Origin of the sequence: Microbacterium sp. (assembly GCF_052099035.1) — a bacterium.
Taxonomy (GTDB): Bacteria; Actinomycetota; Actinomycetes; order Actinomycetales; family Microbacteriaceae; genus Microbacterium.
On the sequence record NZ_JBQDSX010000015.1, the window covers coordinates 4350 to 61774 of the forward strand.

Below are 57425 nucleotides of genomic sequence, written 5' to 3' on the forward strand. Positions count from 1 at the left end.
CCACCCGCAGGTGCTCAGCGACAGCCAGGACCTCGGCATCAAGCGGGGGAGCGACTCTTCGACAGGCTCAGGGATCGCAGAAGATCGGGATCAGGGGACCGTCGGTGGGTGCGATCAGGGGATCGCAGAAGACCGCGATCAGTAGGTCTGGTCGATGAGGTCCTCGGCGACTTCGGATGCCGCCGCCTCATCGATGAAGAAGATGGTGCGCTTGCGCCCCTTGGCACCCGCTGCCGGAACGTTCGTGTAGCTCGCACCCGCGAGAGCGAGTCCGAGAGCCGAAGCCTTGTCCGCTCCGGTGAGCACGAGCCAGACACGCTTGGAAGAGTTGATGACGGGGCGCGTGAGCGTGATCCGCTCCGCGGGCGGCTTCGGAGAATCACGTACCGCAAGCACCGCGGCATCCGTTTCGGTGACCTCGATACGGTCGGGAAACAGCGACGCGATGTGTCCGTCGGGGCCGACGCCGAGGAAGCACACCGCGAACGACGGCCAGGGCTCTTCCGCCGTACCGAATCTCGCGAGCTCCGCCGCATAGGCCGCGGCAGCCTCATCAAGTGTGAGACCGCTGTCCGAGGCTGCAGCCTCGTGCACATTCTCGGCGGGAACGGCGATATAGTCCAGCAGCGCACGGCGCGACTGCACAGCGTTGCGATCCGCATCAACGCGGGCGACGAACCGCTCGTCTCCCCACCAGAAGTGCACCAGGGTCCAGTCGATCTGGGCGACCTTCGGGTGAGCGGCGACAGCCTGCAGCACGGCACCACCCATCGATCCACCCGTGAGCGCGATATGTGCGATGCGCCCATTGCGGGTACGCGCCTTCACACGGGCGAGGAATCGGTCAGCAACCCGAGCGGCGAGGTCCACCGGGGTCGGCTCGATGACGACGAGCTTCTCGGCGGATGCTGCTTCCATGCGTTTCAGGCTACCTTCTCCGGCGGCCCCAGCTTCTTCCAACCTTCGGTGATCACTCGTCCGTAGAGCACATCGGGGTCAAGACGACGCAGCTCCTCGGCGAGGCACTCGCGGAGAGTGCGCCGTGGCAGCACGAGATCGTGGTCGGGCTGATCGGGCTGAGTGAGGAGCGCAATGGCCGGCTCTGGTCGCTCGAGCAGAATGTCGCCGCTGGCACGTGTGAGACGCACGGACTTGATGCCCTCCGACCATTGCGTCGGGTCCTCATAGGACCAGCGCACCGGCACATCGAGTGCGAGCTGCAGCCAGGCGGCCAGCAGTGCGGTCGAGGGGGAACCGGCAGCACCGCGCACGTCGACAGCTGTCACGGTCTCGAACGGCGGCTGGTCGAGCACGGCGGCCAGCTGTTCACGCCAGTGGGTCAGGCGGGTCCACGCCAGATCGGTGTCGCCGGGCGCGTGCGTCCGACCGCGCAATGACAGACGATCGCGGACGTCGGGTGTGGTCGCAGCGTCCGTGATGCGGCGCTGCGCGATGCGGCCGAGTGGTGAGGCAGCGGGATCCGCGGGAGCCTCGCCGGGCCACCACGCCACGACAGGGGCATCGGGGAGGAGCAGGCCGGTGATCAGGCTCTCTTCATTGCTCGCGGCGGCACCGTATGCCTGCAGGACGACGACTTCACTCGCCCCGGCATCCCCGCCGATTCGGATCTGCGCGTCCAGGCGCGCTTCGCCCTCACCGGTGGTGAGCACGATGACGCGCATCGGATGCTCGCGGGACGCATCATTCGCAGCATCGATCGCGGCCTCGGCAACGCCATTGCGAGCCGAGATGACGAGTGTGAGGACACGGCCGAGGGCGACAGCGCCACCCTCTTCGCGGACCTTGACGAGCTGCTTGGCGACCTGGCTGACTGTCGTATCGGGAAGGTCGATGATCACGGGCGTCTCCAGACTCGGCCGTCACGGGTGAGGAGCGCATCGGCGGATGCCGGGCCCCAAGAACCGGGTGCGTACTGCTCCAGCGGACCGCCTTCGGTCGCCCAGTATTTTTCGACGGGATCGAGGATCTTCCAGCTGAGCTCGACCTCCTCGTGACGGGGGAACAGTGGCGGGTCTCCCAGGAGCACATCCAGGATGAGTCGCTCGTAGGCTTCGGGGCTCGCCTCGGTAAAGGCGTGGCCGTAACCGAAGTCCATCGTCACGTCGCGCACATTGGTGCCGGGGCCGGGGACCTTCGAGCCGAAACGGATCGTGACGCCCTCATCGGGCTGCACGCGGATGACGAGGGCGTTCTGACCGAGCTCTGCGGCATTGCCGCGTCCGAACAGGTGCTCGGGAGCGCGGTCGAAGACCACGGCGATCTCTGTGACGCGTCGGCCGAGCCGCTTTCCGCTGCGCAGGTAGAACGGCACACCGGCCCAGCGGCGGTTGGCGATCTCGAGTTTGATCGCCGCGTAGGTCTCGGTGATCGACTCAGGGTTCATGCCGTCCTCTTCGAGGAAGCCGTCCACCTGCTGACCGCCCTGCCAGCCGCCGGCGTACTGCCCGCGGGCTGTGGCCAGAGAGAGATCCTCGGGCAGCGTTACCGCGGCGAGGACCTTCTCCTTCTCTGCACGCAGGTGCTCCGCAGACAGGCTGATCGGCTCCTCCATGGCAGTCAGAGCGAGCAGCTGCAGGAGGTGGTTCTGGATGACGTCGCGAGCAGCGCCGATGCCGTCGTAGTAGCCGGCACGTCCGCCGACGCCGATGTCTTCAGCCATCGTGATCTGCACGTGATCGACGAAGTTGCGGTTCCAGATCGGTTCGTACAGCGCGTTGGCGAAGCGCAGTGCGAGGATGTTCTGCACCGTCTCCTTGCCGAGGTAGTGGTCGATGCGGAAGATCGAGTCGGCGGGGAATGCCACCTCCAGAGCCTCGTTCAGCGCACGAGCTGACTCCAGGTCGTTGCCGAAGGGCTTCTCGATCACGACGCGACGCCACTGATCGTCACCGCGGTCCTCGCCGACCAGGCCGGACTCCTTGAGCTGCTTCGCGACCAACGGGAACGACTTCGGCGGGATCGACAGGTAGTAGGCGTGATTGCCCATCGTGCCGCGTTCGACGTCGAGCTTCTCGACGGTCTCGCGCAGCTTCGCGAACGACTCCGGGTTGTCGAACTCGCCCGAGACGAATCGGATGCCCTGCAGCAGCTGCTGCCAGGTCTCCTCACGGAACTCGGTGCGCGAGTGCTGCTTCACCGCGTCGTAGACGACCTTCGCGAAGTCCTGGTCCTCCCAGTCCCGTCGTGCAAAGCCGACGAGGGCGAAGCCGGGAGGCAGCAGCCCACGGTTGGCGAGGTCGTACACGGCTGGCATGAGCTTTTTGCGTGAGAGGTCACCGGTCACACCGAAGATCACCAGGGCACTAGGACCTGCGATGCGATTGAGGCGACGGTCATCGGGGTCGCGCAACGGGTTGTGGCCGCGTGTTACGGAAACGGTCATCGGCGGGGAAATCTCCTACTGACGGCGTGCGTCTGAGTGGGTTTCGGACTACTTCTGGGCTGCTTCGAACAGGGTGAGGACATCGGCCGAATCGTCCGTGATCGTCAGGGTCACGACGGGGCGTCCGTGTTCTGCGAGGACAGCGGCATCGCCGGCGGCCTGCGCCTGAATCAATTGGCCGAAGGTGAACGGGCGGTCGGGGATCTCGAGATCCACCTCCGTGCGCTCGAGGATCTGCAGGAACACTCCCTGCGCGGGGCCACCCTTGTGGTACTGCCCTGTCGAGTGCAGGAACCGCGGGCCCCAGCCGAACGTGGTCGGCCGACCGGAGTCGGCTGCCACGAGCTCACGGAGCCCCTGGAGCTGCGAGAGATCCAGACGGTTCACATATGCCTGGATCGACACATAACCGTCTTCGGGCAGCTGCGCCCACAGCGCATCCATCACCGCTTCGATGTTGCCGGACTCGGCGAGAGCGGCATCCGAGACGCGGACTTCAATGCCGTCCTGAACGAACGCGGGCGCGGTCGGTGCCGGTCGCGCATCGAGCAGGCCTCGGGTGGCTACCTTGGCCGACTCGACATCCGGCTGATCGAAAGGATTGATCTCGAGCAGGAGCCCCGCGATCGCGGTGGCGTACTCCCACACCACGAAGCTCGCACCCAGCGACCCGCTGATGAGGATTTCGCCCTGGTGATGCTCGCGCAGGTGGAACTCGTTCGCATCGTCGACCAGGCGCACGATCTGCAGATCGGCCGGCAGCGTGTCGAGCTCAGGCGAGACCGGCAGGAGGACGACGGGCAGGATGCCGGTGCCGTTCTTTCCCGTCGACTCGGCGACGAGCTGCTCGATCCAGTTCGGGAGACCGACCATGTGCGTGCCATCGGTGATCAGCCCGAGCTTGTCTCGTCGGGGGCTCGTGGCCGCGATCGCAGCCCCCAGACGCAGCGCGGGGTTATCGGCGCGATCGACGGCGACCTGGAGAATCGTCGCCTCGGCCTCGTCCAGAAGCTCCGAGATATCGACGCCGGCAAGACCAGAAGGCACCAGCCCGAAGGCGGTCAGCGCTGAATAGCGACCACCGACGTTCGGGTCGGCGTTGAAGACGCGGTAGCCCGCTTCGCGAGCAGACGAGTCCAGGGGAGAACCGGGATCGGTCACGACGACGATCCGTTCGGCAGGGTCGACTCCGATGTCCCGGAACGCCGCCTCGAACGTGCGGCGCTGCGAGTCGGTCTCCACGGTCGACCCCGACTTCGACGACACGACGAGCACGGTTGCCGCGAGATTGTCGTCCAGCGCAGCAAGCACCTGCCCGGGCGCCGTCGAATCCAGGATCGTCAGCGGGGCGCCCTCGGTCTGCGCGATGACTTCGGGGGCGAGGGAGGACCCGCCCATCCCGGCGAGCACGACGTGATGCACGCCCTTCGCGTGCAGTTCGTCGCGCAGAGCGATGATCTCTCCGACGAGCGGGCGGGAGACCGATACGGCCTCCACCCACCCCAGACGCTTGGCGGCTTCCTCTTCGGCAGCCGGGCCCCACAGCGCGGAGTCGAACGCGGTGATGCGCGAGGCGACGAGATCTCCGACCAGACGCGGGACGACTTCATCGATCGCAGCCTTCGCCGCGCCCGAGTCGTGGATCGAGAACGTCATCGCTGGGCCTTGAGTCCTTCGGCGACCTGGGTGAGCAGATCGTGCCAGGAGTCGATGAACTTCGTGACTCCCTCGTCCTCGAGCACCTGGGTGACATCGGCGAAGTCGATACCGACCTTCTCGAGTCCTGCGAAGACCGCACGGGCCTCTTCGTAGCCGCCCGTGATCGTGTCACCCGTGATGACACCGTGGTCGAATGTGGCCTCGAGCGTCTTCTCGGGCATCGTGTTCACGACTCCCTGAGCGACGAGTTCGGTCACGTACAGCGTGTCGGGGAGAGCCGGGTCCTTGACACCGGTCGATGCCCAGAGCGGACGCTGCAGGTGGGCACCGGCATCCAGAAGCGCCTTGGCGCGGTCGCCCGCGAAGGTCTTCTCGAACAGCTCATAGGCCAGACGCGCGTTGGCGAGGCCGGCCTTGCTCTTGAGCGCGAGTGCCTCGTTGCCGCCGATGGCTTCCAGACGCTTGTCGGTCTCCGTGTCAACGCGTGAGACGAAGAACGAAGCGACGGATTCGATCGTGGACAGGTCGATGCCCGCAGCCTTCGCGGTCTCGAGACCGGTCAAGTAGGCGTCGATGACCTCGGCGTAACGCTCCAGGCTGAAGATCAGCGTGACATTGACGCTGATGCCTGCGCCGATCGCTTCGGCGATGGCGGGAAGACCGGCCTTGGTGGCGGGGATCTTCACGAGCAGGTTCGGGCGGTCGATCTTCGCCCACAGCTGCTTCGCCTGCGCGACGGTTCCGGCGGTGTCGTGGGCGAGGTCGGGGGAGACCTCGATCGAGACGCGGCCGTCGACGTGGCCGGAGGCTTCCCAAACAGGGCGGAAGACATCGAGTGCTGCGCCGACGTCCTGCGTGGTGGCGGCGAACACCGCCTCCTCGGCGCTTGCGCCGGACGCTGCGAGCTCGGCGACCTGAGCGTCGTACGAGGTGTTGCTCTTGTCCGTGATCGCGTTCGCGAAGATCGTCGGGTTCGTCGTGACACCCGTGATGTTGCGGGACTGGATCAGCTCGGCGAGGTTGCCGGAGTCGATGCGCGTGCGGGACAGATCATCCAGCCAGATGCTGACGCCGGCGTCGTGAAGGTCGGAGGTGGGGGTGCTCATGCGTTCTCCTTGATGGTCTCGCGTGCCGCCTCAATGACGGCTTCGGTGGTGATACCGAACTTCTGGAACAGGGTCTTGTAGTCGGCGGAAGCGCCGAAGTGATCGATAGCGACCGAACGTCCCTTGTCGCCGACGATGCCGCGCCAGGTGAGTGCGGAACCCGCCTCGACCGAGACACGGGCGGTAACGGCCTTCGGCAGCACCGACTCGCGGTAGGCAGCATCCTGCTCGTCGAACCACTCCAAAGACGGAGCGGACACGACACGGGCGTTCACGCCTTCCTCGGCGAGTGCCGCGCGTGCATCGACGGCGAGCTGCACCTCGGATCCGGTGGCGATGAGGATGACGTCCGGCGTCCCGTTCGCGGGTTCAGCGAGTACGTACGCACCCTTGGTCGCGTTGTCTGCAGACGCGAAGTCGTTACCGGATGCTTCGCCTTCACCGCGTGCGAACACTGGGGTGTTCTGACGCGTCAGGGCGATGCCTGCGGGGCCAGCGTGGCGGCGGAGCATCTCGAGCCATACGACCGAGGTCTCGTTGGCGTCGGCCGGGCGCACCACCGTGAAGTTCGGGATCGCACGGAGTGCCGCGAGCTGCTCGATCGGCTGGTGGGTCGGGCCGTCTTCACCGAGCGCTACGGAGTCGTGAGTCCACACGTAGATGCTCGGGATGTTCATGAGAGCAGCCAGACGCACAGCGGGGCGCATGTAGTCGCTGAAGATGAGGAACGTACCGCCGAATGCGCGGGTGGGACCGTGCAGGACGATGCCGTTGACGATCGCGCCCATCGCGTGCTCACGGATGCCGAAGTGCAGCACCCGTCCGTACGGGTTGCCGGACCACTCGTGGGTCGACCACTCGGCCGGGATGAACGAAGGGGCGTTCTTGATCGTCGTGAGGTTCGACTCGGCGAGGTCAGCGGAGCCGCCCCACAGCTCGGGGAGCTCAGCGGCGAGGGCATTGATGACCTGGCCGGAGGCCGCGCGGGTCGAGACGTCCTTGCCCGCTTCGAACGCGGGAAGTGCGGAGGCGATGTCGGCAGGCAGCTCGTGTGCTTCGACACGGTCCAGCAGTGCCTTTCGCTCCGGGTTGGCCGCAGCCCACGCATCGAACGACTTCTGCCAGGCAGCGCGCTCCTCGGCCGCGCGGTCGGCGAGGGAACGGGTGCGGGCGAGGACGTCATCGGCGACGACGAAGCTCTGCTCCGGGTCGAAGTCGAGAACCTTCTTCGTCGCGGCGAGCTCGTCAGCACCCAGGGCTGAGCCGTGGATCTTGCCGGAGTTCTGCTTGCCGGGGGAGGGCCAGCCGATGATCGTCTTAAGGATGATGAGCGAGGGCTTGTCCGTCTCGCCCTTGGCGGCGTCGATCGCGGCGTTCAGCTCTGCAACGTCCTCGACGTACTGACCGGTCTTCTTCCAGTCGACGGTCTGGACGTGCCAGCCGTAAGCCTCGTAGCGCTTCGCGACGTCTTCGGTGAAAGCGACGTTCGTGTCGTCCTCGATCGAGATCTGGTTCGAGTCGTAGATCGCGATCAGGTTGCCGAGCTGCTGGTGGCCGGCGAGCGAGGATGCTTCGCTGGTCACGCCCTCCTGCAGGTCGCCGTCACCGGCGATGGTGTAAATGAAGTGATCGAACGGACTGGTGCCTGCGGCGGCATCCGGATCGAACAGGCCGCGCTCGTAGCGTGCGGCGTACGCGAAGCCCACAGCCGAGGAGAGACCCTGGCCGAGCGGACCGGTCGTGATCTCCACACCCTTGGTGTGGCCGTATTCGGGGTGACCCGGCGTCTTCGAACCCCACGTGCGCAGCGACTTCAGATCATCGAGTTCGAGTCCGAAACCACCCAGGTACAGCTGCACGTACTGCGTGAGCGACGAGTGGCCCACAGAGAGGATGAATCGGTCGCGGCCGAGCCAATCGGTGTCTGCCGGGTCGTGGCGCATCACGCGCTGATACAACAGGTACGCGGCGGGCGCGAGGCTCATCGCTGTTCCCGGGTGACCGTTACCGACCTTCTCGACGGCGTCCGCCGCCAGAATTCGTGCGGTATCCACCGCACGTCGATCGGTCTCATCCCACTGCAGTTCGGTCACGGTCATGCCCTTTCCAACAACTTACGAGGGCGCCCAATTCCATAGCGACTCCGCATCGTCACGGACAAGTGCACAGCGCCGGGCGCGCGAGTGAGTTTCAGCTTAGCGTCGTGTCGAGAACGCCGATACGACATTTCGTTGTTGGACGGCCGGGCATTCATATGCTCTGCACTAGACTGAAGAGGTTGTCGCAGTGCGCATGGAGGAGGCGATCGATATCTCGACCACGTCCGAGAAGACGGCGGTGAAACGGCCGATTGGCCGCACGATCAAGGCCTATGTCACGCTGACCAAACCGCGCGTGATGGAGCTCCTTCTCGTCTCCACCGTCCCCGTGATGTTCCTCGCACAGGGTGGCATGCCGAATCTCTGGCTGGTGCTCGCCACTGTGATCGGCGGAGCGATGAGTGCGGGATCCGCAGCATCGTTCAACATGTACATCGATCGCGACATGGATGCGCACATGCATCGCACCGAGAACCGTCCGCTCGTCACCGGTGAGATCTCGCCGCGCGCCGGGCTGATCTTCTCGTGGGTTCTCGCGGTGGCATCCACCGTCTGGCTGCTGGCAACCACGAACTGGCTGACCGCGACTCTTTCGGTCGCCGCCATTTTCTTCTACGTCGTGATCTACACGCTGATCCTCAAGCGTCGTACCGAGCAGAACATCATCTGGGGCGGTATCGCTGGCTGCTTCCCGGTGGTCATCGGCTGGTCCGCGGTCACGGGTGACGTGGCATGGCCGGCGATCGTTCTGTTCGTACTGATCTTCCTGTGGACGCCGGCGCACTACTGGCCGCTGTCGATGAAGTACCGCGACGACTACTCCGACGCTGACGTGCCGATGCTCGGCGTCACGCGCAACGCTTCGCAGGTCGGGCTCCAGGTGATCCTGTACGCGTGGGCGACGGTGGCGTGCTCGCTGCTTCTGATCCCGGTTGCGAACATGGGCCTGGTGTACACGGCATCCGCTCTGGTGCTGGGTGGCTGGTTCATCTACGAGTCGCACCGCCTGTACAACCAGGCGGTGCGAGGCTCGAATCCGCGTCCGATGCGTGTATTCCACGCATCGATCAGCTACTTGACGCTGATCTTCGTCGCGGTCGCGATCGATCCGCTGCTGCCGTTCTGATCCTCGAGTTCCGACCCTTCGACAGGCTCAGGGTCCGAATCGGCAGGCTCAGGGGCCGAGTCAGCACGCTCAGGGGCCGAATCGACTGACGATTCGTCCTCCGCGGTCCAGTCGATTTCCTCGACGACGACAGGGGTGCTCGATGGCACAAGAGTCTTCGCTGCAGCGATGCCGAGGGTGATCAGCACTCCGAGGATGCCCGCGGCGAGAACAGCCGCGCCTGCCGTGATCCACGCCTGGCCGACGTAGACCTCGATGTTGGTTGCCGTGCCATCGAGCAGGGTCGTCTGCATCGTGGCGGTGTTATCCACCACGAGCCAGCCGCCGACGGCGACAGCGACGAGGGATAGGACCAGGAGCAACCAGTACGGGATGCTGCGCATGAGTGACGTGTTCTTCATGCGTGCCAGCATCCACAACGTTCTGATGCGGGCGTGATGAGCGCGCTATGCGCGCGCTGAGTACGGGCTCTCTGTCGCTGGGGACAGGGTGTCAGCGACGGGCTTCTTCATCCTGAGCACCGCGACCGTGTATGCCGCAGCCGTCAGCGATGCCAGGACCATGTGGATGCCGACGAGGAGCTCCGGCAGGCCTTCTCGCGCCTGCCAGACGCCCACAGCGACCTGCGCTCCGACCGCAATGGTGAGAACGAGCAGCCAGTGCCGCGGCTCCAGACGGAGCACCCACGCCGAGATGAGAAGCGCCACCACCAGCGCCGCGAGGATGTATCCGGGCCAGGAGTGCACGTGCGCGAGCACTGTGGCATCGAATCCGTCGCGGATGACGTTGGCATCGCCTGAGTGCGGGCCGGAACCCGTCGTGAGAACGCCGAAGAAGATCGTCACGGCCAGTGCCAGGCCGGTCACGTGGGACAGAACAGCGAACCAGCGGGGGACGACGCGAACGCGGGCGCCAGCCGGCTCCTTCATCCGCACGAGGAACGCCGCGGTCACGCACACCAGGATCAACGATGACGCGTAGTGGAAGCCCACGATGAACGGGTTCAGGCCGGTCAGCACCGTGATGCCGCCGACGAAGGCTTGTGCCACGACCCCGATCAGCACGATCCAGGCGAGTGTGCTGAGATCACGGCGCTGCGGTGTGATGCGCAGCGAGTACACGCAGCCTGCGATGGTCACCAGGAGCAGACCCAGTGAGAAGAAGGGGAACGCGGGAATGCCGAACATCGACGCGACGGCGTAGCAGAGGACGCCGGCGCCGATACCGCCAAGGGCGAACCACAGCGCGGCCTTGAGTGAGCGCCGCCCGCCCAACACGTGCAGCGTGAGCAGAAGGACGGCGATGGCGAGCACGCCAACCAGGCCGGTCATCGTACGGTTGCCGAACTCGATGATCCCGTGGATGCCCTGTTCAGCGGTCGGCACGAGCGACTCGGGCGTGCACAGCGGCCATTCGGAGCAACCGAGACCCGATCCGGTTAGACGGACAGCCCCGCCGGTGCCGATGATGATTACTTCGGAGAGGAACGAGAGCCAGGCGAGTACGCGAATGGGCCGCCCGATGCTGGTGGGCCACCAGCTCCAGAACCCGGAGCGGGGAGTGGTCTGGGCGGGCGTGATCGTTTCAGGCATGCGGCCTCCGGTTCACGCTGGACACCGGACACGGCCCGGAAGTCAGGGTGAACCTGTAGAATCGGATTGTTGCGATGCATGCGCTCTGAGCGAGATGCATCACCAACAGTTTAGGCGCGATGGAATGCGTCTGTGATGAGGCCCACCAGCGGCACCCACCTCGACTACTCGACGGGGACACGGCGTGTCGGGGCGGCTGATACCGTTGCGGCCCAACTAGGAGAGTGTGATGTCGGAAGTGCTGATCGACCGCCCGGAACTCGACAGTCTGGGGGTGTACGAATTTGGCTGGCACGATGAAGACGCAGCAGGAGCCCTCGCGAAGCGAGGCCTCTCCGAGGACGTCGTCCGTGGCATCTCCGGCCTGAAGAACGAACCCGAATGGATGCTGAAGACCCGTCTGAAGGGGCTGCAGCTGTTCGGACGCAAGCCGATGCCGACCTGGGGTGCAGACCTCAGCGAGATCGACTTCGACAACATCAAATACTTCGTGCGATCCACCGAGAAGCAGGCGCAGTCCTGGGAAGATCTTCCGGCTGAGATCCGCGACACCTACGAGAAGCTCGGCATCCCCGAGGCTGAGCGCCAGCGCCTCGTCGCCGGCGTCGCCGCGCAGTACGAGTCCGAGGTCGTCTACCACCAGATCCGCGAGGACCTGGAGGAGCAGGGCGTCATCTTCATGGACACCGACACCGCGCTGCGCGAGCACCCGGAATTCTTCGAAGAGTACTTCGGCACGGTGATCCCGTCCGGAGACAACAAGTTCGCGGCGCTCAACACGGCTGTCTGGTCAGGTGGCTCCTTCGTCTACGTGCCCAAGGGCGTCCACGTCGAGATCCCGCTGCAGGCGTACTTCCGGATCAACACCGAGAACATGGGCCAGTTCGAGCGGACCCTGATCATCGCTGATGAAGACAGCTACGTCCACTACATCGAGGGCTGCACCGCCCCGATCTACAAGTCGGACTCGCTGCACTCGGCCGTCGTCGAGATCATCGTGAAGAAGAACGCACGCGTTCGGTACACGACGATCCAGAACTGGTCGAACAACGTCTACAACCTCGTCACCAAGCGCGCTGTCGCCCACGAGGGCGCGACGATGGAATGGGTCGATGGCAACATCGGCTCGAAGGTGACGATGAAGTACCCGTCGATCTACCTGATGGGCGAGCATGCCAAGGGCGAGACTCTCTCCGTCGCCTTCGCCGGTCCCGGTCAGCACCAGGACGCCGGCGCGAAGATGGTCCACATGGCGCCGTACACGCAGTCCTCGATCGTCTCGAAGTCGATTGCGCGCGGCGGCGGCCGTTCCGGTTACCGCGGCGAGGTCCGCGTCGATCCTGGCGCTCATCACTCCGCGAACTCCGTGGTCTGCGACGCACTCCTGGTCGATACGCACTCGCGCTCCGACACCTATCCCTCGATCGACATCCGCGTCGACGATGTGCAGCTCGGACACGAGGCGACGGTCTCCAAGGTCAGCGCAGAGCAGCTGTTCTATCTGCAGTCGCGCGGAATGGAAGAGACCGAGGCGATGGCGATGATCGTACGCGGGTTCATCGAACCGATCGCGCGCGAGCTGCCGATGGAATACGCCATGGAATTGAACAAGCTCATCGAGATGGGCATGGAAGGATCGGTCGGCTAAATGGCGGCCCAGGTTACCGCGCCCGCAGAGGCGCAGGATACGAACGCGCACATCGACCCAGCCGCTCAGGTGGCAGACGCGGGATTCGTCCCCGTGCAGACTCGTTCCGAGCGCCCGCGCTCGTTCGATCCGGAGGACTTCGGCGTACCCACCGGTCGTGAAGTCAACTGGAAGCACACTCCTGTTGCACAGCTCACCGGGATGTTCACGACGGCGACCGAGAACGACGGCGTCACCTACGAGATCTCCAGCGGCGCGCAGTTCGCCACCGGCACGCTCGCGGCCGGCGACACGCCACGGGGCGAATTCTTCGTTCCGGAGGACATCATCTCGGCCGTCGCGTGGCAGGGAACGGATGCCGGCATGCACGTGCGCATCCCCCGGGATGAAGAAGTGGCAGAGCCGGTCTTCATCACGATCACCGGTCAGGGCGCCGAGAAGCGTGCCGACGCGCACATCGTCATCGAGGCGCTGGAGAACAGCTCGGCGACTGTCGTGCTGCGCCACCGCGGTTCGGCGCAGTACGCCCAGAACGTCGAAATCCTGGCCCGCCCCGGCTCGCGTCTCACGGTGATCTCCGTGCAGCGCTGGGACGACGACGCCGTCCATGCGGCATCGCACCAGGCGCGCGTCGACAAGGATGCTCTGCTCAAGCACTTCGTGATCAGCTTCGGCGGGGGCATCGTTCGGGTGAACCCGAACCTCGAGCTCTCCGGCACAGGGTCCGAGGGCCGCATGTACGGGCTGTCCTACGCCGATGCCGGTCAGCATCTCGAGAGCCAGGTATACCTGCACCACAAGGGTGCTCACACGATCGGCGATGTCCTCTACAAGGGCGCGCTGCAGGGTGAGAAGGCGCACAGCGTCTGGATCGGCGACGTCCTCATCGGAGCCGACGCCACGGGCACCGACTCGTACGAGGCGAACCGCAACCTGGTACTCACCGAGGGCGCACGCGCCGACTCGATCCCGAACCTCGAGATCAAGACCGGTGACATCCTCGGTGCAGGTCACGCCAGCGCGACCGGTCGCTTCGATGACGAGCAGCTGTTCTACCTGCAGGCTCGCGGTATCGATGAAGAAGAGGCCCGGCGCCTGGTTGTGCTCGGCTTCCTCAGCGATGTCGTGCAGCGCCTCGGCATCCCCGCTCTGGAAGAAGAGCTGCTCGCAGCCATCGACACCGAGCTGACGGCGGTGACCGCATGACCGCACAGCGAGCCTGCAGCGCCAGCGAGCTCGAGCAGGACGCTCCGCTGCGCGTTGAACTCGACGGTGTGCCGATGGCGATCGTGCGCGATTCGAATGACGAGATCCATGCGATCGGCGACGTGTGCACGCACGGCGAGATCTCGCTCTCCGAGGGATTCGTCGAAGGCGAAACGCTCGAATGCTGGGCCCATGGATCGCGGTTCTCGCTGCGCACCGGTGTGCCCCAGAATCTCCCCGCTTATGAGCCCGTCCCGGTCTATGTCGTCACGATCGACGGCGACGACGTGCTCATTGATCCGACTGTGACGAAGGAAGTCTGAAATGTCTGTTCTTGAAATCCGTGACCTGCATGTCTCGGTTGAGACCGATGCAGGTGCCAGCCCGATCCTCAACGGGATCACCCTCACCATGAAGACCGGTGAGACTCACGCCATCATGGGGCCCAACGGCTCCGGCAAGTCCACCCTTGCGTACACGATCGCCGGGCACCCGAAGTACACCGTCACCGGTGGCACGATCACCTTCGATGGTGAAGATGTCCTGGCGATGACCGTCGACGAGCGTGCCCGCGCGGGGCTGTTCCTCGCGATGCAGTACCCGGTGGAGATCCCCGGTGTGACCGTCACGAACTTCCTGCGCACGGCCAAGACCGCGCTCGACGGTGAAGCACCCTCGATCCGCTCCTGGACGAAGGACGTCAAGTCCGCCATGACGAACCTGCGCATGGACCCCAAGTTCGCGCAGCGCAACGTCAACGAGGGCTTCTCGGGCGGCGAGAAGAAGCGCCACGAGATTCTCCAGCTCGAGGTCCTCAAGCCGAAGTTCGCGATCCTCGACGAGACCGACTCCGGTCTTGACGTCGATGCACTGAAGATCGTCTCCGAGGGCGTCAACCGCGCCAAGGAATCGACCGGCCTCGGCGTGCTGCTGATCACGCACTACACGCGCATCCTCCGCTACATCCGTCCCGACTACGTGCACGTCATCGTCGCGGGAAAGATCGTCGAAGAGGGCGGCCCCGAGCTCGCCGACCGCCTCGAGGAAGAGGGCTACGACCGCTTCCTCGACCCCGCCGCTCCGATCGAAGCGTAGGCTGGGACCATGAGCGCGACGCTTGCCCCCGAGAAGTTCGAAGAGGTCACCGAGGCCCTCAAGGACGTGATGGATCCCGAGCTCGGGATCAACGTCGTTGACCTCGGTCTCATCTACGATCTCGCCTGGGACGATGAGAACGATGCTCTCGTGATCCACATGACGCTGACCAGCGCCGGCTGCCCGCTGACCGATGTGCTCGAAGAGCAGACGGCCGAGGCGCTGGACACGGTCGTCGATCGGTTCCGCATCAACTGGGTGTGGATGCCGCCGTGGGGGCCCGAGAAGATCACCGATGACGGGCGCGACATGATGCGCGCGCTCGGTTTCGCCATCTGAGATGACACCGGTTCGCGCGCTTCCGCTGGAGCAGCTGCGTCAGCGCACCAGCGAGAAGTGGCGCGAATACCCGGCAGATGTGCTGCCGTTGTTCGTCGCGGAGACCGATTTTCCGCTGGCTCCTGCGATCACGACTGCCCTCGAGCGGGCGGTGCGCGACGGCGATACCGGATATGTCGCCTCGAAGACTCCGCTGGCCGACGCCTTCGCCGGGTTCGCCTCGCGCCGGTACGGCTGGGAGCCCGATCCGGGACGGATGCGCTCGACCGCGGACGTCAGCATGGGCATCGTCGAAGAAGCGGGTGCCGTCGTCGAGCGCGTACCGCTGCGCGACACCGACTCCGGGTGGGAACTCGACATTGACGGCATCCGCGTTGCGCTGGAGCATGGCGCGCGCGCAGTGCTCCTGTGCAATCCGCACAATCCGACCGGAACCGTGCACTCTGCGCGATCACTCGCTGCCCTCGCGGATCTCGCGGCGGACCACGGCGCTGCGGTGATCTCCGACGAAATTCACGCCCCACTCGCGCAGCCGGATGCCGGGTTCACCCCGTTCCTCACGGTGTCGGATGTTGCGCGCGCGGTCGGCTATGCCGTCGTCAGCGCGAGCAAGGCATTCAACCTCGCCGGGCTCAAGTGCGCGCTCATGGTCACCGCGGCGGACGAGACCACGCGCCTCGTGCGAGGCCTGCCCGTCGAGGTGGAGTGGCGCACCGGCCAGTTCGGCCTGCTCGCGGCTGTCGCCGCATTCTCCGAGGAGAGCGATTCCTGGCTCGACGGACTCCTCGTCACGCTGGACGAGAACCGCCGCCTGATCACCGAACTTCTCGCCACGCACCTCCCCGAAGCGCGCTATCGAGAGCCGGATGCCGGATACCTCGCCTGGATCGACCTCACAGGTCTCGGCTGGGGCGAGAACCCATCCAAGCGCATTCTCCGCGAAGCGAAGGTCGCACTGCATTTCGGTCCGGCGTTCGGTGCGGAAGGGGCCGGACACGTCCGCCTGAACTTCGGGACGAGCCCCGAGATCATCACGGAGGCCATCACCCGTATCGCAGCCCTCGACGCGCCTCGCGCATGAGCGGCTCACCCGCCGCATCGATCTGGGACCGAGAGCGGATCGGGGTCACGGTCGGGGCCATTGCGCTGATCTTCCTCGGCGCGATCGAAGCCTTGGCTGTCACCACAGTGATGCCCGTGGTGAGTGCGGCGCTAGACGGAGAATCGCTCTACGCGGTCGCGTTCGCGGGAACCCTCGCGACCAGCGTCATCGGCATGGTCGCCTGCGGCGCGTGGTCGGATGCCCGCGGACCGCGTGGACCGCTCTACGCGGCGGTGTCGTTGTTCATCCTCGGGCTCCTCATCTCGGGCTTCGCGTTCACGATGGAGCAGTTCGTCATCGGCCGGCTCGTGCAGGGGCTGGGCGCAGGAGGTGAGACTGTCGCGCTGTATGTGGTCGTCTCGCGGCTGTACCCGCCACATCTGCACGGCCGGATTTTCGCAGCCTTCGCCGCGGCCTGGGTTATCCCGGCGATGATCGGCCCGTTCCTCGCCGGTGCGATCGCGGAGTTCTTCGACTGGCGATGGGCCTTCCTCGGAGTTGCCGCTCTCACGGTGATCGCGTTCACCCTGATCGCCGTTCGGCTGCGTGCGCTCGATCTCGGCGGGGGCGACCCGAGTAGCGTGGCGGGACTCACTCGGCGGCTGCTGCTCGCCATCGTGGTCGCCGTCGGCGCCGTGGCGGTGGGCTTGTCCGCCGATGTGCCATCGGCGTGGGGCTGGCCGCTCGCGCTCGTCGCTCTGATCGTCATCGGCTTCGCCGTCGTGCCCCTGCTGCCGAAGGGCACGTTGCGGTCGGTACCAGGGCTCCCGAGCGTCATCCTCGTCCGAGGACTGGTCGCCGGTGGCTTCTTCGCCGCTGAGGCATACATCCCGTATCTGCTCATGGCGGAGTTCGGCTTCACGCCGACCTGGGCGGGGATCGCCTTGATGCTCTCGGCGTTCGCCTGGGCCGGCGGTTCTGCTGTCCAAGGACGGTACGGCGAAGTGCTCGGCAACAGGCGCATCGCGCTGATCAGCATCCTGCTTCTTCTGATCGCCTTCGTCGGCGTTATCCTCACGGCGCTCACGGGCGCGAGTCCGTTGGTCATCATCCTCGGTTGGGCCTTCGCCGGCGCCGGGATGGGGCTGCTGTATCCGCGGCTCACCGTACTCACTCTGGCGTACTCCGCACCGGGAAACGCCGGGTTCAACTCATCGGCACTGTCGATCTCGGATGCGACGGGCTCCGCAGTCGCGGTGGCCATCGCCGGGCTCGGCGTCGCGACGCTCGGGGGCGGTGCTGACGCGTTCCCGCTGGTGTTCGCATTCGCCATCGTCGTCGTGCTGCTGGCCATGATCCCCGCGCTGCGACTCGGCCACGGTGCGGAGCCCGGCTGAACAGAGTCGGATCCGCGCCCCTCGATCGTCCGCACACGCGCGAGCCGCAGGGCTGACAGCATCAGCACGACAGCGAGCGCTGTCGTGAGCGGTGTGGCACCCAGAACGAGCAGACCGACGACGGCGGACACTCCGATTGCGGTTGCCGCGACGAGCCGTGCGCTCGAGTCCGTCGGAATCGGGGCCGGACGGGCTTCGATGCTCGCGAGCACTGTGGCGACCGCAGCGGTCAGGACGAACACGACAGCGAGCCACAGCGGCCGAGTGATCCACCAGGCGAAGCTGCTCGGTTCAGGCAGTGCGATGCCGGTCGTGATGCTGAGCATGGCACTGATGCCTGCCATCGCCAGGAGAATCGGCATGTGCCAGAGGTAGATGGTCATGGCACGCGGCGTCACGAAACCGCGCAACCGGGAACCGAAGGGGCTGTTGCTCCACGTGTTTAGGCGCTCACGCAGGAGCGACATCAGCATCGTGTGCGCGACACCGACGAAGAGGAGTGCCGTGGTCGGCGGGTTGATGTTGGCAATGAGGTCAGGGGAGTAGACACCGGTTATGCAGGCGAGCACGAGACCTGTGACGGCTGTGCCCGCGATGATCGCGCGGGTGCGGCGTGCCAGTGCGCTGATGCGCCCGTCGGCGAGGAAGAAGCCGAGCTGCTGCAGCGCTAGCCACACGAACGCGAGGTTCAGGATGCCGAAGGCATCCGCTCCCGTCGTGATGCGGAGTGCGTCGATGACGATGGCGGCCGCGACGAGCAGCGCGATCGTGCGCCAGGGGGCGCGCTCATGAGCCACGGCGAGCGCAGGCAGCAGCGTCTGGCACAGCAGGAAGACTCCGAGGAACCACAGCGGCTGCCCGAACCGGTAGCCAGCGATCACGACGAGCTCCCCGGGTACTCCCGAGAGCAGCAGGGCTGTCAGTGACACGCCGACGACGGCGACCGTGCACACGGCTGGCAGGAGCAGCCGGTGGATGCGTGCGGCGACGAATGCGTTGGCGGTGCCGCCGCGCTGGCGTGACCGGATGAACGAGGTGTAGCCGGCGAACCCGCCGATCACGAAGAACAGCGGCATGATCTGCAGCACCCAGCTGAGCGGAGTGATCCATGCGGAGCCGTCGCTCGCATTGGCGAAGACCGGGTTGCCTCCGACGACGGTTACACCGACCATCAGGGAGTGCAGCACGACGACCCCCAGCACGCAGAATGCACGGACCAGATCGATGCCGGTGTCGCGCCCTGCCTGCGGGCGGCTCGGTTTCGGAGCGGCGATGTGTCGCAGTTCTGCGATGGCCATGGGGTTCCTCCTCGGTAGCTGTTCGAGGAGGTTATGAGCGGGGTGGGCGTGAGGGCATCAACCGGTGGGGTCGATCTGCCCCATACCGTCGTAGGGGAGGGTCAGGCCGGCTCCGCCAGTCCGGTGTCGTACGCGAAGATCACGGCGTGGACGCGGTCCCGCACACCGATCTTCGACAGCACTTTTCCCACGTGCGTCTTGACCGTCTGCTCGGCGATGAACAGCGTGCCGGCGATCTCACTGTTCGAGCGTCCCTGCCCGATGAGGGTGAGCACTTCGCGTTCGCGGTCGGTGAGATCGGCGAGAAGATTGGCGGATGCCGTGGCGCGAGGCTTCTGCGCGGCGAACTGTGCGATCATCCGACGAGTGACGCTGGGGGAGAGCAGCGCATCGCCGGCGGCGATGACGCGCACGGCGTGCACCAGCTCTTCCGGAAGGGCATCCTTCAGCAGAAAGCCACTCGCTCCGGCCTGAAGCGCGTCGTAGACGTAGTCGTCGATATCGAAGGTCGTCAGCATGAGGATCCGCGGAACTTTCGCTGCCGGATACGAAGGCCCGAGGATGCGGCGGGTCGCCTCGATGCCGTCCAGTTGCGGCATCCGTACATCCATCAGGATCACGTCGGGGTCCAGGCGACTGGCGAGTGCGACGGCCTCGAGACCGTCCGAGGCCTGGCCAGTGACGGTGATTCCTTCATGTGCGTCGAGGAGCGCGGCGAAGCCGGCTCGCACCATCGCCTGATCATCGGCGATGAGGACTTCGATCGTCACTGGGGGCCTTCCATAGGGGGTGTTAGCGGATTCCGAGGCAGTAGAGCCCTCACCGTCCAGATGCCATCAGCATCCGGTCCGGCGTTCACGCTGCCACCGAGCAGTGATGCACGCTCGCTCATGCCGCGCAGGCCATGACCACCGGGTGCGTCGACCGCCTCGCCACTGTACGCGTTGCGGACGACGACGGTGATGTCGGTGTCATCCGCCGTCAACGATACCGAGATCGGTACGCCGGGGGCGTGGCGGACGGCGTTGCTCAGCGCCTCCTGGGTGATCCGGTAGACGGCGAGCTGCGTTGCCATCGACACGCCGTCGCCGACCGCCTGGGTCAGCGACACATCGGCACCGGCGCGACGCGTGGTCTCCACAAGGGCGAGGATATCGTCGATCCCCTGCTGCGGGGCCAGCTCGGCTGTCTGATCCTCGGTGCGGAGGACGCCAAGGATCCGGCGCATCTCGGTGAGGGCGCCTCGAGCGGATGCGGCGATGTCATCGAACTCGGCGGCCGCTTCCGGAGCGAGATCCGGCACGCGGTAGCGCGCAGTGGATGCTTGGACCTGGATGAGCGACATGCTGTGCGCGACGACATCATGGAGCTCGCGCGCGATGCGCGTGCGCTCTTCCACGAGCTCGCGCTTGGCCTGCTCGTCGGCGGTGTTCGCGCGTTCCCTGGTGAGTTCGTCGCCGACGCGCAATCGCCCGGCGAACAGCACGGCCAGCAGGTAGACGCCGCTGACGATCGAGGTCGTGACGATGAGGGAGTCGCCGCTGGGGATCGAGACCAGCATGACTGCCGCACCGAGCCCTGCGGCAGTGCCCAGCGCGAGCTGGATGAGGCCGCGGCGCCAACCGTGCCCGATGGTGACCGAGGCCACCATGACGGCGAAGGCGATGAGCATTGGCACCGACCACGGCCACGGCGCGCTCACGGGGGCGTCGCGCGTGATCATCAGCGGGATGAGCAGCGCGGATGCCGTGAACAGAGCGATTGCGATACTCGGATAGCGGATCGAGACCAGGGGAGCACCGACAGCGACGAGTCCGAGCCCCATCGTCACAGCCACGGGGGAGCCGTATATGGCAGCGTGCACGGGCACGAGTACGGCGTAGAGGACGACGGCGATCGCCGCGAGAACCACAACGAGCGCGGTGGTGCGGTCGCGCGGCCAGATCCTGCGACGTCGGGAAGGCTTCTTCGGTCGATCCTTCTTCGCCGTCTTCACCCTCATGGGAGTCATCTTGCCACCTCGATCGCCACGGCCTCGCGGACTTCGGTGATGCTCTCCGGGGCGGCATCCGTCTCGGCGCCCCGGCGATGGCGACGGCGCAGTGCCGCCACACGGTCGATGACGACCCCGATGATGACCGCGAAGACGATTCCGAAGACTGCGCTGAGCAGTGGCTGGTCGGTGAGCCAGTGCCCGGCGACGAGGCCGATGAGAGCGCTGTAGATCGCCCAGCTGATGCCGGCGACAGCGCTCAAGGGCAGAAAGCGCCGCCAGGAGTAGCCCAGTGCCCCCGCAGACATGTTCACCACGACGCGGCCGACCGGAACGTAGCGGGCACCGAGAATCAGCGGCGCGCCGTTGCGCGCCAGTCTCTGCTGCGCGCGGGCGAAGGCAGCAGCGATACGCGGACGCCTCATCCACGCGAAGCGGGTCGTGCCGACCGCGCGACCGATGGCATAGGCGATGTTGTCCCCGATCATCGCGCCGATGGCTGCGACCGCGCACAGCAGCACGAGGTTGGTTCCGCCGGTGGATGCCGCGACCGCTGCGGCCGCGACCAGCACAGTCTCGCTCGGAATGGGTGGGAAGAACCCGTCGATCACCGCCGTCGCGAACATGACGAGGTACAGCCAGGGGGAGGAGGCAGCCTGCAGGATGAGGTCGTTGATGATGTCCACGGGGAGAATCTACGAACGAGGCGGGTGCGCACACATCACCCTGGGGTATCGACGGCGTCATACTCCAGAGGGGTCTTTGCCATCGGGCGTTTACACGGGCACCGCGATCTATACTGGGAGGCTGGCTCGGTGCGTTCTGCACCCGCTGGCCGAAAACCCCTCTGACGAAACGGACTACTGCTGTGCTTGCCGTGCACGACCTCGAGATTCGCGTTGGCGCCCGCCTCCTTATGGATGGCGTGTCGTTCCGCGTCTCCGACGGCGACAAGATCGGACTGGTCGGCCGCAACGGGGCCGGCAAGACGACCTTGACGAAGGTGCTCGCCGGGGACCTGATGCCCTCCGATGGCAAGGTGACGAAGTCCGGTGAGCTGGGCTACCTCCCGCAGGATCCTCGTTCCGGCGATCCGGAGATGCTCGCGCGTACGCGCATCCTCGACGCTCGTGGTCTCGGTACGATCCAGCTGGGACTGGCCAAGGCCGCTGAGGACATGGCTTCCACCGACCAGGCAGTCGCAGACAAGGCAATGCGTCGCTTCGGCAATCTCACCGAGAAGTTCGAAGGACTCGGCGGCTATGCGGCCGAAGCAGAAGCGGCATCCATCGCCAATAACCTCTCTCTGCCGGATCGGATTCTCGATCAGCCGCTGAAGTCGCTCTCCGGTGGTCAGCGCCGACGCATCGAGCTCGCGCGCATCCTCTTCTCGGATGCCGAGACGATGATCCTCGACGAGCCGACGAACCACCTCGACGCCGACAGTGTCGTGTGGCTGCGTGAATTCCTGAAGAACTACAAGGGCGGGCTGATCGTGATCAGCCACGACATCGAGATCGTCGGTGAGACGGTGAACCGCGTGTTCTACCTGGACGCGAACCGTCAGAGCATCGACATCTACAACATGAACTGGAAGAACTATCTGCGTCAGCGGGTGGCTGATGAGGAGCGCCGCAAGAAGGAGCGTGCGAACGCCGAGAAGAAGGCGACCTCGCTGCAGCAGCAGGCTGCCCGTTTCGGTGCGAAGGCCTCCAAGGCCGCGGCCGCGCACCAGATGGTCGCCCGCGCCGAGAAGCTCCTCGCCGGACTCGACGACGTGCGCGAGGCCGATCGCGTGGCGAAGCTGCGCTTCCCGAAGCCTGCACCGTGCGGAAAGACGCCGATGATGGCATCCGGCCTCTCGAAGTCCTACGGTTCACTGGAGATCTTCACCGACGTCGACCTCGCGATCGACCGCGGGTCGAAGGTCGTCGTGCTCGGCCTCAACGGTGCCGGCAAGACGACCCTGCTGCGGATGCTCGCGGGCGTCGACGAGCCCGACACCGGGCAGCTCGAACCGGGATTCGGCGTGAAGATCGGCTACTACGCCCAGGAGCACGAGAACCTCGACGTCGAGCGGTCGGTGCTGCAGAACATGGTGTCGGCTGCCCCGCACATCACCGAAATGGAAGCACGGCGCGTGCTCGGCTCGTTCCTGTTCACGGGCGATGACGTGCTCAAGCCCGCTGGGGTCCTCTCCGGTGGGGAGAAGACCCGTCTGTCGCTGGCGACCCTGGTGGTGTCATCGGCGAACCTGCTGCTGCTCGATGAGCCGACGAACAACCTCGACCCCGCGTCCCGCGAGGAGATCCTCGACGCGCTCGCACACTATGAGGGCGCCGTGGTGCTCGTCTCCCACGACCCGGGGGCAGTGCAGTCGCTGAACCCCGAGCGGGTGCTCATTCTGCCGGACGGCGTCGAGGACATCTGGAACCAGGAGTACCAGGACCTCATCGAGCTCGCGTAGCGCTGAGACACCACTTTCAGCGTGAGACCTCGCTTTCAGCGTGAGACATCACGGCAGGTGTGGTGTCTCGTGCGGCAGATGGTTTCTCGCAGACGGTAGCGTCGAAGCATGGCGGATCAGCAGCTGGCGAAGTCGTTCGAGGGCATCGGCGAGGAGTACGACCGGTATCGGCCGGGATTTCCGGATGCTGCAGCCCAGGCAATCCTGCCGGAGCGCGTGGATGCCGTGCTGGACCTCGGCGCTGGCACGGGGAAGTTCACCGCGCTGCTGATCTCGCGCGCGGCCCGTGTGGTCGCCGTCGAACCGTCGGCTGCGATGCTCGACGTGCTGCGGGCGAAGCTGCCAGCCGTAGAAGCATTGGTCGGTGGCGCCGAGAGCATCCCGCTGCCGGACGGGTCGATGGATGCCGTCACGGTCGCGCAGGCGTTCCACTGGTTCGATCGGGATGCCGCGTGTGCTGAGATTCGGCGGGTACTCGTGCCGGGCGGCACGCTGGCGCTGCTGTGGAACCACTCCGATCCGGACTGCGCGTGGGATCGGGCATGCCACCGTGTCGCGCATCCTGCCGTGAGCGCGGAGACCGACTCGACGACGGCATCCGCTGCCGACGAATTGCCGGGGTTCATCTTCGACCGCCGCAGTGAGATCGCCTGGTCCGAACAGATCACGCGAGAGGACTACATCGGCCGCTGGCTCACTGTCAGCAGTTTCCTCGCTGCCGACGAGGACACTCGCGCAGCCATGGTCGCTCAGCTCAACAGCATCCTCGACCGGGATCCGGCCACAGCAGATCGCACGACGTTCACGCTGCCCATGGTGACCGAGGTCTTCACCTACCGCGCGGTCTAACGGACCAGTTACTTGACGCCGAGGAAGCTGCGGTCCGTCAGGATGATCGGGCCGTCTGCGGTGATCGCGACGGTGTGCTCGGAGTGGGCGCCCCGCGATCCGTCAGCGCTGCGGAGTGTCCAGCCGTCGGCATCCGTTCGCAGCTCGTCGGTCGTCTGCAGGAACCACGGCTCGAGCGCGAGCACGAGTCCATCCCGCAGGGGGAAGCCGCGCCCGGCGCGACCATCGTTCGCAACGTGCGGGTCGCCATGCATCGTGCGACCGACGCCGTGGCCACCGAAGTCGGTGTTGATCGAGTAGCCCTCGCCGTGGGCGATCGCGGCGACGGCAGCAGAGATGTCTCCGATGCGGTTGCCGACCGTCGCTGCAGCGATGGCGGCATCCAACGCGCGCTCGGTCGTGTCGATCAGCCGCAGATCCTCATCGCGAGGCGTTCCGACGACGAACGACACGGCGGAGTCGGCGACCCAGCCGTCGACGGCGACAGCGAAGTCCAAGGAGACGAGATCGCCATCACGCAGCGTGTAGTCGTGGGGGAGCCCATGCAGCACCGCGTCATTGATCGAGGTGCAGATGACCTTGCCGAACGGTCCGTTGCCGAAGGAGGGCGCGTAGTCGATGTAGCAGGACTCCGCTCCGGCCTTGCGGATCAGGTCGTGGGCCTTGCGGTCGATCGACAGCAGATTCGTGCCGATCTTCGTCTCGTCGCGCAGCGTCGCCAGGGTTTCGGCGACGAAACGTCCCGCAGCCTTCATCTCTTCGATCTCGGCCGGGGTGCGCAGTTCGATCATGGGTGTTCCTCTCGTCCCCTCCATTCTCCCTGATCCGGGCATGCACCCGCTCACAGCGAACACGCGACTGCACATGCGCACGCCGACGTACCATCGGAGCATGTGGTTGCGACGAGCCTTCTATCGCTGGATGTTCCCGGCGGCGGTCGTGCTGCCGCTGTGGCTGCTGGTCGGCTGGGGCATCTTCAACGCCGGTGGATGGGCGTTCCTGTGGGTGCTGTTCATCGCGATTCCCTCCGTGCTCATCGGGCAGATCGTGCTGACCCTCCTCCAACGCGCCCGGCCGTCTGCGCGTGAGACGCGGATGGCGTCGTGGTGGGACGTGGCAGGAGTCGGCGTCTGGCATGCGCTCACGATCGCGGTCGGATGCTACCTGCAGGCGTGGTTCCCGTTGCTGCTGACCGCTGCGATCGCCGTCGCCATCGTGCTGTTCTGGCTGATGCTGCGACAGCTGTGGGCCGAGGCGCGCACGGCGGGGCCCGGCATCCGCATCATGACGACGTCGTCGGTGGATGCTGAGGCAGCATCTGCACCGCGCGTACCGCGCGACAGCGACAGCGAAGTCTTCGTCATCCGGGAGAAGCCGGCCTCCGAGCACTGACGTGGTTTTGTGGGACGTCTGATCCATGGCAGAATGAATGTTTGTGCCGTGACCGACTCTGCCTCAGGGGAGTCCGCGTGCGCTACATGCGCCGTTCAGCACACACTTCACGTATTCCTTCCATATTCATGCATCCGACCTGTGGCGAGTGCAGAGAGAGACGATCATGCAGATCCTGGACGCCGTCGACGCGGCATCGCTCCGTTCCGACATTCCCGAGTTCCGTCCCGGCGACACCGTCAAGGTGCACGTCAACATCGTTGAGGGCTCCCGCTCCCGTGTCCAGGTCTTCCAGGGCGTCGTCCTCGGTCGTCAGGGCGATGGCGTGCGCGAGACCTTCACGGTTCGCAAGATCAGCTTCCAGGTGGGCGTCGAGCGCACCTTCCCCGTGCACTCCCCGACGATCGACCACATCGAGATCGTCACCCGCGGTGATGTGCGTCGCGCGAAGCTCTACTACCTCCGCAACCTTCGCGGCAAGAAGGCCAAGATCAAGGAGAAGCGCGACAACTGAGCGCAGCTTTTCTTCACAGCACCCCGGGACACAGTGTCCCGGGGTGCTGCGTTCTCTCCGGAGTATGCGAACCTTGAACGTACCGCCGCTCGCGGTGCGAAGAACCCCCTGCGAAGGAATGCGATGACATCGGAAGCCGCTTCGGACGTCCCACAGAAGCGGCGTCGCGGATTCTGGATGTTCCTCCGCGATGTCCTCGTGATCATCGTGATCGCGGCTCTGGTCTCATTCCTGGTGAAGAGCTTCGTCGTACGGTCTTTCTACATCCCGTCGGCCTCGATGGAGAAGACTCTGATGGTCAATGACCGCATCCTCGTCGACGAGCTCACCCCACGATGGACCGGCTACGAGCGAGGCGACGTCGTCGTGTTCACAGACCCGGGCGGATGGCTTCCGGTCACGCCCAAGCCGGAGCGGGGACCGGTGGTATTCGAATGGGTCGACGGCTTGCTGACGCTGATCGGACTGACCTCATCGGACAGCGAGGATCATCTCGTCAAGCGCCTCATCGGGTTACCTGGAGATCACGTCGTGTGCTGCAACGCGCTGGGGCAGATCACGATCAACGATGCCCCGATCGATGAACTCTCGTATCTGGATCTCCCGGAGGGGGACACCGCGGCATCCAACGAGCCATTCGATGTCACTGTTCCCGAGGGATCGATCTGGGTGCTGGGGGACAACCGCGACCGATCGCAGGATGCGCGCGCGCATCAGGATCTGCCCAGCGGCGGATTCGTACCGTTGGACAGCGTCGTCGGCAAAGCCTTCCTGACCACGTGGCCGCTCTCGCGCATCGGCACGATCGATGGGCACCACGACATCTTCAACGGCGTGCCGGACCCGGAAGAATGACCGTCACCGCGCCACGACTCACGCTCGAGAGGAAGATTCTGACCGAGTACGGTCTGGTCATCTCGCTCGACGAGGTCGGACGTGGGGCACTCGCCGGCCCCGTCGTGGTCGGGGCCGCCGTGATGGATGCCGCCGGTGCCCGCCGCCGTGTCCCGGAAGGACTGCGCGACTCGAAGCTCGTCACAGAGAAGCGGCGCCCTGACGTCGCCGCACGCGCGGCCGCGTGGGTGCAGGCATCCGGGACAGGCTGGGCGAGCGCTGCCGAGGTCGACGACGTCGGGATCATGCACGCGCTGGGACTCGCGGCATCCCGCGCGATCGATGCGGTCGTTGCTGCGGGCGCAGTGCTCGATGATGCTCTGGTCATCCTCGACGGGAACCACGACTATGTCTCGCGCGTGCACGCGGCTCCGCTGCAGGTGCGATCGGTCATCAAAGGTGACCGCGACTGCGCGTCGGTCTCAGCCGCGTCGGTCATCGCGAAGGTCGCGCGCGACACGCACATGGCCGAGCGCCACCTCGAGCACCCGGTCTATCAGTGGGACCGCAACAAGGGCTATGCGAGCGCGGAGCATCGTGCGGCGATCCGCGAGTCGGGACTTTCGCCGCTGCACCGCGCATCATGGGCGATCTCCGATGCGCCCACACTGTTTTGAACTCATAGGATGGACTCATCATGGATGAAGAGGCATTCGACGACTACGACCGCGAACTCGAGCTCGCGCTGTTCCGCGAGTATCGAGATGTCGTAGGGCAGTTCCAGTACGTCGTCGAGACCGAGCGTCGGTTCTATCTCGCCAACGAGGTGAACGTCGTCCGTCGGGACACCGAGCACGATTTCTACTTCGAGATCTCGATGGTCGACGTGTGGGTGTGGGACATCTATCGCGCGGACCGCTTCGTGAAGGCCGTGCGCGTCCTCACGTTCAAGGACGTCAACGTCGAAGAGCTGCAGCGCCGCGAGTTCGAACTTCCCGAGGATCTGTCACTCGACGGCAAGTGACACGGTTATCCACAATCCGACTCTGCTGAGGTCGGATGCACCGATCGTGGGTTTACGGTGAACGCGTGCGCGGTGCGCGACGCAAGCTGTCTGCATGGCAGCGAAAGACGACTTCGGACGTGCGGGTGAAGAGCGCGCCGCGCACTATCTGAGAACCCACGGATATCAGGTGCTGGACCGCAACTGGCGGTGCAGTCAAGGCGAGATCGACATTCTCGCGGAGACCTGCGGGACGATCTGCATCGTCGAGGTGAAGACCAGGCGCAGCGTGGCGTTCGGGCATCCGTTCGACGCCGTGGACGATCGCAAGCGCGACCGCCTGTGGCGACTCGCCTACGCGTGGTGCAGAGATCACCCCGACCAGTCGGCGAACCGTGCGCTGCGGCTCGACGTGATCGGCGTCATCGGCGCCGACCCGATGACGGCCACCCTTGAGCACCTCGTGGATCTGCGATGAGAACGGCGCGCACATGGGCGGTTGCACTGACCGGTGTCGACGGCCACCTCGTGGAGATCGAGGCGGACGTGTCGAATCAGACACCCGGGTTCAAGATCGTGGGCCTGCCGGACAAAGCACTCGGCGAGGCCGCGCAGCGCGTGCACAATGCCGTGACGAACGCCGATCTGAAGCTCACGCGACTGCGTCTCACCGTCAACCTCTCGCCCGCCAGCCTCCCCAAGCACGGCAGCGGATTCGACCTCGGCATCGCGATCTCGGCAGTGGCCACCGGGGGAGTGCTGGATGCCGCGTCCCTCGCTCGCACCGTGCACATCGGCGAGCTCGGGCTGGACGGGCGCGTGCGGCCGGTTCCCGGGGTGCTCCCAGCCGTCTTCGCGGCATCTCGGGCCGGATTCGATCGCGTCATCGTGCCGCACGCGAACGCGGCCGAGGCGCGATTGGTGCCGGGCATGCAGGTGCGCGCGGCGACGACCCTTGCCGAGGTCGCGATGTGGCACGGTGCAGACGTCTCGGTCGCCGATGTCGAGCCCGTTGCCGCGGATGCCCGCGCTGCCGAGCCTCTGGAGAGGTTGGACCTGGCAGATGTCGTCGGCCAGGACGAGGCCGTCGAAGCGCTGATCGTCGCCGCGGCAGGTGGCCACCACATGCTGATGAGTGGTCCTCCCGGTGCGGGCAAGACAATGCTCGCACGGCGATTGCCGGGGATTCTTCCACCTCTGGCCGAGGATCACGCACTCGAAGTCGCTGCCGTCCGATCCCTTTCGGGCGCGGCTGTCAACGCACTCGACGACCTGCCGCCCCTGGAGGCTCCGCATCACAGTGCCTCGGTCGCCGCTCTGGTCGGAGGCGGCTCGCGTGTGGTGCGACCGGGCGCGATCGTTCGCGCGCACCGAGGTGTGCTCTTTCTCGACGAAGCAGCAGAATTTTCTCGAGTGGCGCTGGATGCGCTGCGCCAGCCGCTGGAGGCCGGATCCATCGAGATCGATCGAGCCGGATTCCGCGCTCACTTCCCGGCCAAGTTTCAGCTGGTACTGGCGACGAATCCATGCCCGTGCGGCAACTATGGCGTGCGTGGCGCGGAGTGCATCTGCCCGCCGATCGCCATCCGCAGATACTCGGCGAGGCTCTCCGGGCCACTCCGCGACCGCATCGACATCGATCTGCAGGTCGCCCGGGTTGCAGCGTCTCGAGCGACCTCGACCGAGCGCTCCGCGATGACCAGCGCAGAAGCGTCGAGCATGGTGGTGGCGGCCCGTGCACGCGCGTCTGAGCGCCTGGCTCAGACGCCGTGGTCACTCAACGCCGATGTTGCCGGAGCGTGGTTGCGCGCGGGCGAGCGGCGGCTGCCCCGCGAGGTGCGAGCACCACTGGACCGCGCTCTCGAGCGGGGACAGCTGACGCTGCGCGGCTACGACCGCGTGCTGCGATTGGCCTGGACGATGGCTGATCTGGCGGGTGCTGAGGCCCCGGGGAGCGAAGAGCTGGGACGAGCACTGTTTCTGAAGAGAGGACTCATCGCATGATCGACGAATTGCTCGGTGACACTGAGATACGCAGAGCGGCGGTTGCCGCCAGACCCGACATCGATCCCGCGATCACGATCGCACGAGTGAGTTGGGGTGTGGTGACAGAGCCCGGCGACGGGGTTGCCGGTGCGCTGATCGCTCAGCTCGGCGAATCCGAGGCGCTGCGCTTCGGATTGGGCCCGCAGAATTTTGGGTTGTCCGAGAAAGCGATCGAAGAAGGACGAAAGCGATGGATGCCGCGGGCGCAGCCGCGAGCGATCCGTGATGCGCTCCGAGATGCTGCCGAGGTCGGTGCCAGGTTGCTGCTGCCAGGGGATGCGGCGTGGCCGAGTGCGCTTGACGATCTCGGCGACCATGCGCCGGTTCTGCTGTGGGTACGGGGTGATCAGGACCAGCTGTCCTCGGCGGGCAGCGTTTCGATCGTCGGTGCTCGCGCCGCCACTGCCTATGGTGACGCTATCGCCAGCGAGCTGGCCGGTGACCTGGCGACGACCGGAACCCTTGTGGTCTCGGGCGGCGCATACGGGATTGACGGTGCTGCGCACCGGGCCGCGCTCGGGGTGGGAGGGAGCACCGTCGCATTCCTCGCCGGGGGAGTGGACCGTGCATATCCGGCCGGACATCAGCAGCTGTTCGAGCGCATCCGAGAATCGGGCGCGGTCGTCAGCGAACTTCCCTGCGGTGCTGCGCCGACGAAGTGGCGATTTCTGTCGAGAAATCGACTCATAGCAGCGCTCGGTGACGCTACCGTGGTCGTCGAGGCCGGATGGCGCAGTGGGTCTCTGAACACCGCGGGTCACGCGTCTGCGCTGGGGCGGCCCCTGGGTGCAGTGCCTGGACCTGTCACCAGCGCGGCATCCGCCGGCTGTCACCGGCTGCTGAGGGAGTATGACGCGCTGTGCGTAACGAATGCCGCGGAGGTGCGTGAGTTGACGGGAATGTCGCCGACGGGGACGCGCGGGGAGTCAAGGCCGGAGCCGGAGCAGGTGCAGCTGCTCGACGCGATGAGCACTCGTACGCCCCGAAGCCCAGCCGACCTCGCGCGCACCGCCGGGCTGTCGTCAGAGCGCGTCAAGGGTCTTCTCGGGACGCTGGCTCTGGAAGGCCGCGTCAGCCGTGAGGAGTTCGGATGGCTCCGCGTGACCGCATAGCGATCCCACCGGCGCGAAACTCATCGGGCCGTCACGTTCAGGCCCCTGGGTTTCAGGAGAGGATGGTCGCATGGTCTCAAAACGTCTCACGGCGATGCTTACCCTGTCAGCCGCAATCGTGCTTACCGGCTGTGCTGCCTCTGCCGCCGTCCCCGTCCGCACAGAGCTAGGCCCGAGTCTTAACGAGGTGAGGGACGATTCCGACGCGACGGTCGAGGAGATCATGGCCGAGTTCCCGGACGCGGAGCTCGTTACAGACATCCCGCAGGCGTTGAATGTCTACGGCTGCGTCGGAGAGGACGTCGGCATCGGGCATTGGATGAACGCGTTTTACTTCAGCACGACCGACATCGCGGTCGGGATCGACTCCGTGAGAGAGTCGCTCGCCAGCATTGAGACTTCGTACGGCACATCTGCACAGGAGATCGAATACGCGGACGGTTCGACGTGGCCCGTGCCCTCGCATCACCTGCTGCTGGAGGACGCGACCGGCTCCTACCTCCTCACCTTCGACGGGAGCGGTGGCTCTGGAACGGTGATGGCGCGTGTCATCACCGCCTGCGGGGACCTCCGCTGAGAGTGCACTCGCTCCCGACGAGGCCGGAGACAGCCGTGTCGAATCGGCGGGGCATCCACCCGTCTTGCGTGCACAGCGGCAAGCTGAACCGTATGGAGTTCACCGCCGCCGCGGACGCTTTCACCGCGTACCTGGACCAGGTACGACGGCTCTCTCCAGCGACCGTGCGGGCATACCGCTCCGATCTGCGCGACCTCGCGGACTCCATCGATGACGCAGCGCTCGGGGACGTCGACCTGGAGATGCTCCGGGCCTGGCTGTGGCGAGCCACGCAGCGCGGCGACGCCAGATCCACTCTCGCCCGGCGGGCTGCGGCGGCGCGATCTTTCTTCTCGTGGGCCAAGGAGGAAGAACACATCAGTATCGACCCCAGCCTGCGACTGATCGCACCCAAGCGGGGGCGGACCCTTCCCGCGGTCGCCTCGCAGGAAGGCATGCGCGAACTACTCGATGCGCGTGCCCTCGCGGCAGCAGATGGTGATCCGGAGGCTCTGCGCGATCACGCCATCCTCGAGCTGCTGTACGGATCGGGCATGCGCGTCTCCGAACTCTGCGGTCTCGACGTCGACGACATCGACCTGGAGCGCTCCACCGCGCGCGTGCTCGGCAAGGGATCCAAAGAGCGCGTCGTCCCGTTCGGGCGGCCCGCGCGCGATGCCATCTCTGCTTTTCTCATTCGTGGACGCCCAGCTCTTCTCGCGCGCGCAACGAATACGACTCCGGCGGTGTTCCTCGGCGCTCGGGGCGGGAGAATGGGGCCGCGCGCCGTGTACACACTCGTCGCTCGTGCTCTCGGACCGATCATCGGGGCGGATGCCGTCGGCCCACACGCCCTGCGTCATTCCGCAGCCACGCACCTGCTCGACGGCGGGGCCGATCTCCGTGCGGTGCAGGAGATTCTCGGGCATGCGAGCCTCGGCACGACGCAGATCTACACGCACGTCTCCACGGAGCGACTCACAGCGACCTACCGGCTCGCGCACCCGCGCGCGTGATCGCGTCGCAGCACGGCAGCAGGATCGCCCGCGGCACATCCCCGAACATCAGCATCGGATTCGTATAGACGCCATCGACTCGCACGCCCAGATGCATCGTGCCCGTTGCCGCGTGACCACCGCTGGCGACCGTGCCGATCGCGTCTCCGGCGCGTACGGCGGTTCCCGGCACCAGTTCGGAGGCGAGGGGCTCGAATGTGGATATCACCCCATCACCGTGGTCGATCGTCAGCAGCGCCCGATCGACCACGACACCACGGAAGGCCACGACGCCGTCGGCCGGTGCCCGCACGACGGTCCCCGTTGCTGTCGCGATATCGACACCGCGATGGCCGGGGCCGTAGTCGTGCGCAGGCGCGCGGAACGGTTCTGCGACAGTGCGCGCCCCATCGACGGGCCAGACCCAGCTGCCGGCGTCATCGGGCATTGCCGCCGCAGCAGGAAGCAGCATCAGCAGCGCGAGAATCGTCAGGAGGCGCGCCGGCGCGAAGGAACGAGCGCGGAGGCGGTGTTGCACACGCTTCTGTTTCGGCATCCGTCCATCGTCGTCCGCTCGCGCCCCGTCCATCCGGGCCAACCCCGCGAACGGGGGAGAACTCGCAGAATTCTCCGCCGGTGGACACGCAGTGCGGCGCCGCGGATCCTGTACACTTGAGGTCGCACCTCGATTTTCGGGGTGACTACGCGTGCCCAAAGCGATCGAAGTCCGCACGGACCGACCTCGCGGCATCCACTCCCACAGGTCCTGCTCTCACGAGCGGGTGGGCGTGTGCCGGGCACTAGGAATACCGATCACCTGATCGGTGACATAACCTCAACGGCGCGAGAGCGCCAGAAACAGGAGACGACCATGGCTGTGGTCACCATCCGCCAGCTGCTCGACAGCGGCGTGCACTTCGGACACCAGACTCGCCGGTGGAACCCGAAGGTGAAGCGCTTCATCCTCACCGAGCGCAGCGGCATCCACATCATCGACCTTCAGCAGTCGCTGGGCTACATCGACTCGGCCTACGACTTCGTCAAGGAGACGGTTGCCCGCGGCGGCACCATCCTCTTCGTCGGAACGAAGAAGCAGGCGCAGGAGATCCTCGCCGAGCAGGCGACCCGCGTGGGCCAGCCCTTCGTGAACCAGCGCTGGCTCGGTGGACTCCTCACCAACTTCCAGACGATCTCCAAGCGTCTCGCACGCATGAAGGAGCTCGAGGAGCTCGACTACGAGGTCCCGGCGAACAGCGGCTTCACCAAGAAAGAGCTCCTGCTCAAGAAGCGCGAGCTCGACAAGCTGCACAAGTCGCTCGGCGGCATCCGCAACCTCACCAAGACGCCTTCGGCTCTGTGGGTCGTCGACGCCAAGCGCGAGCACCTCGCTATCGACGAGGCCAAGAAGCTCGGCATCCCGGTGATCGGCATCCTCGACACCAACGCCGACCCGGACGACTTCCAGTACCCGATCCCCGGCAACGACGACGCGATCCGTTCGGTCTCGCTGCTGACGCGCATCATCGCTGACGCCGCGGCCGAGGGCCTGCAGCAGAAGCACAACCCCGAGTCGGGCGACGCTGAGCCGCTGGCCGAGTGGGAGGCCGAACTTCTTCAGGCACCCGCCGACGACGCTGAGAAGGCCGACGACGCTGAGAAGGCCGCCGACGCTGAGCCGACGAACGTGGAAGAGTCCTCCGAGGCGCCGGCTGATGCCGCCGCTGACAAGGCCGACGCCGCTGAGGCCGCTGCTGAGCAGGAGCTCGTCATCGACGAGTCCGCTGCGGATGCTTCCGGCGCTGCTGCTGCAGCAGACGCCAAGTAATTTCGCCTACACACACCTAACGAAGCAAGGAGCCACGACACATGGCCAACTTCACCATCGCTGACATCAAGGCGCTGCGTGAGCAGCTCGGCACCGGAATGGTCGACACCAAGAAGGCGCTCGAAGAGGCTGAGGGAGACCGCCAGAAGGCGGTCGAGATCCTTCGCCTCAAGGGTGCCAAGGGCAACGCCAAGCGTGCTGATCGCTCCACCAGTGAGGGACTCGTCGTCTCGCGTGAGCTTGACGGCGCCGTGACGCTCGTCGAGCTCGCCTGCGAGACCGACTTCGTCGCGAAGAACGAGCGCTTCATCGCACTGGCGGACAAGGTCGTGGATGCCACGGCTGCCGCCAAGGCGAACACAGTCGAAGAGGGGCTCGCCGCTGCCGCTGGAAGCCAGACGGTCGCTGAGCTGATCTCCGACGAGGCAGCCATCATCGGCGAGAAGGTCGAACTGCGTCAGGTCCGCACCGTCACCGGCGACGCGGTCCAGGTGTACATGCACCGCACGAGCAAGGACCTTCCCCCGCAGATCGGTGTCGTCGTCGCCTACACGGGTGATGACGCCGAAACTGCTCGCAGCATCGCGCAGCACATCTCGTTCGCCAACCCGTCGTACCTCAGCCGCGAAGATGTTCCGGTTGATGCCGTCGAGAAGGAGCGCGAGATCGTCACCGAGATCTCTCGCAACGAGGGCAAGCCCGAGGCTGCTCTTCCGAAGATCGTCGAAGGCCGCGTCTCTGCATTCATCAAGCAGGTCGCACTGCTCGAGCAGGACTACGCCAAGGACAACAAGCTCTCTGTCGCCCAGGTCGCGAAGGACGCCGGTATCACCGTGACGGACTTCGCGCGCTTCAAGGTCGGCGCGTAGCAAGGTCGAAGGGGTTCGGATCAACACGATCCGAACCCCTTCTTCATGCCCAAAAGGCACTATCTTGAATCGGGACGAGAGGATTACCTACACATGACTGAACGCACCGGACGCCGTCGCGTCCTTCTCAAACTCTCCGGGGAAGCTTTCGGTGGAGGTCAGCTCGGGGTCAATCCCGATGTCGTCAGCCAGATCGCGCGTGATATTGCCGCCGCCGTCTCCGAAGTCGAGATCGCGATCGTCGTCGGTGGAGGCAATTTCTTCCGCGGCGCAGAGCTCAGCCAGCGCGGCATGGATCGCGGACGAGCGGACTACATGGGCATGCTCGGGACAGTGATGAACGCCCTCGCGCTGCAGGACTTCCTCGAACAGGCCGGTGCACCGACCCGCGTGCAGTCCGCCATTTCGATGACACAGGTCGCGGAGCCGTACATTCCCCTTCGTGCGGAGCGGCACATGGAGAAGGGGAGAGTCGTCGTCTTCGGCGCGGGCGCCGGACTCCCGTACTTCTCCACCGATACCGTCGCGGCCCAGCGTGCCCTCGAGATCGGCGCGCAGGAAGTGCTGGTCGCGAAGAACGGCGTCGATGGGATCTACACCGCTGATCCGCACAAGGACCCCTCGGCGACCCGCATCGAGAAGGTGACCTACATCGACGCGCTCCAGCGCGGTCTCAAGGTCGTCGATTCGACGGCTTTCAGCCTCTGCATGGACAACAAGATGGACATGCGCGTGTTCGGCATGGAGCCTGCGGGCAACGTCACGCGTGCTCTCCTCGGTGAGCGGATCGGTACGCTCGTCACTGCGTGACCGCCGTTACCAGGGTGCAGTCGTGTACCCGGATAGAATCGTAAGAACCCCCTGATGATAGGAGCCACCGTGATCGCGGACGTCCTCGCCGAAACCGCCTCTCGCATGACACGAGCCTTCGAGTCCGCGAAGGAGGACTTCGCCACCGTGCGCACAGGGCGTGCGAACCCGCAGATGTTCCAGAAAGTGCTGGTCGACTACTACGGTTCGCCCACGCCGCTCGCGCAGCTCGCGTCGCTTGCGAACCCTGAGGCGCGCTCGCTCATCATCACGCCCTACGACAAGTCGGCGCTGAAAGCTATCGAGCAGGCGATCCGCGACATGCCGAACCTCGGGGCCAACCCCACGAACGACGGAAACATCGTGCGTGTCACGATGCCGGAGCTGACCCAGGAGCGTCGCAAAGAGTATGTGAAGCTCGTGCGCAGCAAGGGCGAGGACGCGAAGGTCCATGTTCGCGGCATCCGTCGTAAGTCCAAGGACGAGCTTGACGCTCTCAAGAGCGAGGTCGGCGAAGACGAGATTGCTCGTGGCGAGAAGGAGCTGGATGCGATCACCCGACAGCACGTGGATCTCATCGACGACGCGCTCAAGCGCAAAGAGACCGAGCTGCTCGAGGTCTGATCAAGTATGAATGATCCGATCGGAGACGCCGACGAGGGGCAGCCGCTGACACGGCGCGAGGCCCGTGGTGCGGCGAGCCCGAACGGAACCGCGCCCGTCCAGCCGATCCCTGCGGCTGACGAGACCGCCGTTCCTCCCCGGCCGCCGCTGCCGCAGTCGGCTGATCCGGCGGCGATGATGCGCGAGCAGCTCAAACAGGCTCGTGGTGATTTTGAGACGCACGTCAGCCAGGCCCGTGAGCACCTCGATCAGGCCAATGAGCGCATCAAGGCTCGCACCGGACGCGACCTGATCCTCGCGACTCTCGTCGGGCTCGCATTCGGAGCGGTCCTACTGGGGTCGCTGGTGTTCATCAAGGAGCTGTTCATCCCGATCGCCTTGGCGATCGCTGTGCTGGGCATCTTCGAATTTTCCCGAGCGCTGCGCACGGCGGGACGCCGGATCGACATCGTTCCGCAGCTGATCGCCGGAGTCGCGCTCGTGCTCGCCGGCTACTTCGCGCCTCCGTGGCTCACCTGGGTCGCCCTGCTTTTCGCGGTGGCGTTCGTGATCGTCTGGCGCCTCCTGGCTCAGATGATCGTCAAGGATGGCCGCACCTACGGTGATGTGCTGACGGATGCCGTCGTCGGTGGGTTCGTTCAGATCTACGTGCCCTTCCTCGCCGGGCTCGCCCTCATGCTGACGCAGCAGGAAGGCGGCCAGTGGTGGGTGATCGCCTTCGTCGGAATCGCCGTTGCCGCCGATACCGGCGCGTACGCCGCCGGCGTCGCGATCGGCAAGCACCCGATGGCGCCACGCATCAGCCCGAAGAAGACCTGGGAAGGTTTCGGCGGTGCTGTGATCGCTGCGATCGTCGCTGGTGTGCTCTTTTCCATCCTGCTCCTGGACATGTCCTGGTGGGCCGGTGTCATCTTCGGCATCGTGATCCTGCTGTCGGCCACGCTGGGAGACCTCAGCGAGTCGATGATCAAGCGTGATATCGGAATCAAAGACATGAGCTCCTGGTTGCCCGGGCACGGCGGGATGCTCGATCGTGTCGACAGCATCCTGCCCTCGACGGTGCCTGCGCTCATCCTCTACTTCCTGCTATCTCCCTGGGCGGTACTCGCATGACTTCCGAAACAGCGAACGATGCGACGCAGGAGCGTGCTTCGGGCTCGTTCCGCGTGGTGAGCGGTTCCGGCCGTGGGTACCACCCGGCAGCTGTCGACAAATTCCTGGCTGCCGCACGCGAGAGCTTCGAGGTTGGTGGGGATCTCACGGCCGCCGACGTGCGGGAAGCATCATTCCCCCTGGTCAAGGGCGGATACGTGATCGCCGACGTCGACGCAGCCCTGGGCCGCATCGAAGATGCTTTCGCCGCCCGCCAGCGCGATCAGATCGTGCGCGACGGCGGTACGGAGGAGTGGGTGACCCAGGCGCGCGAACAGGCGCAGGTGATCCTGGATCACCTCGCGCGCAGTCGGCGCAGCAAGTTCGCCCGCACAGGTTTTCTCACCTTCGGCTATCGCGTCGACGAGGTCGATCACGTGGCAGGGCGGATCGTGCGCTACCTGCGCGATGGTGACGAGCTCAGTGTCGAGCAGCTGCGATCTGCTGCATTCCGGATGCAGCGCCATGGGTACCGCGAGGAGCAGGTGGATGCGCTGCTGGATGCCACGATCGATGTCATGCTCGCGGTCCGCTGAGGCTCTCATGGTGAATTCAGGTGGTGCTGGCTAGTATGGGGTCTATTGTGACTTCCGGTACTGAGATCGATCCCGCACGCGGTTCAGCCGCTCCGGTCGCATCCGCAGCCCCGAACGCGACCGTCTCTGCGAAGCGAACGCCTGCGAAGCGATATTGGACCCGCAGACGCAGCGTTGCTGGTTGCCTGGCGGCCTTCGGCGTCGTCGCGCTTGCGGCCGCTGTCGTCGCCCCCACAGGCATGGCGCTGGCTGAGCAGCCGGCCGCCGACACCACGACTGCGTTCTCTCTCGCGGTACAGGACACGCAGGACCTCACCGTCACCGTCGCGGGCGCTACGATCGAGCCGGTCACCCGCGGCAACTTCGAGGTGTACGTCACGCCAACTCCCACACCGACACCCGAACCTGAGGTGGCATCGGTCGACGAGGCCGCTGAGTCTTCGGAATCTTCGGACTCCTCCGGCGGCGGACCGTTGTTCTACAGCGGGGGCGGCGCCCCTGCAGAGTGGATGGCCGCAGCGGGGATCGCAGCGAGCGACTGGGGCTATGTCGATTACGTCGTCTCCAAGGAGAGCGGCTGGAACCCGAACGCTACGAACAGTTCGTCCGGTGCATGCGGCCTCGTTCAGGCATTGCCCTGCAGCAAGGTGCCCGGCAACGGTTACGACCCGGTTGACAACCTCCGTTGGGCTAACGGCTACGCCACCGGTCGCTACGGCAGTTGGGCCGGAGCGTATGAGTTCTGGATCAACAACAACTGGTGGTAACGAGCAGACATGCCGCGTTCGAACCGCAGGCGCCAGGAGGACCCGGGCGCTGATGACTCTTTCCAGCGCCTGCTCTCGGGCTGGAAGCGCGGTGAGGTCCGTCAGGGGCGGGAATGGACCGTGCAACCGGTCTCGGCGCAGAAGTCGCTCAAGGAGTACACCTGCCCCGGCTGCAGAGGTGTGATCGCTTCTGGCACGGCGCATTTGGTCGTCTGGCGAGCGGATGGCGTCCTGGGAGACGCCGCTGACCTCGCCGCCCGCAGGCACTGGCACACCCACTGCTGGAAGGTGGCGTGAGCCGGGCGCACCGCGTCAAGTCCGCTGCGCGGCCATGACCCGGCGAATTGAGGTTTCGACTCGCTTCGCTCGCTCAACCTTGACCCGCGCCGCGTCAAGTCCGCTGCGCGGCCATGACCCGGCGCGCGTCAACGCTCGTTCATACGAGGGATGAGCACCTGCCGGTAGATGATCAGGATGCTGGCGGCCACCGGGATCGCGATCAGCGCACCGAGCAACCCGAGGAGGGAGCCGCCCGCGAGCGCCGCAACCACGACGACTGCGCCGGGAACGGCTACCGCGCGGCTCATGATGCGCGGTGAGATCACATACGCCTCGATCTGCATGTAGATCAGGTAGTAGATCGCCGCTGCCAGCGCGGTCCCCGGAGAACCGAGACCGGGGATCAGGCAGACGAGGACGATGATGGTCGAACCGGTGAGCGTGCCGACGAGCGGAATTAGCGAGAAGAAGAACGCGATCACGGCGAGGACCGCAGCGAACGGTGCGCCGATGATATTCAGATAGATCGCGCTGAGCACACCGTTGATCACGCCCATGGTGACCTGTCCCATGACGTAGTAGCCCACCGAATCCGTGATCTGCTCAGCAAGGTCGATGAACCGCGGCCGCTTGGATGCCGGCACCAGCTGATAGACGGCCCGCTTGAGCGATGGCGTCGACGCGGTGAGATAGATCGTGAGGATCAGCACGATGAACGCCCCGAAGAGCCCCGTCACGACGGCGACACTGGCGTTGATCACGCCACCGGTGATGTCGCCGAGGTTTGCGATGAGCCAGTCCTGGGCTTCGGTGAGCACGCGCTCGACATCGAGGTTCGGGAAGATTCCGGTGATCCATACTTCGACGTCGGAGGCGAACGTCGGCTTCGTCACCAATTGCAGGACCTGCTCGATCAGCTGCGTGACCTGAGCGACGATGACCGGCAGCACGATCAGCACGATCCCTGCGAACACTCCGAGCACCAAAATCAGCGTGATGACCACGGCGAGCCAGCGCGGAAGCCTACGACGCTCGAGGAAAGAGATCCCCGGCTCGAGACCGAGACTGATGAACAGTGCGGTGCCGACGTACAGCAGAACAGTCGAAAGCGATTCGATGCTGCCGATCAGCAGAATGCCCAGGCCGACGCCGAGTGTCGCGACCAGCGCAGTGCGGAACGGGTTGTGGAGTTTCATCTGCTCTCTTCCAGAAGACTGCTCTCAGGGTAGTCGGCCGTTGGCTCCGGAGCCCGCGACGTGCCGAGTTCTCGTACCCCCTCGTAGTCAACACTCAGCCAGTTTCGCTAGTCTGAAACGTCGAGCGGAGATCCGAACGAGGCGTTTGGATCACGTAAGGAGACTTTTCGTGCGTTTCGTGTGGGCCGTCGTGGCCTTTGTCCTGGCCACGCTTCTCATCGGAGCGGGCATTGCTCAACGAACCATCTTCATGGGGCCGACGGCTCAGCAGGTGGAACTCAGCGTCGAAGAGCCGACACCGTATGTTCTCGTCGATGGTACAGTGCTGCGCGAGAACCCGGGACAGCAGACGCTGCTTGTCCGTGGCGATGGCGACCTCTTCGCAGCGTACGGGCGCACCGCGGATCTCGAAGCCTGGCTCTCTGACACCACGTACTCGTCGATCGTCCTCGACGACAAGGGGACACCACACGCCTCGGTCGTCGAACCGAAGACCGATGAGAGCGATACTGCGAGCGAGCCCGACGCGACAGCCACGCCCGATCCGACAGAGTCACCCGAGGCGGATGACGCGGCAGGGGCAGAAGCCGGGCGTAACCCGGTCGGGTCCGACCTCTGGCTCGACTCCTTCAGCGAGCAAGATCAGCTCATCACCGACATGCAGCTGCCGGAGGGCATGAGCGTGCTCATCGCCAAAGACGGCACGGAAGATGCTCCGAGCGACATCGTCGTCTCCTGGCCGTTGAACACCACGACTCCCTGGGTCGGCCCGCTCATCGCGGCCGGGGGAGCGGTGCTGCTGTTCGGCCTCGTCATGTATGTGCTCGCTATCCGGCATCAGCGGCGGGGCCGCGGGCCGCGTCGAAAGGGACCGGGGCCGCTTCCGGCCACAGAACCCATCGGTCTCGCGCCGGCACCGGTTCGGGAACAGATCGAACCAGGCCCGAGCGATGCCGACCCGGAGTCTTCCGAGAGCAAGCCGGAGAAGAGCGAACGCCGCGCGTCGCAGCACGGCAGGCGACTACTCGTGCTGCCCGCGCTGGGTCTGACGGCGTTGATGTTCGCCGGCTGCTCGAGCGATTCTTGGCCGCAGATCGGCGAGGCGACACCGTCGCCGTCACCGAGCGAGACAGTGATCACGCCGGAGAATCAGAAGCCACCAGCAGTCACCGAAGCACAGGCATCCCGCATCCTCCAGTCGATCTCCGCGACGCTCGAAGAAGCCGACGCGGCGGGGGACATCGACCTGGCGGGCACGCGCCTGGAAGGCACCGCGCTTAGTGCGCGTGCGACCGACTACACGCTGCGCGCTGCGCTTCCCGACCGTCCGCTGCCAGCGACGATCCCGACCGAGGCCATCGAGGTGCTGCTGCCGCAGGCCACAGACGCTTGGCCGCGTACGGTGCTCGTGCTCAGCAAGAGCAAGAGCGATGACACCGTCCCCCCGGTGATCCTGACGATGACGCAGGCGGACCCCTGGGCGGACTACAAGGTCTCCAACATCGCCGAGATGCAGGCATCCACCGAAGTTCCGCAACTCGCCCCTGCGTGGCTCGGGACCAGCCTGATCACCGAGAATGCCGCGGCATTCCTCACCCTGGCACCCGATGAGCTTGCCGGAGCGTTCGCCGACCTCGTCGACAACGGCGACGCGAGCGAGTATCGCGCCGACTTCGATCCGGCGACGATCGCGTTGGCGGAGTCGATCACGACCAGCCGTGACGCCGTCACGCAGGCCCTCGTGGACAACGGCGCGGCGGAGACATCGACAGCTGCCTTCGATATCGAGCCGAGCACCGATCCGCCTGTCGCGATGGCGACGCTCGACAGCGGCGCGATCGTAGCGGTGTCACTCGTGGACAGCGAGACGATCACTCCGACTTCGACCGACGCCGTCATCAGATTCGGAGACAACGCCGAGGCGAAGACCCTCACCGGAGCGGAAGAGGCTTCGAAGGGCGTCGTGACGACCTACGGTCTCCAACTGTTCTTCTCTGTGCCCAGCCAGGGCTCGACGCAGCAGATCCGACTGCTCGCCGTGCACCAGGACATTCTCAACGTGGAAGTGATCAAGTGAGCGATATCTCAGCTGCTGCCCTGCGTGGCGCCGTGGACCTCTCGACCCTGCGCAACCGTCCGACCGCACCGACGAACCCCGCCCAGGCGGCGGCCGATGGCGCAGACGCGGCGCCGGGCGGTTTCATCGTCGACGTCACCGACGCGACGTTCGGGCAGATCCTCGAACTCTCCCGCACCGTACCGGTCGTCGTCGATCTCTGGGCGGAGTGGTGCGGTCCGTGCAAACAGCTGAGCCCGATTCTCGAGAAGGTTGTCACCGAACTCGGCGGCCGTGTCGTGCTGGCCAAGGTCGATGTCGACGCCAACCCGCAGCTCAAGCAGAGCTTCCGCGCGCAGTCGATCCCGATGGTCGTGGCATTGATCGGCGGGCAGCCCGTGCCGATGTTCACCGGCGCCGTCCCCGAAGAGCAGGTTCGCCAGGTCTTCGACCAGCTCCTGCAGGTCGCCGCGCAGAACGGTGTCACCGGCAGCGTCGGCGGCGAGCAGCAGCCGGAGACCTCCGCAGAGGATGCCGAGGAGCCTCAGGAAGCGCCGCTTCCCCCATTGCATGCCGAGGCGTTCGCAGCCATCGAGAACGGCGATTACGCGACGGCGATCGCAGCCTACGAGAAGGCTCTCGCCGAGAACCCTCGCGATGAAGACGCGCGCGCGGGACTCGGTCAGGTGCGGTTGCTGAATCGAGTATCGGGACTGGACCTGCAGGAGGCACGCGCTGCTGCGGCAGCCGCGCCGGGCGATGTGCAGGCGCAGTTCGCCGTTGCCGACCTGGACATCTCCGGCGGTCACGTCGAGGATGCATTCGGTCGTCTGCTCGATCTGTTCGCGGTGCTGCCTTCGGATGAGCGCGCACCCGTGCGCGAGCGGCTGGTCGAGCTGTTCGGACTCATCGGTGCGGGCGACCCCCGCGTTGGAGCCGCCCGCAACAGGCTGTCCTCGCTGCTGTTCTAAGCGGCGAGGAGACATCGGCGGCGCTCCGCCGGGGCGCGATCAGCGCGTGGGCCGGTACCGCAGCCACAGCGTGGACAGCGGTGGCAGCGTGACCTTCGTGGTCGGAGTGCCGTGGTCCTCTGACGTGTGAGCCGCGACGCGCCCGAAGTTGCCGATGCCCGCTCCACCGTATTCGAGCGCATCCGTGTTGAGGATCTCTTCCCAGACCCCGGCGACGGGCACGTCGAGTGCGAGGTTGGCGTGCTCGACGCCCGCGAAGTTGCTGATCACGATGACCCGACCACCGTGCAGATCGCGCCGCTCGAATGCGATCACGTTCGGATCCCAGATGGGGGCGCCCAGCCGCCGGAACCGCGTGCTGTCGCCGTCCCGCTCCCACAGCGGTGCTGTGGCGCGATAGACGTCGTTCATCGCGCCGACGAACCGCTGAAGCTGTGCATGTGCGGGCTGGTCGAGCAGCCACCAGTCCAATGGTCTGCTCTCGGACCACTCGGCGATCTGGCCGAATTCCTGCCCCATGAAGAGAAGATTCTTGCCCGGGTGCCCCCACATGTAGGCGAGGTATGCCCGGACATTCGCGAGCTTGTGCGCGTGATCGCCGGGCATCTTCGAGATGAGGGAGCCCTTGCCGTGGACGACCTCGTCGTGGCTGATGGGGAGCAGATAGTTCTCACCGAATGCGTAGACGAAGGAGAACGTCATCTCGCCCTCATGATGGGCGCGGTGCAGCGGATCGCGGGCGATGTACTGCAATGAGTCGTTCATCCACCCCATGTTCCATTTGAATCCGAAGCCGAGCCCTGCCTGATCGGTGCGTGCCGTGACCCCCGGAAAACTGGTGGATTCCTCCGCGATCATGACGATGCCCGGGTGGGTGCGGTAGGCCGCCGCGTTGACTTCCTGCAGGAATCGGAGCGCCTCGAGATTCTCCCGACCTCCGTGAATGTTCGGTTCCCACTCGCCTTCGCGTCGGGAGTAGTCGAGGTAGAGCATCGAGGCGACGGCATCCACGCGGAGCCCGTCGATGTGGAACTCCTCGAACCAGTACAGAGCGTTGGCGACGAGGAACCCCCGTACTTCGTTGCGCCCGTAGTCGAAGATGAGCGTGCCCCAGTCCTGGTGCTCGCCGCGCCGTGGATCCGGATGCTCGTACACCGGTCGACCGTCGAAACGGGCCAGTGCGAACTCGTCCTTCGGGAAATGCCCCGGCACCCAGTCCAGGATCACCCCGATGCCGGCCTGGTGCAGCCGGTCGATGAGATAGCGCAGATCATCGGGCGATCCGAAGCGCGCGGTCGGGGCGTAGTAGCCGCTGACCTGATAGCCCCAGGAACCGCCGAAGGGGTGCTCGGCCAGCGGCATGAACTCCACGTGGGTGAAGCCGGTCTCGGTGATGTGCGCGATGAGCGGGTCGGCGATCTCGCGATAGCCCAGACCGCCTCGCCAGGAGCCGAGGTGAACTTCGTAGATGCTCATGGGGCCCGCGACGGCGTGGGTGGCAGCGCGCCGGGTCATCCACGCGCCGTCCTTCCAGCTGTATGCCGAGAACCCGACGATCGATGCGGTCTCCGGCGGCACCTGCGTTCGCTGCGCCATCGGATCGGCCTTGAGGGTCCACGTGCCGTCGGGAGTGAGGATCTGATACTTGTAGACGGTTCCCGGCGATACCCCCGGAATGAACAGCTCCCAGACGCCGCTGGAGCCCATCGACCGCATGGCATGGCCTTCGCCGCTCCAGTCGTTGAAGTCTCCGACGACGCGGACAGCCTGCGCGTTCGGCGCCCAGACCGCGAACGAGATTCCGATCTCTCCCTCGATGAGATGGGCATTCGCGCCCAGGATCTCCCAGAGTCGCTCATGCCGTCCTTCGGCGATGAGATGAAGATCGAGCTCGCCGACCGTGGGAAGGTGCCGATAGGGATCACCCGAGACGTGTTCTACGTCGCCGTCGTACACAGCGCTGAGGCGATACGACGAGGGGGAGCCGGGGTGGGTCCCCTCCCATATGCCGGAAGCGACATGTTCGAGTGGCACCTGGGTGCCGTCGCTGAGGATCGCGACCACGCTCTCGGCGAGCGGCCTGCGCGCCCTGATCGTGGTCTGGGCGTCGCCGTCGTCGCCAGTCGCCTCGTGAGCGCCGAGCAGATCATGCGGGGCATGATGGGCGCCAGCGGCGACGGCTTCCCATACGGCGGATGCTGGGGTGCTCGCGACCTCGCTCATGCTCGACTCCTCACGTGGAGGATGTGCACCGGTTCGGTGAAGGCATCCAGGCGAACGTAGTTGTGGTCGGACCAGTTCCAGACCGCGCCGGTGATGAGATCTTCGACCTCGAACGAGCTTCCCGGCTCGGCGCCCCAGATCGTCGTGTCCAGGTGCACGGTGCTCTCGCGCACCGAGTGCGGGTCGACGTTCGCGACGACGATGATCGTGTCGGGTGCTCCATCGGGAGTGAACGCGCCATCCAAGTGCTTCGAGTAGGCCAGGATGCTGTCGTCGTCGCTCCAGTGCACGGTGAAGTTGCGCAGCTGGCGCAGTGCGGGGTGCGCACGGCGGATCTCATTGAGCCGTCGAAGGTAGGGGGCGAGCGAGTCGCCCGCAGCCTCCGCTCCGACGAAGTCTCGAAACTTGTATTCGTACTTCTCGTTGTCGATGTTCTCTTCCGACCCGGGACGCGCGACATTCTCGAACAGCTCGAAGCCGGCGTACACCCCGTATGCGGGCGCTGCGGTGGCGGCGATCGCCGCACGTACCTTGTAGGCGGCGCGCCCGCCGTACTGCAGATACTCGGTGAGGATGTCCGGGGTGTTCACGAACAGATTCGGGCGCAGGTAGTCGGCGGTCTCGGTGGCCAGGCCGGTGAGGAACTCTTCCAGCTCGGGTTTCGTGTTGCGCCAGGTGAAGTAGGTGTAGCTCTGCTGGAAGCCCGCGGCGGCAAGCCCCCGCAAGGGAGCCGGGCGCGTGAAGGCCTCGGCGAGGAAGACGACGTCGGGGTCCTCGGCGGTGACCTGTGCGATCAGCCACTCCCAGAACTGCAGGGGTTTGGTGTGCGGGTTGTCGACGCGGAAGATCCGCACGCCCTGGGCGATCCAATGCCGCACGATGCGCAGCACCTCGACGCGGATGCCATCCGGATCCCCATCGAAATTCACCGGGTAGATGTCCTGATACTTCTTCGGCGGGTTCTCGGCATACGCGATCGTGCCGTCCGGCAGGGTCGTGAACCATTCCGGATGCTGGGCGACCCACGGGTGATCGGGCGATGCCTGCAGCGCCAGGTCCAGCGCTACTTCAATTCCGGCCTTGCGTGCCTCTCTGACGAAGAATCGGAAGTCGGCGAGCGTGCCGAGATCAGGGTGCACCGCGTCGTGTCCGCCGGCGGCTGAGCCGATGGCCCACGGCGACCCGGGATCGGCGGGTCCGGCATCGAGTGTGTTGTTCGGACCTTTGCGGTGGGTGCGCCCGATCGGATGCACCGGGGGCAGATACAGCACATCGAAGCCCATCTCGGCGACCCGACCCAGATGTTTGACAGCGGAACGGAACGTGCCGCTGCGGATCGTGCCGTCCTTTGCGCGCTTGGCGCCTTCGGAGCGCGGAAAGAACTCGTACCAGGCGCCGACGGCGGCAGCGGTCCGCTCAACCGTGATCGTCTGTTCAGCGGTGGCCGACGCGAGCGCGAACAGCGGCCGGTCGGCGAAGACGGCGGCGAGGCCCGGATCGGTGGCCACGGCCAGTGCGGTGGCAGCATCCGCTTCGATGAGCGTGGCAGCTCGTGCTTTCAGCATCGCGCGCTGTTTTGCGGGCCGGTGGGGGTCGGCTGCGGCGCGCGCGAGAAGGTCCCGGCCGAGTGCGGCCATCACCGCGACATCGACATCGGCCGCGATCTTGATCGACGCCGCGTGCGCCCACGTCGCGAACTCGTCGGCGAACGCCTCGAACTCGAATCGCCACTGACCCTGTGCTTCCAGAGCGACCTCGACCTGCCAGCGGTCTGTGCCGTCGGCGAGAGGGCTCAGTCGGTGCAGTGACGTGGTGCCCTCCGGGCTGGTGAGACGCAGGTGCACGCCGATTCGATCATGGCCCTCGCGGAAGGACACGACCCGGAACGGCACCACTTCGCCCGTGAATGCCTTCGGGGCGTACCCTCCAGGTGCTGTCGGCGCGGGCTCCAGCACCGGGATTCTGCCGGTGCGGAGGCCGGTGTGCGTGTCCGCAGCGCGCGGCCGCAGAGGAATTTCAGCGGGGCTTCGAAACACCGCGGGACGATTGCCAGAACGTGCTGCCACACCCCGAATGTACCGCGCTCGGCATCTGCGGAGAACCCGTCGGCGCGTCGCGCGATCGGGCTACTCCACGCGGAACAGGCGCATCGATGTACCCGGGGTGGCCACGACGTCCCCTGGAGCGAAATCCTCAGCCTCCGATGACGGCTGCTCATCCGCACTGGACCAGAGCGAGACGAATCGTGTCGCTCCTTCGAGAGAGGTGGGAAGGGTCACATCGACCGGGGATTCGGTGCCGTGCACGATGAGCAGAATACGGTTGATCGGCTCATCGATCGGTGTGGATTCGGCGACGTACTGCAGCGTGCGACTGTGCGGGTCGGTCCACTGCGCCTCCTCCATCGTCTCGCCGTCCTGGTTGTACCAGTCCATCAGCGAGGCATTGGGGGTGTGCACATCTCGACGCGCGTAACGGCTGGGACGCAGCGCCGCGTTCTCACGCCGGAAGCGTGTGAGGGCGACGACGTGCGCACGAAGATCCAGCTGCCACGGCTCGTGCTCCCAGCTGAGCCAGGTCAGGGCGGAATCCTGCGCATAGGCGTTGTTGTTCCCGCGCTGCGTGCGACCGGTCTCATCGCCTGCGGTGAGCATCGGTATGCCTGCGGAAAGCAGCAGAGTGCCGAGCAGATTGCGCATCGCCTTGCGGCGTGCCGCATTGATGGTGGCATCGGTGGTGGGGCCCTCGACGCCGTGATTGAACGCACGATTCATATCGGCGCCGTCACGATTGTCCTCGCCGTTGGCCTCATTGTGCTTGACGTCGTACGTCACCAGGTCGTGCAGGGTGAATCCGTCGTGCGCAGTGATGAAGTTGACTCCGGCCAGTGGGCCGCGCTCCTTGCTGAAGGTGTTCGAGGAGCCGGCCAGGCGCGTCGCGAAGCCGCCGATGCCGACCGGGGCCGAGGCCCGACGGGCGTAGTCGATGTCGCTGAGCCAGAAATTGCGTACGCGGTCGCGGTAGCGGTCGTTCCACTCGTGCCAGCCGTCGGCGAAATTTCCGGTCTGCCACCCGCCCATCCCGACATCCCAGGGTTCGGCGATGATCTTCGTCCCCGCCAGCGCCGGATCGTCGCGGATCGCCAGCAGCAGCGGATGCTCTCGTGAGTACTCGTGCGCGGCATCGCGGCCGAGGGCCGCAGCCAAGTCGAACCGGAAGCCGTCGATCTGCATCTCCTGCGCCCAGTAGCGCAGTGAATCCAGGACCAGCCGGGCACCAGCATCCATTGCGGTGTTCAGCGTGTTCCCGCATCCGGTCGTATCGATGTAGGCGCCGTCGGGCTGCTGGCGGTAGTAGTTGGCGTTGTCGAGGCCGCGCAGGCTCGTGCGCGGGCCGCCGAGTCCTTCTTCGGAGGTGTGGTTGTAGACGACATCGAGGATGACCTCGAGGCCTGCTTCGTGCAGCAGCCTGACCATGCCCTTGAACTCGGCGAGCACGGCTTCTGGACCCTGCTTGCGCGCCTCATCGGTTGCGTACGCGGTGTGCGGGGTGAAGAAGTTCAGGGTGTTGTAGCCCCAGTAGTTCGTCAGGCCGCGGTCCAGCAGGCGAGGTTCGGAGGCGAACGCCTGCACGGGCAGGAGTTCGATCGCGGTGACGCCGAGCGCATGGAAATACTCGATCATCGCGGGGTGCGCGAGCCCGGCATATGTGCCGTGCAGGGCCGGAGGCACATCGGGATGCCGCTTACTGACTCCCTTCAGATGGGCCTCGTAGATGACGGTGCGGTCCATCGGAACACGCGGCTTCTCGACGCCGCCCCAGTCGAAGCCGTCCTCGATGACGACCGAGCGCCAGTCGTCATACCCATCGCCCTGAGCGAGACCTCGCGCGTACGGGTCGAGCAGCAGCGTCTCGGGGTTGAAGGTGTTGCCGGGGCCGTGCGGTCCGCTCACGCGCAGCGCGTAGCGGGTACCGGGCTGGAGCAGCGGCGTCGTCACTTCCCACACGCCGTCGCTTCGAGGCTGCAGCGCGGCTTCATCGGTGACCCAGTCGAGATCGGTCTCATCGAACACCACGAGTGTCATCGACGAGGCGTTCTGCGACCAGACGCGCAGCGTCGCACCGTCGTCGTGCCGCCGCACGCCGAGGCCGTCGAGGGCGTTGCCACCGGGGGGTGTGAAGTCGGACATGAGTAAAGAGTAGGCGGGATGTGTTCGGTATGCCGACCGCCCGAAAATGGGGGAGAGTTAAGGGATGCGATTCTACCTCGATCATGCGGCGACGACTCCGTTGCGCCCGGAGGCGCGGGAGGCGTGGCTGGCCGCGTCCGACATCGTCGGCAATGCATCCTCGACGCACGGCGCCGGTCAGGACGCGCGGCGGCTGCTCGAGGACGCCAGGGAGAGCATCGCCGCGGTGCTCGACAGCGACCGGATCGAAGTCGTGTTGACGTCTGGGGGAACCGAGTCGATCAATACTGCGCTGCACGGGCTGTGGGAATCACGCGGGACGGATGCCGGAGCTGTTGTCCTTCCGGATGGGGAGCACCACGCGAGCATGGACACCGTCGCCGCGCTCGTGGCCTCCGGCGCCGCTGTACTTACAGTGCCGCTCTCCGCGAACGGTCGGATCGATCTCGATGCATTCACCGCAGCGCTGCCGGAGGCGGCATTGGCGACGGCACTCGTCGCGAACAACGAGGTCGGCACCGTCAACGACGCCGCCGCGCTGTCGCGTGCTGCTGCCGGCGCTGCCGTGCCGCTGCACTTGGATGCCGTGGCGGCGCTCGGACATCTCCCGCTGTCTTTCCGTCACCTGCGGGCGGATGCCGCGGCCGGGGTGGGCCTTGTCGCGATGAGTGTCGCCGGTCACAAGATCGGCGCCCCCGTCGGAGTCGGTGCTTTGGTCGTCTCTCGCACGGCGAAGATGGCGCCGTTGCTGCACGGCGGAGCCCAGCAACGCGGCCTGAGAGCCGGTACGCAGGATGTTCCGGGGGCGGCTGCTTTCGCTGCGGCGCTCGTGGCGGCTGAGGCAGAACGCGAATCGGAGAGCGCTCGGCTCGCAGCCCTGCGCGATCACCTCGTCGACGGCATCCGCTCGGCCGTGCCCTCAGCACGGCTGCTGGGCGACCCGATCGACCGGCTTCCGGGCAACGCGCACTTCCTCTTTCCCGGTGCGGTGGGGGAGAGCCTGCTGTTCCTGCTGGATGTTGCGGGAGTCGCAGCATCCACCGGTTCTGCCTGCCAGGCCGGCGTCGCGGAGCCATCGCATGTTGTGAAGGCGATGGGCGGCAGCGAGCAGGACGCACGCAGCGTCCTGCGGTTCACGCTCGGACGCACGTCCGCTCAGGCGGATGTGGATGCCGTGCTCGCCGTGATCGCCGATTCGTACGCCCGCGCATCCGGGAATCGCGACGCTCGCTGACCCCTTCCGCCGACTCAGGGACCGTCCTGCTGAAGGATCGTAGAATAGACGAATGCGTATTCTTGCGGCGATGAGTGGCGGTGTCGATTCGGCTGTTGCGACCGCGCGTGCTGTGGAGGCCGGACACGACGTCACCGGCGTGCACCTCGCGCTCTCTCGGGCGGGCGGAACGCTGCGCACCGGCAGTCGCGGCTGCTGCACGATCGAAGACGCCATGGACGCACGGCGTGCCGCGGATATGCTCGGCATCCCGTTCTACGTCTGGGACTTCTCGGAGCGCTTCCGCGACGACGTCATCGATGACTTCATCGCCGAGTATCAGGCTGGCCGCACCCCGAACCCGTGCATGCGCTGCAACGAGAAGATCAAGTTCGCAGCCCTCCTGGAGCGGGCGATCGAGCTCGGTTTCGACGCTGTCTGCACCGGGCACTACGCGACGCTCGTGAACGGCGACGGCGGGCTCGAACTGCACCGCGCGTCGGACAATGCGAAAGACCAGTCCTACGTGCTGGGCGTGCTCACGACCGAGCAGCTGGCGCACACCTATTTTCCGCTCGGAGAGACACCGTCGAAGGCTCTCGTGCGCGCCGAGGCCGCCGAGCGCGGGCTGAGCGTTGCACAGAAGCCGGATAGCCACGACATCTGCTTCATCCCGGATGGCGACACCCGTGGCTGGCTGGCCGACAAGGTCGGCGCCGAGCAGGGCGAGATCCTTGACCGTGACGGCGAGGTCGTCGGTTCGCACGACGGTGCGCACGCGTTCACAGTCGGTCAGCGCCGCGGGCTCAAGCTCGGCGTGCCAGCGGCGGACGGCAAGCCCCGGTTCGTGCTCGAAGTGCGTCCGGTGTCGAACACCGTCGTCGTCGGTCCGAAGGAAGCTCTGGCCATCGGCGAGATATCCGGTGAGCGGCACTCGTGGGCGGGCGCTGCGCCAACGTCGTCCGAGTTCGCGTGCGAGGTGCAGATCCGTGCGCACTCGGAGCCGGTGCCGGCGCAGGCGACCGTCTCGGAGACCGGGGTTACCGTGGTGCCGGATGTGCCGCTCGATGGCGTTGCACCCGGGCAGACTGCAGTGCTCTACGTCGGAACGCGCGTGCTGGGCCAGTTCACGATCGACAAGACCGTGTCGGCCGTGCCCGTTTCGGCTTGACCGACTGGCGAACGTTTCGTCTCGCTCCGCTCGCTCAACGCGTTTCGTCTCGCTCCGCTCGCTCAACGACCCGCAGCAACTGCAGCAACCATGTGGGGCGTTTCGACTCGCTCCCCGCGGAGACTGCACCGACCACGCGGGTCGTTGAGCGAGCCGAAGGCGAGTCGAAACGGACTGAGCGAGCGCAGCGAGTCGAAGTCACAACTGATGTCGCACCCCACTCGTAGACTGATCGAGTGCCGGAGAACATCTCACTGGAAGCCGCCCGCGTCGAGGCCGAAGAGTTGACGACTCGCATCCTCGAGGCGAAAGACGCGTACTACGGGCGCGACACATCGCTCGTCGACGATGCGACCTACGACGGATGGATGCACCGCCTCGAAGAACTCGAGCGCCTGCACCCCGAGCTGCAAGGACAGGACTCGCCGACACAGATGGTCGGCGCCGCTGAAACGACGGGGCTCGACACGATCGAGCACGCCGAACGGATGCTGAGCCTCGACAACGTCTTCTCGCTCGATGAGTTGCGCGACTGGGCGGCGAAGACGCAGGCATCCGCCGGACGCGAGATCGCGTGGCTCACAGAGCTGAAGATCGATGGGTTGGCGATCAACCTGCGGTACGAAAACGGCGTCCTCACATCGGCGGCGACTCGCGGCGACGGCCGCGTCGGCGAGATCGTCACCGAGAACGCCCTGCGGCTGGCTGATATCCCCCAGCGGCTCAGCGGCGAGGGGCACCCTGAGATCGTCGAGGTCCGCGGTGAGGTGTTCATCCCGGTAGCCGCGTTCGAACGGCTGAACGCCGCACAGGCCGATTTCCGCGAACGTGCCTATGCCGACGCTCTGGGGCGCTGGGAGGCACGGACCGGCGCCAAGCGTCCGTTCGAGGAGGAGAAGGCTCGAAGTGCCGCGGCTCGGCGCTTCCCTGCCTTCGCGAACCCGCGCAACGCGGCGAGCGGAGGTCTGCGGCAGCAAATCGACAAGAAGTCCGGCCTCGAGCTCGAAGCGGGGCTCCTGCGCATCGAGTCGCTCTCGCTGTACGTGCACGGCGTCGGCGCGTGGCCGAATCCTCCGGTGGCCGCGCAGAGCGAGGTGTACGACCTGCTTGCTTCGTGGGGGCTGCCGACGAGCCCGCACTCGAAGGTATGCCGGTCGATCGATGAGGTCACAGAGTTCGTGGCGTACTTCGGTGAGCACCGACATGACATCGAGCACGAGCTCGACGGCATCGTCGTCAAGGTCGATGAGCTCGCACTCCACGACGAACTGGGTATGACTTCCCGCGCTCCGCGCTGGGCGATCGCCTACAAGTACCCGCCGGAAGAGGTCCAGACGACGCTGCTCGACATCGTCGTATCCGTGGGCCGTACCGGACGTGCGACGCCCTTCGCGGTGATGGCACCGGCGCACGTCGCAGGTTCTGTCGTGCGTCAGGCGACTCTGCACAACAAGGATGTCGTGAAGGCCAAGGGCGTCCTCATCGGTGACACCGTCGTGCTGCGCAAAGCGGGCGATGTCATCCCCGAGGTGCTCGGACCGGTGGTCGAGCGTCGTGACGGGTCTGAGCGCGAGTTCGTCATGCCGGAGAACTGTCCTGAGTGCGGTACGCCGCTGCGGGCGATGAAAGAGGGCGACATCGACCTGCGGTGCCCGAACGCGCGGTCGTGTCCGGCACAGGTGCGCGGGCGCGTGGAGCACATCGGATCCCGCGGCGCGCTCGATATCGAAGCGCTCGGCGAGGTGACGGCGGCCGCGCTCACGCAGCCGAGTGTGCCGTCAGAGCCTCCGCTCGACACTGAGGCCGGGCTGTTCACTCTGACGCTCGAACAGATCGTGCCGATCGAGGTCGTGGTGCGCGATGCCGAGACAGGGCTTCCCAAAGAGGACGACGACGGCATCGTCAAGACCCGGTCACCGTTCCGCCGCAACGCGACCGCCGCCGAGAAGAAAGACGGGCGGACCACCTCGCAGCCCTCGAGCTCGGCGATCAAGCTTCTCGCCGAGCTCGAGAAGGCGAAGACCAAGGAGCTCTGGCGTCTGCTGGTTTCACTGAACATCCGCCACGTCGGGCCGGTCGCAGCTCGCGCATTGGCGCAGTGGTTCGGATCGCTGGACGCCATCCGCACAGCATCCCGTGAGGAGCTCGCCGCGGTCGAGGGCGTCGGCGGGATCATCGCGGACTCGCTGCTCGACTGGTTCGACGTCGACTGGCACATCGACATCGTCGACCAGTGGTCAGCTGCTGGCGTGCAGTGGGTGACGCCGGGGCATCCCGGCCCCGGTGCAGCAGTCACTGAGGGCGGCGTGCTCGATGGGCTCACGATCGTCGCGACAGGTTTCCTCGACGGCTACACCCGAGACGGCGCGCAGGAAGCGATCATCAACGCCGGCGGTAAGGCAGCTTCGAGTGTCTCGAAGAAGACCGACTTCGTCGCAGCCGGCCCCGGTGCGGGGTCGAAGCTCGCGAAGGCTGAGGACCTCGGCATCCGCATTCTGGATGCTGCGCAGTTCCACATCCTCGTCACCGAGGGCCCCGAGTCGCTGGATTGATCGCGAGAATTGCTCTACCGCGTGAAAATGGCCCTGCCAGCGCGATTCTCGAGCGGCAGAGCAATTCTCACGGGGTGCGTGGCGCCGGTGACGGCGCGTGGGGTCAGTGGCGGGGCTTGCGGTCGCGACGCTCGTAGCCGCCGCCATCGCGCGAGCCACCGTTGCGACGACCGGGCGCTCCGCGGTCGGCCTTGATCTCGATGAGTCGACCCGAGATGCGGGTGTCCTTGAGCTTGTCGAGGACGGCGGGATTCATGTTCGCCGGCAGTTCGACGATCGTGAAGTCCGGCTTGATGTTGATCGCGCCGAAGTCATCGCGGCCGAGACCGCCCTCGTTCGCCAGGGCGCCGACGATCTGACGGGGCTCCACGCGGTGGCGGCGGCCGATCTCGATCCGGTACGGCGCATAGTCGCCACGTCCGCGACGTTCTGTGCGCGGCCCGGTTCCTCGCTCCGGACGATCGCGACCTTCGCGCGGCGGACGGTTGTCACGGGCGACAGCCGCCGTCAGCGGGTCGTTCTCGGGGTCGAGCAGCAGGGGGGTCGCACCCTGTGCGACCACAGCGAGTGCGGCGGCGACATCGGCCTCGGGCACATCGTGATTGCGCACGTAGTGGGCGACGATGTCGCGGAACGCCTCGATGCGCGCCGTCTCAGCGAGTGCTGCGGTGATGCCGTCATCGAAGCGCGCGAGGCGCGTGGTGTTGACATCGTCGGTGCTCGGCAGCGTCATCTGCGTCGGCGCCTGGCGGGTCGCCTTCTCGATGCTCTTGAGCAGGTAGCGCTCACGCGGAGTGATGAAGCTGATCGCGTCGCCCGAGCGGCCGGCGCGTCCTGTGCGGCCGATGCGGTGCACGTACGACTCGGTGTCGGTGGGGATGTCGTAGTTGACGACGTGGCTGATGCGCTCCACGTCCAGTCCGCGCGCGGCGACGTCGGTGGCGACGAGGATGTCGAGCTTGCCGTCCTTGAGCTGGTTGACGCTGCGTTCGCGCTGCACCTGAGCGACGTCGCCGTTGATGGCGGCAGCCGAGTATCCGCGTGCGCGCAGCTTCTCGGCGAGCGTCTCGGTCTCATTCTTCGTGCGGACGAAGACGATCATGCCGTCGAAGTTCTCGACCTCGAGAATGCGGGTGAGCGCGTCGACCTTCTGCTGGTACGAGACCACCAGATAGCGCTGGGTGATGTTGGTGGCGGTCGCCGTCTTCGACTTGACGGTGATTTCCTCCGCGTCGCGGAGGTACTTCTGTGCCAGGCGGCGAATCTGCGCCGGCATCGTCGCCGAGAACAGTGCGACCTGCTTCTCTGCCGGGGTCTGAGCGAGAATCTGCTCCACGTCCTCCGCGAAGCCCATCTTCAGCATCTCGTCGGCCTCGTCGAGCACGAGGTACTTCAGCTCGGAGAGGTCAAGGGTGCCCTTGGCGAGGTGATCCATGATGCGACCGGGGGTACCGACGACGACGTGCACACCACGACGCAACGCGGAAAGCTGCACTCCGTAGCCCTGCCCGCCGTAGACGGGGAGCACGTGAACACCCTTCATCTTCGCGGCGTACGACTCGAACGCTTCACAGACCTGAAGCGCGAGCTCGCGGGTCGGCGCGAGCACGAGTGCCTGCGGTGTCTTCTGCGAGATGTCGAGACGTTCCAGCACGGGGAGCGCGAATGCCGCGGTCTTACCCGTTCCGGTCTGCGCCATGCCGACGACGTCACGACCACCGAGCAGTGTCGGGATGGTCGCGGCCTGGATCGCGGATGGCGTCTCATAGCCGAGGTCGCGGATCGCCTTGAGGACGGGTCCGGTGATGCCGAGTTCCTCGAATCCGGGGGTGGCAGGGGACTCGTCGGCGGGCTCGTTCACAGATGCATCTTCAGGGGTCACTACCTAAAGGTAGCGCGGCAAAGGACTGCTTGTCTGTGAAGACGCACTCTTAGGGAGTGCCGGTGAGGTCGGAGATCTTCTCCTTGACCTCGCGCCGGAGCACTTTGCCGATGAGCGACTTCGGCAGTTCATCGACGACGAACAGCCGCCGCGGCACTTTGTACGGGGTCAGAATGCTCCGAGCGAAGGCGCGGATCGATTCCTCATCGAGCTCGGCGTCGGGCGCCAGGACGAGTGCGGCGACGACCTCCTCACCGGAATGGCTGCTGGAAAGTCCCACGACCGCGACGTCATCGATCGAGGGATGCTGGCGCAGCGCGTTCTCGACCTCGGTGGGG

Annotated in this window: 52 protein-coding genes and 1 pseudogene (1 of these 53 only partly in view); 33 read left to right on the top strand and 20 right to left on the bottom strand. The window is 65.8% G+C overall.

Going from position 1 to position 57425, the window contains the following annotated elements:
• Positions 1 to 138: 138 nt before the first annotated feature.
• From pgl to tkt, 6 genes are read right to left on the bottom strand one after another with little or no spacing between them, the layout of a single operon-like run.
• Positions 139 to 918: a 6-phosphogluconolactonase gene (gene pgl, locus ACTIAO_RS06705; protein ID WP_441905506.1), complete on the bottom strand. Its 780-nt coding sequence runs from the start codon at positions 916 to 918 to the stop codon at positions 139 to 141.
• Between the two features lie 5 nt (positions 919 to 923).
• Entirely contained in the window at positions 924 to 1859 is a 936-nt protein-coding gene (locus ACTIAO_RS06710; RefSeq protein ID WP_441905507.1) for a glucose-6-phosphate dehydrogenase assembly protein OpcA, read from the bottom strand.
• Positions 1856 to 3403, bottom strand: a complete 1548-nt coding sequence (gene zwf, locus ACTIAO_RS06715) for a glucose-6-phosphate dehydrogenase (protein ID WP_441905508.1) — start codon at positions 3401 to 3403, stop codon at positions 1856 to 1858. Before zwf ends, ACTIAO_RS06710 begins: the two co-directional genes overlap by 4 nt.
• A gap of 48 nt (positions 3404 to 3451) precedes the next feature.
• Positions 3452 to 5059: a glucose-6-phosphate isomerase gene (locus ACTIAO_RS06720; RefSeq protein WP_441905509.1), complete on the bottom strand. Its 1608-nt coding sequence runs from the start codon at positions 5057 to 5059 to the stop codon at positions 3452 to 3454.
• Entirely contained in the window at positions 5056 to 6168 is a 1113-nt protein-coding gene (gene tal, locus ACTIAO_RS06725) for a transaldolase (protein ID WP_441905510.1), read from the bottom strand. Before tal ends, ACTIAO_RS06720 begins: the two co-directional genes overlap by 4 nt.
• Complete coding sequence (tkt, locus tag ACTIAO_RS06730) at positions 6165 to 8267, bottom strand: transketolase (RefSeq protein ID WP_441905511.1); 2103 nt, start codon at positions 8265 to 8267, stop codon at positions 6165 to 6167. The genes tal and tkt overlap by 4 nt, the downstream gene beginning before the upstream one ends.
• Before the next feature lie 193 nt (positions 8268 to 8460).
• Between tkt and ACTIAO_RS06735 the strand changes: the two genes are divergently transcribed.
• Entirely contained in the window at positions 8461 to 9393 is a 933-nt protein-coding gene (locus ACTIAO_RS06735) for a heme o synthase (RefSeq protein WP_441905572.1), read from the top strand.
• Here the strand turns inward: ACTIAO_RS06735 and ACTIAO_RS06740 are convergent.
• Together ACTIAO_RS06740 and ACTIAO_RS06745 are read right to left on the bottom strand one after the other, a co-directional pair.
• Positions 9339 to 9794 (bottom strand): hypothetical protein, encoded by a 456-nt coding sequence (locus ACTIAO_RS06740; protein WP_441905512.1) that lies wholly within the window; start codon positions 9792 to 9794, stop codon positions 9339 to 9341. The genes ACTIAO_RS06735 and ACTIAO_RS06740 overlap by 55 nt on opposite strands.
• A 45-nt stretch (positions 9795 to 9839) precedes the next feature.
• Positions 9840 to 10985, bottom strand: coding sequence for a COX15/CtaA family protein (locus tag ACTIAO_RS06745; protein ID WP_441905513.1), 1146 nt, complete (start codon positions 10983 to 10985; stop codon positions 9840 to 9842).
• A 229-nt stretch (positions 10986 to 11214) separates the two neighbouring features.
• Between ACTIAO_RS06745 and sufB the strand changes: the two genes are divergently transcribed.
• Genes sufB through ACTIAO_RS06780 form a run of 7 tightly spaced genes read left to right on the top strand, consistent with a single transcriptional unit; the run spans position 11215 to position 17712 of the window.
• Entirely contained in the window at positions 11215 to 12633 is a 1419-nt protein-coding gene (gene sufB, locus ACTIAO_RS06750; protein WP_441905514.1) for a Fe-S cluster assembly protein SufB, read from the top strand.
• A complete protein-coding gene (gene sufD / locus ACTIAO_RS06755) occupies positions 12634 to 13839 on the top strand; it encodes a Fe-S cluster assembly protein SufD (protein WP_441905515.1) in 1206 nt (401 codons plus the stop codon). It begins immediately after the preceding gene.
• Positions 13836 to 14162, top strand: coding sequence for a non-heme iron oxygenase ferredoxin subunit (locus ACTIAO_RS06760; RefSeq protein ID WP_441905516.1), 327 nt, complete (start codon positions 13836 to 13838; stop codon positions 14160 to 14162). The genes sufD and ACTIAO_RS06760 overlap by 4 nt, the downstream gene beginning before the upstream one ends.
• A gap of 1 nt (position 14163) precedes the next feature.
• Entirely contained in the window at positions 14164 to 14934 is a 771-nt protein-coding gene (gene sufC, locus ACTIAO_RS06765; protein WP_441905517.1) for a Fe-S cluster assembly ATPase SufC, read from the top strand.
• A 9-nt stretch (positions 14935 to 14943) separates the two neighbouring features.
• Positions 14944 to 15273 (top strand): metal-sulfur cluster assembly factor, encoded by a 330-nt coding sequence (locus ACTIAO_RS06770; RefSeq protein ID WP_441905518.1) that lies wholly within the window; start codon positions 14944 to 14946, stop codon positions 15271 to 15273.
• A gap of 1 nt (position 15274) precedes the next feature.
• The gene (locus ACTIAO_RS06775) at positions 15275 to 16354 is read left to right on the top strand and encodes a MalY/PatB family protein (protein WP_441905519.1); all 1080 of its coding nucleotides are present in this window, start codon (positions 15275 to 15277) and stop codon (positions 16352 to 16354) included.
• Positions 16351 to 17712 carry an MFS transporter gene (locus ACTIAO_RS06780; protein ID WP_441905520.1) on the top strand — a complete coding sequence of 454 codons (1362 nt, stop codon included), beginning with the start codon at positions 16351 to 16353 and terminating at the stop codon, positions 17710 to 17712. The genes ACTIAO_RS06775 and ACTIAO_RS06780 overlap by 4 nt, the downstream gene beginning before the upstream one ends.
• A 215-nt stretch (positions 17713 to 17927) precedes the next feature.
• Here ACTIAO_RS06780 and ACTIAO_RS06785 read toward each other — a convergent pair.
• From ACTIAO_RS06785 to ACTIAO_RS06800, 4 genes and pseudogenes are all read right to left on the bottom strand, one after another.
• Positions 17928 to 19010: pseudogene (locus tag ACTIAO_RS06785) on the bottom strand (acyltransferase family protein); the annotation flags it as partial.
• Positions 19011 to 19111: 101 nt separating this feature from the next.
• On the bottom strand, positions 19112 to 19780 hold the full coding sequence (locus tag ACTIAO_RS06790) for a response regulator (RefSeq protein WP_441905521.1): 669 nt from the start codon (positions 19778 to 19780) through the stop codon (positions 19112 to 19114).
• On the bottom strand, positions 19777 to 21012 hold the full coding sequence (locus ACTIAO_RS06795; RefSeq protein WP_441905522.1) for a sensor histidine kinase: 1236 nt from the start codon (positions 21010 to 21012) through the stop codon (positions 19777 to 19779). The genes ACTIAO_RS06790 and ACTIAO_RS06795 overlap by 4 nt, the downstream gene beginning before the upstream one ends.
• Before the next feature lie 5 nt (positions 21013 to 21017).
• The gene (locus ACTIAO_RS06800) at positions 21018 to 21689 is read right to left on the bottom strand and encodes a DedA family protein (RefSeq protein WP_441905523.1); all 672 of its coding nucleotides are present in this window, start codon (positions 21687 to 21689) and stop codon (positions 21018 to 21020) included.
• Positions 21690 to 21871: 182 nt separating this feature from the next.
• Between ACTIAO_RS06800 and ACTIAO_RS06805 the strand changes: the two genes are divergently transcribed.
• Positions 21872 to 23470, top strand: coding sequence for an ABC-F family ATP-binding cassette domain-containing protein (locus tag ACTIAO_RS06805; RefSeq protein WP_441905524.1), 1599 nt, complete (start codon positions 21872 to 21874; stop codon positions 23468 to 23470).
• A 108-nt stretch (positions 23471 to 23578) separates the two neighbouring features.
• Positions 23579 to 24319 (top strand): class I SAM-dependent methyltransferase, encoded by a 741-nt coding sequence (locus ACTIAO_RS06810; protein WP_441905525.1) that lies wholly within the window; start codon positions 23579 to 23581, stop codon positions 24317 to 24319.
• 8 nt (positions 24320 to 24327) lie between these two features.
• Here the strand turns inward: ACTIAO_RS06810 and map are convergent, their stop codons facing one another.
• A complete protein-coding gene (gene map / locus ACTIAO_RS06815; RefSeq protein ID WP_441905526.1) occupies positions 24328 to 25110 on the bottom strand; it encodes a type I methionyl aminopeptidase in 783 nt (260 codons plus the stop codon).
• A gap of 100 nt (positions 25111 to 25210) precedes the next feature.
• Here map and ACTIAO_RS06820 point away from each other — a divergent pair, with 100 nt between their 5' ends.
• From ACTIAO_RS06820 to ACTIAO_RS06865, 10 genes are all read left to right on the top strand, one after another.
• Positions 25211 to 25711 carry an MFS transporter permease gene (locus ACTIAO_RS06820; RefSeq protein WP_441905527.1) on the top strand — a complete coding sequence of 167 codons (501 nt, stop codon included), beginning with the start codon at positions 25211 to 25213 and terminating at the stop codon, positions 25709 to 25711.
• Positions 25712 to 25877: 166 nt separating this feature from the next.
• A complete protein-coding gene (gene rplS / locus ACTIAO_RS06825; protein WP_441905528.1) occupies positions 25878 to 26225 on the top strand; it encodes a 50S ribosomal protein L19 in 348 nt (115 codons plus the stop codon).
• 123 nt (positions 26226 to 26348) lie between these two features.
• Positions 26349 to 27080 (top strand): signal peptidase I, encoded by a 732-nt coding sequence (lepB, locus tag ACTIAO_RS06830; protein WP_441905529.1) that lies wholly within the window; start codon positions 26349 to 26351, stop codon positions 27078 to 27080.
• The gene (locus ACTIAO_RS06835) at positions 27077 to 27736 is read left to right on the top strand and encodes a ribonuclease HII (RefSeq protein WP_441905530.1); all 660 of its coding nucleotides are present in this window, start codon (positions 27077 to 27079) and stop codon (positions 27734 to 27736) included. Before lepB ends, ACTIAO_RS06835 begins: the two co-directional genes overlap by 4 nt.
• A gap of 20 nt (positions 27737 to 27756) precedes the next feature.
• The gene (locus ACTIAO_RS06840) at positions 27757 to 28083 is read left to right on the top strand and encodes a DUF2469 family protein (RefSeq protein ID WP_441905531.1); all 327 of its coding nucleotides are present in this window, start codon (positions 27757 to 27759) and stop codon (positions 28081 to 28083) included.
• Positions 28084 to 28177: 94 nt separating this feature from the next.
• Positions 28178 to 28540 carry a YraN family protein gene (locus ACTIAO_RS06845; protein WP_441905532.1) on the top strand — a complete coding sequence of 121 codons (363 nt, stop codon included), beginning with the start codon at positions 28178 to 28180 and terminating at the stop codon, positions 28538 to 28540.
• Positions 28537 to 30066: a YifB family Mg chelatase-like AAA ATPase gene (locus ACTIAO_RS06850; protein WP_441905533.1), complete on the top strand. Its 1530-nt coding sequence runs from the start codon at positions 28537 to 28539 to the stop codon at positions 30064 to 30066. The genes ACTIAO_RS06845 and ACTIAO_RS06850 overlap by 4 nt, the downstream gene beginning before the upstream one ends.
• The gene (gene dprA / locus ACTIAO_RS06855; protein ID WP_441905534.1) at positions 30063 to 31220 is read left to right on the top strand and encodes a DNA-processing protein DprA; all 1158 of its coding nucleotides are present in this window, start codon (positions 30063 to 30065) and stop codon (positions 31218 to 31220) included. The genes ACTIAO_RS06850 and dprA overlap by 4 nt, the downstream gene beginning before the upstream one ends.
• A 70-nt stretch (positions 31221 to 31290) precedes the next feature.
• Positions 31291 to 31797 (top strand): hypothetical protein, encoded by a 507-nt coding sequence (locus tag ACTIAO_RS06860; protein ID WP_441905535.1) that lies wholly within the window; start codon positions 31291 to 31293, stop codon positions 31795 to 31797.
• Between the two features lie 92 nt (positions 31798 to 31889).
• Positions 31890 to 32792, top strand: a complete 903-nt coding sequence (locus ACTIAO_RS06865; RefSeq protein WP_441905536.1) for a tyrosine recombinase — start codon at positions 31890 to 31892, stop codon at positions 32790 to 32792.
• Here ACTIAO_RS06865 and ACTIAO_RS06870 read toward each other — a convergent pair.
• Positions 32755 to 33327 carry a murein hydrolase activator EnvC family protein gene (locus tag ACTIAO_RS06870; protein ID WP_441905537.1) on the bottom strand — a complete coding sequence of 191 codons (573 nt, stop codon included), beginning with the start codon at positions 33325 to 33327 and terminating at the stop codon, positions 32755 to 32757. The two genes, ACTIAO_RS06865 and ACTIAO_RS06870, sit on opposite strands and share 38 nt — an antisense overlap.
• A 315-nt stretch (positions 33328 to 33642) precedes the next feature.
• Between ACTIAO_RS06870 and rpsB the strand changes: the two genes are divergently transcribed.
• The 8 genes from rpsB to ACTIAO_RS06910 all read left to right on the top strand — a co-directional run bounded on the left by rpsB (position 33643) and on the right by ACTIAO_RS06910 (position 39651).
• The gene (rpsB, locus tag ACTIAO_RS06875) at positions 33643 to 34596 is read left to right on the top strand and encodes a 30S ribosomal protein S2 (RefSeq protein ID WP_441905538.1); all 954 of its coding nucleotides are present in this window, start codon (positions 33643 to 33645) and stop codon (positions 34594 to 34596) included.
• Positions 34597 to 34637: 41 nt separating this feature from the next.
• Positions 34638 to 35465, top strand: a complete 828-nt coding sequence (gene tsf, locus ACTIAO_RS06880) for a translation elongation factor Ts (RefSeq protein ID WP_441905539.1) — start codon at positions 34638 to 34640, stop codon at positions 35463 to 35465.
• A 93-nt stretch (positions 35466 to 35558) separates the two neighbouring features.
• Complete coding sequence (gene pyrH, locus ACTIAO_RS06885) at positions 35559 to 36275, top strand: UMP kinase (protein WP_441905540.1); 717 nt, start codon at positions 35559 to 35561, stop codon at positions 36273 to 36275.
• Positions 36276 to 36344: 69 nt separating this feature from the next.
• Entirely contained in the window at positions 36345 to 36899 is a 555-nt protein-coding gene (gene frr / locus ACTIAO_RS06890; protein WP_441905541.1) for a ribosome recycling factor, read from the top strand.
• Positions 36900 to 36905: 6 nt separating this feature from the next.
• On the top strand, positions 36906 to 38012 hold the full coding sequence (locus ACTIAO_RS06895) for a phosphatidate cytidylyltransferase (protein WP_441905542.1): 1107 nt from the start codon (positions 36906 to 36908) through the stop codon (positions 38010 to 38012).
• Entirely contained in the window at positions 38009 to 38587 is a 579-nt protein-coding gene (locus ACTIAO_RS06900) for a DivIVA domain-containing protein (protein WP_441905543.1), read from the top strand. The genes ACTIAO_RS06895 and ACTIAO_RS06900 overlap by 4 nt, the downstream gene beginning before the upstream one ends.
• A 47-nt stretch (positions 38588 to 38634) precedes the next feature.
• Positions 38635 to 39354: a transglycosylase SLT domain-containing protein gene (locus ACTIAO_RS06905; protein ID WP_441905544.1), complete on the top strand. Its 720-nt coding sequence runs from the start codon at positions 38635 to 38637 to the stop codon at positions 39352 to 39354.
• 9 nt (positions 39355 to 39363) lie between these two features.
• Positions 39364 to 39651: a hypothetical protein gene (locus ACTIAO_RS06910; RefSeq protein WP_441905545.1), complete on the top strand. Its 288-nt coding sequence runs from the start codon at positions 39364 to 39366 to the stop codon at positions 39649 to 39651.
• A gap of 128 nt (positions 39652 to 39779) precedes the next feature.
• Here the strand turns inward: ACTIAO_RS06910 and ACTIAO_RS06915 are convergent, their stop codons facing one another.
• Positions 39780 to 40829 (bottom strand): AI-2E family transporter, encoded by a 1050-nt coding sequence (locus ACTIAO_RS06915; RefSeq protein ID WP_441905547.1) that lies wholly within the window; start codon positions 40827 to 40829, stop codon positions 39780 to 39782.
• 169 nt (positions 40830 to 40998) lie between these two features.
• Between ACTIAO_RS06915 and ACTIAO_RS06920 the strand changes: the two genes are divergently transcribed.
• Both ACTIAO_RS06920 and ACTIAO_RS06925 read left to right on the top strand, forming a co-directional pair.
• Complete coding sequence (locus ACTIAO_RS06920; RefSeq protein WP_441905548.1) at positions 40999 to 42906, top strand: glycosyl transferase; 1908 nt, start codon at positions 40999 to 41001, stop codon at positions 42904 to 42906.
• Entirely contained in the window at positions 42903 to 43856 is a 954-nt protein-coding gene (locus ACTIAO_RS06925) for a tetratricopeptide repeat protein (protein WP_441905549.1), read from the top strand. The genes ACTIAO_RS06920 and ACTIAO_RS06925 overlap by 4 nt, the downstream gene beginning before the upstream one ends.
• Positions 43857 to 43895: 39 nt before the next feature.
• Here the strand turns inward: ACTIAO_RS06925 and glgB are convergent, their stop codons facing one another.
• From glgB to glgX, 3 genes are read right to left on the bottom strand one after another with little or no spacing between them, the layout of a single operon-like run.
• Positions 43896 to 46079, bottom strand: a complete 2184-nt coding sequence (gene glgB, locus ACTIAO_RS06930) for a 1,4-alpha-glucan branching protein GlgB (RefSeq protein ID WP_441905550.1) — start codon at positions 46077 to 46079, stop codon at positions 43896 to 43898.
• The gene (locus ACTIAO_RS06935; RefSeq protein WP_441905551.1) at positions 46076 to 48145 is read right to left on the bottom strand and encodes a maltotransferase domain-containing protein; all 2070 of its coding nucleotides are present in this window, start codon (positions 48143 to 48145) and stop codon (positions 46076 to 46078) included. The genes glgB and ACTIAO_RS06935 overlap by 4 nt, the downstream gene beginning before the upstream one ends.
• Positions 48146 to 48205: 60 nt before the next feature.
• Entirely contained in the window at positions 48206 to 50269 is a 2064-nt protein-coding gene (gene glgX, locus ACTIAO_RS06940) for a glycogen debranching protein GlgX (protein ID WP_441905552.1), read from the bottom strand.
• A 64-nt stretch (positions 50270 to 50333) separates the two neighbouring features.
• On the opposite strand from glgX, the gene ACTIAO_RS06945 reads away from it, so the two are divergent.
• From ACTIAO_RS06945 to ligA, 3 genes are all read left to right on the top strand, one after another.
• Positions 50334 to 51503 carry a cysteine desulfurase family protein gene (locus tag ACTIAO_RS06945; RefSeq protein ID WP_441905553.1) on the top strand — a complete coding sequence of 390 codons (1170 nt, stop codon included), beginning with the start codon at positions 50334 to 50336 and terminating at the stop codon, positions 51501 to 51503.
• Between the two features lie 52 nt (positions 51504 to 51555).
• Positions 51556 to 52653 carry a tRNA 2-thiouridine(34) synthase MnmA gene (gene mnmA / locus ACTIAO_RS06950; protein WP_441905554.1) on the top strand — a complete coding sequence of 366 codons (1098 nt, stop codon included), beginning with the start codon at positions 51556 to 51558 and terminating at the stop codon, positions 52651 to 52653.
• A 236-nt stretch (positions 52654 to 52889) separates the two neighbouring features.
• The gene (gene ligA / locus ACTIAO_RS06955; protein WP_441905555.1) at positions 52890 to 55205 is read left to right on the top strand and encodes an NAD-dependent DNA ligase LigA; all 2316 of its coding nucleotides are present in this window, start codon (positions 52890 to 52892) and stop codon (positions 55203 to 55205) included.
• A gap of 103 nt (positions 55206 to 55308) precedes the next feature.
• Here ligA and ACTIAO_RS06960 read toward each other — a convergent pair whose 3' ends face one another.
• Positions 55309 to 57087, bottom strand: coding sequence for a DEAD/DEAH box helicase (locus tag ACTIAO_RS06960; protein WP_441905556.1), 1779 nt, complete (start codon positions 57085 to 57087; stop codon positions 55309 to 55311).
• A 49-nt stretch (positions 57088 to 57136) separates the two neighbouring features.
• Positions 57137 to 57425, bottom strand: partial view of a long-chain-fatty-acid--CoA ligase gene (locus ACTIAO_RS06965; protein ID WP_441905557.1) — the end only. The gene runs 1412 nt beyond the window's last position; only the last 289 of its 1701 coding nucleotides appear in the window; its start codon lies beyond the right edge, outside the window; it ends in the stop codon at positions 57137 to 57139.

Coding starts and splice junctions, on each gene's coding strand:
- pgl (WP_441905506.1), bottom strand. CDS start 918: ATGGAAGCAGCATCCGCCGAGAAGCTCGTCGTCATCGAGCCGACCCCG.
- zwf (WP_441905508.1), bottom strand. CDS start 3,403: ATGACCGTTTCCGTAACACGCGGCCACAACCCGTTGCGCGACCCCGAT.
- ACTIAO_RS06720 (WP_441905509.1), bottom strand. CDS start 5,059: ATGACGTTCTCGATCCACGACTCGGGCGCGGCGAAGGCTGCGATCGAT.
- tal (WP_441905510.1), bottom strand. CDS start 6,168: ATGAGCACCCCCACCTCCGACCTTCACGACGCCGGCGTCAGCATCTGG.
- tkt (WP_441905511.1), bottom strand. CDS start 8,267: ATGACCGTGACCGAACTGCAGTGGGATGAGACCGATCGACGTGCGGTG.
- ACTIAO_RS06735 (WP_441905572.1), top strand. CDS start 8,461: ATGGAGGAGGCGATCGATATCTCGACCACGTCCGAGAAGACGGCGGTG.
- ACTIAO_RS06740 (WP_441905512.1), bottom strand. CDS start 9,794: ATGAAGAACACGTCACTCATGCGCAGCATCCCGTACTGGTTGCTCCTG.
- ACTIAO_RS06745 (WP_441905513.1), bottom strand. CDS start 10,985: ATGCCTGAAACGATCACGCCCGCCCAGACCACTCCCCGCTCCGGGTTC.
- sufB (WP_441905514.1), top strand. CDS start 11,215: ATGTCGGAAGTGCTGATCGACCGCCCGGAACTCGACAGTCTGGGGGTG.
- sufD (WP_441905515.1), top strand. CDS start 12,634: ATGGCGGCCCAGGTTACCGCGCCCGCAGAGGCGCAGGATACGAACGCG.
- ACTIAO_RS06760 (WP_441905516.1), top strand. CDS start 13,836: ATGACCGCACAGCGAGCCTGCAGCGCCAGCGAGCTCGAGCAGGACGCT.
- sufC (WP_441905517.1), top strand. CDS start 14,164: ATGTCTGTTCTTGAAATCCGTGACCTGCATGTCTCGGTTGAGACCGAT.
- ACTIAO_RS06770 (WP_441905518.1), top strand. CDS start 14,944: ATGAGCGCGACGCTTGCCCCCGAGAAGTTCGAAGAGGTCACCGAGGCC.
- ACTIAO_RS06775 (WP_441905519.1), top strand. CDS start 15,275: ATGACACCGGTTCGCGCGCTTCCGCTGGAGCAGCTGCGTCAGCGCACC.
- ACTIAO_RS06780 (WP_441905520.1), top strand. CDS start 16,351: ATGAGCGGCTCACCCGCCGCATCGATCTGGGACCGAGAGCGGATCGGG.
- ACTIAO_RS06795 (WP_441905522.1), bottom strand. CDS start 21,012: ATGAGGGTGAAGACGGCGAAGAAGGATCGACCGAAGAAGCCTTCCCGA.
- ACTIAO_RS06810 (WP_441905525.1), top strand. CDS start 23,579: ATGGCGGATCAGCAGCTGGCGAAGTCGTTCGAGGGCATCGGCGAGGAG.
- map (WP_441905526.1), bottom strand. CDS start 25,110: ATGATCGAACTGCGCACCCCGGCCGAGATCGAAGAGATGAAGGCTGCG.
- ACTIAO_RS06820 (WP_441905527.1), top strand. CDS start 25,211: ATGTGGTTGCGACGAGCCTTCTATCGCTGGATGTTCCCGGCGGCGGTC.
- rplS (WP_441905528.1), top strand. CDS start 25,878: ATGCAGATCCTGGACGCCGTCGACGCGGCATCGCTCCGTTCCGACATT.
- lepB (WP_441905529.1), top strand. CDS start 26,349: ATGACATCGGAAGCCGCTTCGGACGTCCCACAGAAGCGGCGTCGCGGA.
- ACTIAO_RS06835 (WP_441905530.1), top strand. CDS start 27,077: ATGACCGTCACCGCGCCACGACTCACGCTCGAGAGGAAGATTCTGACC.
- ACTIAO_RS06840 (WP_441905531.1), top strand. CDS start 27,757: ATGGATGAAGAGGCATTCGACGACTACGACCGCGAACTCGAGCTCGCG.
- ACTIAO_RS06845 (WP_441905532.1), top strand. CDS start 28,178: ATGGCAGCGAAAGACGACTTCGGACGTGCGGGTGAAGAGCGCGCCGCG.
- ACTIAO_RS06850 (WP_441905533.1), top strand. CDS start 28,537: ATGAGAACGGCGCGCACATGGGCGGTTGCACTGACCGGTGTCGACGGC.
- dprA (WP_441905534.1), top strand. CDS start 30,063: ATGATCGACGAATTGCTCGGTGACACTGAGATACGCAGAGCGGCGGTT.
- ACTIAO_RS06860 (WP_441905535.1), top strand. CDS start 31,291: ATGGTCTCAAAACGTCTCACGGCGATGCTTACCCTGTCAGCCGCAATC.
- ACTIAO_RS06865 (WP_441905536.1), top strand. CDS start 31,890: ATGGAGTTCACCGCCGCCGCGGACGCTTTCACCGCGTACCTGGACCAG.
- ACTIAO_RS06870 (WP_441905537.1), bottom strand. CDS start 33,327: ATGCCGAAACAGAAGCGTGTGCAACACCGCCTCCGCGCTCGTTCCTTC.
- rpsB (WP_441905538.1), top strand. CDS start 33,643: ATGGCTGTGGTCACCATCCGCCAGCTGCTCGACAGCGGCGTGCACTTC.
- tsf (WP_441905539.1), top strand. CDS start 34,638: ATGGCCAACTTCACCATCGCTGACATCAAGGCGCTGCGTGAGCAGCTC.
- pyrH (WP_441905540.1), top strand. CDS start 35,559: ATGACTGAACGCACCGGACGCCGTCGCGTCCTTCTCAAACTCTCCGGG.
- ACTIAO_RS06895 (WP_441905542.1), top strand. CDS start 36,906: ATGAATGATCCGATCGGAGACGCCGACGAGGGGCAGCCGCTGACACGG.
- ACTIAO_RS06900 (WP_441905543.1), top strand. CDS start 38,009: ATGACTTCCGAAACAGCGAACGATGCGACGCAGGAGCGTGCTTCGGGC.
- ACTIAO_RS06910 (WP_441905545.1), top strand. CDS start 39,364: ATGCCGCGTTCGAACCGCAGGCGCCAGGAGGACCCGGGCGCTGATGAC.
- ACTIAO_RS06915 (WP_441905547.1), bottom strand. CDS start 40,829: ATGAAACTCCACAACCCGTTCCGCACTGCGCTGGTCGCGACACTCGGC.
- glgB (WP_441905550.1), bottom strand. CDS start 46,079: ATGAGCGAGGTCGCGAGCACCCCAGCATCCGCCGTATGGGAAGCCGTC.
- glgX (WP_441905552.1), bottom strand. CDS start 50,269: ATGTCCGACTTCACACCCCCCGGTGGCAACGCCCTCGACGGCCTCGGC.
- ACTIAO_RS06945 (WP_441905553.1), top strand. CDS start 50,334: ATGCGATTCTACCTCGATCATGCGGCGACGACTCCGTTGCGCCCGGAG.
- mnmA (WP_441905554.1), top strand. CDS start 51,556: ATGCGTATTCTTGCGGCGATGAGTGGCGGTGTCGATTCGGCTGTTGCG.